At 59.5% G+C, this 57,671-nt stretch carries 52 protein-coding genes (2 of these 52 cut by a window edge); 34 read left to right on the top strand and 18 right to left on the bottom strand.

Translation table 11 applies throughout. The features are described from left to right. From BMZ91_RS05300 to tdh, 8 genes are all read left to right on the top strand, one after another. Window positions 1-702, top strand: the 3' portion of a protein-coding gene (locus BMZ91_RS05300) for an NAD(P)-dependent oxidoreductase (RefSeq protein WP_177193793.1). The gene continues 732 nt to the left of window position 1, outside the view; only the last 702 of its 1,434 coding nucleotides appear in the window; its start codon lies off the left edge, out of view; the stop codon is at window positions 700-702. Between the two features lie 84 nt (window positions 703-786). Next, window positions 787-5,319, top strand: coding sequence for a glutamate synthase large subunit (gene gltB, locus BMZ91_RS05295; protein ID WP_092835488.1), 4,533 nt, complete (start codon window positions 787-789; stop codon window positions 5,317-5,319). Between the two features lie 89 nt (window positions 5,320-5,408). Further along, window positions 5,409-6,125, top strand: a complete 717-nt coding sequence (gene mtgA, locus BMZ91_RS05290; RefSeq protein ID WP_092835486.1) for a monofunctional biosynthetic peptidoglycan transglycosylase — start codon at window positions 5,409-5,411, stop codon at window positions 6,123-6,125. Window positions 6,126-6,185: 60 nt separating this feature from the next. Further along, a complete protein-coding gene (gene fzlA / locus BMZ91_RS05285) occupies window positions 6,186-6,851 on the top strand; it encodes an FtsZ-binding protein FzlA (RefSeq protein ID WP_092835484.1) in 666 nt (221 codons plus the stop codon). A 66-nt stretch (window positions 6,852-6,917) separates the two neighbouring features. Further along, window positions 6,918-7,967, top strand: a complete 1,050-nt coding sequence (queG, locus tag BMZ91_RS05280) for a tRNA epoxyqueuosine(34) reductase QueG (protein WP_092835482.1) — start codon at window positions 6,918-6,920, stop codon at window positions 7,965-7,967. 47 nt (window positions 7,968-8,014) lie between these two features. Then, entirely contained in the window at window positions 8,015-10,015 is a 2,001-nt protein-coding gene (locus BMZ91_RS05275) for a hydantoinase/oxoprolinase family protein (protein ID WP_092835481.1), read from the top strand. An 87-nt stretch (window positions 10,016-10,102) separates the two neighbouring features. Continuing rightward, the gene (locus BMZ91_RS05270) at window positions 10,103-11,302 is read left to right on the top strand and encodes a glycine C-acetyltransferase (RefSeq protein WP_092835479.1); all 1,200 of its coding nucleotides are present in this window, start codon (window positions 10,103-10,105) and stop codon (window positions 11,300-11,302) included. Window positions 11,303-11,310: 8 nt separating this feature from the next. Beyond that, window positions 11,311-12,333: an L-threonine 3-dehydrogenase gene (gene tdh, locus BMZ91_RS05265; protein ID WP_218145642.1), complete on the top strand. Its 1,023-nt coding sequence runs from the start codon at window positions 11,311-11,313 to the stop codon at window positions 12,331-12,333. Window positions 12,334-12,336: 3 nt separating this feature from the next. Here the strand turns inward: tdh and BMZ91_RS05260 are convergent, their stop codons facing one another. Beyond that, the gene (locus BMZ91_RS05260; protein ID WP_092835475.1) at window positions 12,337-12,858 is read right to left on the bottom strand and encodes a glutathione peroxidase; all 522 of its coding nucleotides are present in this window, start codon (window positions 12,856-12,858) and stop codon (window positions 12,337-12,339) included. Between the two features lie 134 nt (window positions 12,859-12,992). On the opposite strand from BMZ91_RS05260, the gene msrB reads away from it, so the two are divergent. The 3 genes from msrB (at window position 12,993) to BMZ91_RS05245 (ending at window position 14,933) form a co-directional block, all read left to right on the top strand. Continuing rightward, window positions 12,993-13,442: a peptide-methionine (R)-S-oxide reductase MsrB gene (msrB, locus tag BMZ91_RS05255; RefSeq protein WP_092835545.1), complete on the top strand. Its 450-nt coding sequence runs from the start codon at window positions 12,993-12,995 to the stop codon at window positions 13,440-13,442. Next, window positions 13,439-13,951, top strand: a complete 513-nt coding sequence (msrA, locus tag BMZ91_RS05250) for a peptide-methionine (S)-S-oxide reductase MsrA (RefSeq protein ID WP_092835473.1) — start codon at window positions 13,439-13,441, stop codon at window positions 13,949-13,951. Before msrB ends, msrA begins: the two co-directional genes overlap by 4 nt. A 61-nt stretch (window positions 13,952-14,012) precedes the next feature. Then, entirely contained in the window at window positions 14,013-14,933 is a 921-nt protein-coding gene (locus BMZ91_RS05245; protein ID WP_092835472.1) for a DMT family transporter, read from the top strand. 3 nt (window positions 14,934-14,936) lie between these two features. On the opposite strand, the gene BMZ91_RS05240 is transcribed toward BMZ91_RS05245, so the two are convergent. The 5 genes from BMZ91_RS05240 to BMZ91_RS05220 form a co-directional block, all read right to left on the bottom strand. Then, entirely contained in the window at window positions 14,937-16,262 is a 1,326-nt protein-coding gene (locus BMZ91_RS05240) for an NAD(P)/FAD-dependent oxidoreductase (RefSeq protein ID WP_092835470.1), read from the bottom strand. Beyond that, window positions 16,259-17,074 (bottom strand): ABC transporter permease, encoded by an 816-nt coding sequence (locus BMZ91_RS05235; RefSeq protein ID WP_092835468.1) that lies wholly within the window; start codon window positions 17,072-17,074, stop codon window positions 16,259-16,261. The genes BMZ91_RS05240 and BMZ91_RS05235 overlap by 4 nt, the downstream gene beginning before the upstream one ends. After that, entirely contained in the window at window positions 17,071-17,961 is an 891-nt protein-coding gene (locus tag BMZ91_RS05230) for an ABC transporter permease subunit (protein ID WP_092835466.1), read from the bottom strand. Before BMZ91_RS05230 ends, BMZ91_RS05235 begins: the two co-directional genes overlap by 4 nt. A 4-nt stretch (window positions 17,962-17,965) precedes the next feature. Further along, window positions 17,966-19,090, bottom strand: a complete 1,125-nt coding sequence (locus BMZ91_RS05225) for an ABC transporter ATP-binding protein (RefSeq protein WP_092835464.1) — start codon at window positions 19,088-19,090, stop codon at window positions 17,966-17,968. A gap of 66 nt (window positions 19,091-19,156) precedes the next feature. Then, window positions 19,157-20,242 carry a polyamine ABC transporter substrate-binding protein gene (locus BMZ91_RS05220; protein ID WP_177193792.1) on the bottom strand — a complete coding sequence of 362 codons (1,086 nt, stop codon included), beginning with the start codon at window positions 20,240-20,242 and terminating at the stop codon, window positions 19,157-19,159. Window positions 20,243-20,429: 187 nt separating this feature from the next. Between BMZ91_RS05220 and BMZ91_RS05215 the strand changes: the two genes are divergently transcribed. Together BMZ91_RS05215 and BMZ91_RS05210 are read left to right on the top strand one after the other, a co-directional pair. Further along, window positions 20,430-21,083, top strand: a complete 654-nt coding sequence (locus BMZ91_RS05215) for a GntR family transcriptional regulator (protein ID WP_245736211.1) — start codon at window positions 20,430-20,432, stop codon at window positions 21,081-21,083. 88 nt (window positions 21,084-21,171) lie between these two features. Further along, the gene (locus tag BMZ91_RS05210; protein ID WP_092835458.1) at window positions 21,172-22,569 is read left to right on the top strand and encodes an aspartate aminotransferase family protein; all 1,398 of its coding nucleotides are present in this window, start codon (window positions 21,172-21,174) and stop codon (window positions 22,567-22,569) included. A gap of 177 nt (window positions 22,570-22,746) precedes the next feature. Here BMZ91_RS05210 and BMZ91_RS05205 read toward each other — a convergent pair whose 3' ends face one another. Further along, entirely contained in the window at window positions 22,747-23,931 is a 1,185-nt protein-coding gene (locus tag BMZ91_RS05205) for a M24 family metallopeptidase (protein WP_092835456.1), read from the bottom strand. 165 nt (window positions 23,932-24,096) lie between these two features. On the opposite strand from BMZ91_RS05205, the gene eutB reads away from it, so the two are divergent. The 9 genes from eutB to BMZ91_RS05160 all read left to right on the top strand — a co-directional run bounded on the left by eutB (window position 24,097) and on the right by BMZ91_RS05160 (window position 35,147). Next, complete coding sequence (gene eutB / locus BMZ91_RS05200) at window positions 24,097-25,098, top strand: hydroxyectoine utilization dehydratase EutB (protein WP_092835454.1); 1,002 nt, start codon at window positions 24,097-24,099, stop codon at window positions 25,096-25,098. Next, entirely contained in the window at window positions 25,088-26,080 is a 993-nt protein-coding gene (locus BMZ91_RS05195) for a cyclodeaminase (RefSeq protein ID WP_092835452.1), read from the top strand. Before eutB ends, BMZ91_RS05195 begins: the two co-directional genes overlap by 11 nt. 3 nt (window positions 26,081-26,083) lie before the next feature. Next, window positions 26,084-26,557 (top strand): Lrp/AsnC family transcriptional regulator, encoded by a 474-nt coding sequence (locus BMZ91_RS05190; RefSeq protein WP_092835450.1) that lies wholly within the window; start codon window positions 26,084-26,086, stop codon window positions 26,555-26,557. 110 nt (window positions 26,558-26,667) lie between these two features. Continuing rightward, window positions 26,668-28,143 (top strand): NAD-dependent succinate-semialdehyde dehydrogenase, encoded by a 1,476-nt coding sequence (locus tag BMZ91_RS05185; RefSeq protein ID WP_092835448.1) that lies wholly within the window; start codon window positions 26,668-26,670, stop codon window positions 28,141-28,143. Window positions 28,144-28,226: 83 nt separating this feature from the next. After that, the gene (locus tag BMZ91_RS05180) at window positions 28,227-29,597 is read left to right on the top strand and encodes an aspartate aminotransferase family protein (protein ID WP_092835446.1); all 1,371 of its coding nucleotides are present in this window, start codon (window positions 28,227-28,229) and stop codon (window positions 29,595-29,597) included. 234 nt (window positions 29,598-29,831) lie between these two features. Beyond that, a complete protein-coding gene (locus tag BMZ91_RS05175; protein WP_092835444.1) occupies window positions 29,832-30,935 on the top strand; it encodes an ABC transporter ATP-binding protein in 1,104 nt (367 codons plus the stop codon). A 128-nt stretch (window positions 30,936-31,063) separates the two neighbouring features. Next, window positions 31,064-32,179 carry an extracellular solute-binding protein gene (locus BMZ91_RS05170; protein ID WP_425441548.1) on the top strand — a complete coding sequence of 372 codons (1,116 nt, stop codon included), beginning with the start codon at window positions 31,064-31,066 and terminating at the stop codon, window positions 32,177-32,179. Window positions 32,180-32,279: 100 nt separating this feature from the next. Then, on the top strand, window positions 32,280-33,950 hold the full coding sequence (locus BMZ91_RS05165) for an ABC transporter permease (protein WP_092835440.1): 1,671 nt from the start codon (window positions 32,280-32,282) through the stop codon (window positions 33,948-33,950). A 6-nt stretch (window positions 33,951-33,956) separates the two neighbouring features. Further along, window positions 33,957-35,147, top strand: coding sequence for an ABC transporter permease (locus BMZ91_RS05160; protein WP_092835438.1), 1,191 nt, complete (start codon window positions 33,957-33,959; stop codon window positions 35,145-35,147). A gap of 80 nt (window positions 35,148-35,227) precedes the next feature. Here BMZ91_RS05160 and BMZ91_RS05155 read toward each other — a convergent pair whose 3' ends face one another. Beyond that, the gene (locus tag BMZ91_RS05155; RefSeq protein ID WP_092835436.1) at window positions 35,228-35,845 is read right to left on the bottom strand and encodes a TetR/AcrR family transcriptional regulator; all 618 of its coding nucleotides are present in this window, start codon (window positions 35,843-35,845) and stop codon (window positions 35,228-35,230) included. A 125-nt stretch (window positions 35,846-35,970) separates the two neighbouring features. Beyond that, window positions 35,971-36,129, bottom strand: coding sequence for a hypothetical protein (locus tag BMZ91_RS21375; protein ID WP_177193787.1), 159 nt, complete (start codon window positions 36,127-36,129; stop codon window positions 35,971-35,973). Window positions 36,130-36,302: 173 nt separating this feature from the next. On the opposite strand from BMZ91_RS21375, the gene mbfA reads away from it, so the two are divergent. The 8 genes from mbfA to BMZ91_RS05115 all read left to right on the top strand — a co-directional run bounded on the left by mbfA (window position 36,303) and on the right by BMZ91_RS05115 (window position 44,249). Next, window positions 36,303-37,280 (top strand): iron exporter MbfA, encoded by a 978-nt coding sequence (gene mbfA / locus BMZ91_RS05150; protein ID WP_092835434.1) that lies wholly within the window; start codon window positions 36,303-36,305, stop codon window positions 37,278-37,280. An 83-nt stretch (window positions 37,281-37,363) separates the two neighbouring features. Continuing rightward, window positions 37,364-38,296: an AEC family transporter gene (locus BMZ91_RS05145; protein ID WP_092835432.1), complete on the top strand. Its 933-nt coding sequence runs from the start codon at window positions 37,364-37,366 to the stop codon at window positions 38,294-38,296. Between the two features lie 30 nt (window positions 38,297-38,326). Then, window positions 38,327-39,160, top strand: a complete 834-nt coding sequence (gene fghA / locus BMZ91_RS05140) for an S-formylglutathione hydrolase (protein WP_092835430.1) — start codon at window positions 38,327-38,329, stop codon at window positions 39,158-39,160. 3 nt (window positions 39,161-39,163) lie between these two features. Then, window positions 39,164-40,606 (top strand): Si-specific NAD(P)(+) transhydrogenase, encoded by a 1,443-nt coding sequence (sthA, locus tag BMZ91_RS05135; RefSeq protein ID WP_092835428.1) that lies wholly within the window; start codon window positions 39,164-39,166, stop codon window positions 40,604-40,606. Next, entirely contained in the window at window positions 40,603-41,058 is a 456-nt protein-coding gene (locus BMZ91_RS05130; protein WP_092835426.1) for a YaiI/YqxD family protein, read from the top strand. The genes sthA and BMZ91_RS05130 overlap by 4 nt, the downstream gene beginning before the upstream one ends. 355 nt (window positions 41,059-41,413) lie before the next feature. Next, entirely contained in the window at window positions 41,414-42,382 is a 969-nt protein-coding gene (locus BMZ91_RS05125) for a DMT family transporter (protein ID WP_092835424.1), read from the top strand. 26 nt (window positions 42,383-42,408) lie between these two features. Then, window positions 42,409-43,326, top strand: a complete 918-nt coding sequence (locus BMZ91_RS05120) for an ornithine cyclodeaminase family protein (RefSeq protein WP_092835422.1) — start codon at window positions 42,409-42,411, stop codon at window positions 43,324-43,326. Further along, on the top strand, window positions 43,323-44,249 hold the full coding sequence (locus BMZ91_RS05115; protein ID WP_092835420.1) for an alpha/beta fold hydrolase: 927 nt from the start codon (window positions 43,323-43,325) through the stop codon (window positions 44,247-44,249). Before BMZ91_RS05120 ends, BMZ91_RS05115 begins: the two co-directional genes overlap by 4 nt. On the opposite strand, the gene BMZ91_RS05110 is transcribed toward BMZ91_RS05115, so the two are convergent. After that, window positions 44,250-45,482, bottom strand: coding sequence for an MFS transporter (locus BMZ91_RS05110; RefSeq protein ID WP_092835418.1), 1,233 nt, complete (start codon window positions 45,480-45,482; stop codon window positions 44,250-44,252). Between the two features lie 90 nt (window positions 45,483-45,572). Further along, complete coding sequence (locus BMZ91_RS05105; protein ID WP_092835416.1) at window positions 45,573-46,361, bottom strand: alpha/beta hydrolase; 789 nt, start codon at window positions 46,359-46,361, stop codon at window positions 45,573-45,575. Window positions 46,362-46,448: 87 nt separating this feature from the next. Here BMZ91_RS05105 and BMZ91_RS05100 point away from each other — a divergent pair, with 87 nt between their 5' ends. Both BMZ91_RS05100 and BMZ91_RS05095 read left to right on the top strand, forming a co-directional pair. Continuing rightward, complete coding sequence (locus BMZ91_RS05100; RefSeq protein ID WP_092835414.1) at window positions 46,449-47,921, top strand: NAD-dependent succinate-semialdehyde dehydrogenase; 1,473 nt, start codon at window positions 46,449-46,451, stop codon at window positions 47,919-47,921. Window positions 47,922-47,995: 74 nt separating this feature from the next. Beyond that, window positions 47,996-49,237: an META domain-containing protein gene (locus BMZ91_RS05095; RefSeq protein ID WP_092835412.1), complete on the top strand. Its 1,242-nt coding sequence runs from the start codon at window positions 47,996-47,998 to the stop codon at window positions 49,235-49,237. An 81-nt stretch (window positions 49,238-49,318) separates the two neighbouring features. Here the strand turns inward: BMZ91_RS05095 and BMZ91_RS05090 are convergent, their stop codons facing one another. From BMZ91_RS05090 to BMZ91_RS05065, 6 genes are all read right to left on the bottom strand, one after another. Next, complete coding sequence (locus BMZ91_RS05090) at window positions 49,319-49,786, bottom strand: Hsp20 family protein (RefSeq protein ID WP_092835543.1); 468 nt, start codon at window positions 49,784-49,786, stop codon at window positions 49,319-49,321. A gap of 137 nt (window positions 49,787-49,923) precedes the next feature. Continuing rightward, a complete protein-coding gene (locus BMZ91_RS05085; protein WP_092835410.1) occupies window positions 49,924-50,742 on the bottom strand; it encodes a trypsin-like serine peptidase in 819 nt (272 codons plus the stop codon). Further along, complete coding sequence (locus BMZ91_RS05080) at window positions 50,739-51,545, bottom strand: trypsin-like serine peptidase (RefSeq protein WP_092835408.1); 807 nt, start codon at window positions 51,543-51,545, stop codon at window positions 50,739-50,741. The genes BMZ91_RS05085 and BMZ91_RS05080 overlap by 4 nt, the downstream gene beginning before the upstream one ends. Window positions 51,546-51,606: 61 nt before the next feature. Beyond that, window positions 51,607-52,929, bottom strand: a complete 1,323-nt coding sequence (gene glcF, locus BMZ91_RS05075) for a glycolate oxidase subunit GlcF (protein ID WP_092835406.1) — start codon at window positions 52,927-52,929, stop codon at window positions 51,607-51,609. 2 nt (window positions 52,930-52,931) lie between these two features. After that, window positions 52,932-54,077 (bottom strand): glycolate oxidase subunit GlcE, encoded by a 1,146-nt coding sequence (glcE, locus tag BMZ91_RS05070; protein WP_092835541.1) that lies wholly within the window; start codon window positions 54,075-54,077, stop codon window positions 52,932-52,934. Window positions 54,078-54,100: 23 nt separating this feature from the next. Continuing rightward, a complete protein-coding gene (locus BMZ91_RS05065; protein ID WP_092835404.1) occupies window positions 54,101-55,540 on the bottom strand; it encodes an FAD-linked oxidase C-terminal domain-containing protein in 1,440 nt (479 codons plus the stop codon). Window positions 55,541-55,623: 83 nt separating this feature from the next. On the opposite strand from BMZ91_RS05065, the gene BMZ91_RS05060 reads away from it, so the two are divergent. Beyond that, window positions 55,624-56,343, top strand: a complete 720-nt coding sequence (locus BMZ91_RS05060; RefSeq protein ID WP_092835402.1) for a DUF599 domain-containing protein — start codon at window positions 55,624-55,626, stop codon at window positions 56,341-56,343. Between the two features lie 36 nt (window positions 56,344-56,379). After that, window positions 56,380-56,739 carry a hypothetical protein gene (locus BMZ91_RS05055; RefSeq protein ID WP_092835400.1) on the top strand — a complete coding sequence of 120 codons (360 nt, stop codon included), beginning with the start codon at window positions 56,380-56,382 and terminating at the stop codon, window positions 56,737-56,739. Window positions 56,740-56,773: 34 nt separating this feature from the next. Here BMZ91_RS05055 and BMZ91_RS05050 read toward each other — a convergent pair whose 3' ends face one another. After that, window positions 56,774-57,671: the end of a hypothetical protein gene (locus tag BMZ91_RS05050; RefSeq protein ID WP_092835398.1), read on the bottom strand. It continues 1,157 nt past the right edge of the window; only the last 898 of its 2,055 coding nucleotides appear in the window; the start codon falls outside the window, past its right edge — the gene reads right to left on this strand; the stop codon is at window positions 56,774-56,776.

The raw sequence follows: 57,671 nt of genomic DNA, 5'->3' as shown, positions 1-57,671 counted from the left end.
AAGTCGCGCGATCTGCAAGGGCCGGGCGCCGGTGCAAATGGCATCGTGCGCGCGATTGATTATCTGACCGCCAGCAACCGAACCTGTTTTGGCGATAGCGTGCCCGAGTTTGAAAGTGGCGAGCTGAACGCCGAAGGCAAGCGCATTGTCGTGGTTGGCGGTGGTGATACGGCGATGGATTGTGTGCGCACCGCGATACGTCAGGGCGCAACATCGGTGACCTGTCTTTATCGTCGCGACCGGGACAACATGCCGGGAAGTCAGCGTGAAGTTCAAAACGCCGAGGAAGAAGGCGTCAAGTTTGAATGGCTGAGCGCGCCCAAGGGCTTTGCCGGTGATCCGGTGACGAGCGTGAAGGTGCAAAAGATGCGCCTTGGCGCCCCTGACGCGACAGGCCGTCAAAGCCCCGAGCCGATTGAAGGCGCCGAGCATGACGAGCCCGCCGATCTTGTGATCAAGGCACTTGGGTTCGAGCCTGAGGATATTCCGACGCTGTGGAATCAAAAGGACTTGGAAGTGACCCGTTGGGGCACGATCAAGGCCGAATTCACCAGCGGGCAAACTGCGATGGACGGTGTTTTTGCCGTTGGCGATATCGTGCGCGGCGCCAGCCTTGTGGTTTGGGCGATCCGCGACGGGCGCGATTCTGCGGCGGCGATTCTGACCTATCTGAACGCCGCACAGGCCGTCGCGGCCGAATAGAATTTATGCGTGGTTAAGGCCGCACAAACACCTGAAACAGGGAAACATCCCTGACCCACCGGGTAGACGAAGGGTTAAAGACAAATGACAAAGTTTGATTCTGACTGGGCTGTTAAAGAAGAAGCCAAGCGCAAGTGGCTGGCCGAGAACGGCATGTATTGCGAGGAAGAAGAGCATTCTTCCTGTGGCGTCGGCCTTGTTGTGTCGATTGACGGCAAACCAAGCCGCCGCGTTGTGCAGGCCGGCATTGATGCCCTCAAGGCGATCTGGCACCGCGGTGCGGTTGATGCCGATGGCAAAACCGGCGACGGTGCAGGCATTCACGTCCAAATCCCGGTGCCGTTTTTCTATGACCAAATTCGCCGCACCGGTCACGAGCCCGAACAGGATCGCCTGATTGCGGTCGGTCAGGTATTCCTGCCGCGCACCAATTTTGGCGCGCAAGAGGCATGCCGCACGATTGTTGAAACCGAAGTGCTTCGGATGGGCCACGCGATTTATGGGTGGCGCCATGTGCCGGTCGATGTGACCTGTCTTGGTGAAAAGGCCAATGTGACCCGCCCCGAGATCGAACAGATCCTGATCACCAACGCCAAGGATATCGACGAGGAATCCTTCGAGCGCGAGCTTTACGTGATCCGTCGCCGGATCGAAAAAGCCGTGAGTGCGGCTGGCATCAGCGGGCTTTATATCGCAAGCCTGTCCTGCCGGAGCATCATTTACAAGGGCATGATGCTCGCCGAGCAGGTGGCGGTGTTCTACCCCGATTTGATGGACGAGCGGTTCAAATCAGCCTTTGCCATCTATCATCAGCGCTATTCGACCAACACCTTCCCGCAGTGGTGGCTGGCGCAGCCGTTCCGCATGCTGGCCCATAACGGCGAGATCAACACGCTCAAGGGCAATGTGAACTGGATGAAAAGCCATGAAATCCGCATGGCAAGCGGCGCGTTTGGCGATCTGGCCGAAGACATCAAGCCGATCATTCCTCAAGGCTCCAGCGATAGTGCCGCGCTTGATGCGGTGTTCGAGGTGCTGGTGCGCGCCGGGCGCAATGCGCCGATGGCGAAAACCATGCTGGTGCCGGAATCCTGGTCAAAACAGGCCGAAGACCTGCCCGCCGCCTGGCGCGATATGTATTCCTATTGCAACTCTGTGATGGAGCCATGGGATGGCCCTGCCGCGCTTGCGATGACCGACGGGCGCTGGGTCTGCGCCGGGCTTGACCGCAACGGTCTGCGCCCGATGCGCTATGTCGTGACCGGTGATGGCCTTGTAATTGCGGGCTCTGAGGCCGGAATGGTGCCGATTGACGAGGCCACCGTGAAGGAAAAAGGCGCGCTTGGGCCGGGTCAGATGCTGGCCGTGGATATGGCCGAAGGCAAGCTTTACCGCGATTCCGAGGTCAAGGATAAGCTGGCCAATGCCCAGCCCTTTGGCGATTGGGTCGGCAAGATCAACGAGCTTGACGAAAAGCTTGCCGTGGTGAGCGAAGCGCCGATTTTCACCGGAGCAGAGCTTCGCCGCCGCCAGATCGCTGCCGGGTATAGCATCGAAGAGTTGGAGCAAATCCTTGCGCCGATGGCCGAGGATGGCAAAGAGGCCATCGCCAGCATGGGCGACGACACGCCAAGCGCGGTCTTGTCCAAGCAATATCGCCCGCTTAGTCACTATTTCCGCCAAAACTTTAGCCAGGTGACCAACCCGCCGATCGACAGTCTGCGCGAATTTCGCGTGATGAGCCTCAAGACGCGGTTTGGCAATCTCAAGAACGTGCTGGATGAATCCAGCGCCCAGACCGAAATTCTTGTGCTCGAAAGCCCGTTCGTCGGCAACGCCCAGTGGATCGAGATGATCCGCCAGTTCAACGCCGATGTGACCGAGATTGATTGCAGCTTTGCACCGGGCAAGAACGCCCTGCAACAGGGTCTGGAACGGATTCGCGCCGAGGCCGAAGATGCCGTGCGAAGCGGCTCTGGCCACCTTATTCTGACCGATCAGAATCAGGGCGACGACCGCGTTGGCATGCCGATGATCCTGGCCACCAGCGCGGTACATAGCCACCTCACGCGCAAGGGCTTGCGGACTTTCTGCTCGCTAAACGTGCGCTCGGCCGAATGTATCGACCCGCATTATTTTGCCGTGCTGATCGGCGCGGGCGCGACCGTGGTCAATGCCTACCTTGCCGAAGACAGCATTGCCGACCGGATCGAACGTGGCCTGATTGAGGGCACGTTGACCGAAGCGGTCGCCCGCTATCGCGCGGCGATTGATCAGGGTCTGCTCAAGATCATGTCGAAAATGGGGATTTCGGTGATCTCAAGCTATCGTGGCGGCCTTAACTTTGAGGCCGTCGGCCTGAGCCGTGCCATGTGTGCCGAGTATTTCCCCGGTCTTACCAGCCGGATTTCCGGCATCGGTGTCAGCGGCGTCCAGGCAAAGCTTGAAGACGTTCACGCACGTGCCTATGGCGGCGGGCAGGATATCCTGCCGATTGGGGGCTTTTACAAGGCGCGCAAATCCGGCGAAACCCACGCCTGGGGTGCGCAGGGCATGCACATGCTGCAAATGGCTTGTAACAAGGCCAGCTATGAAATGTGGAAACGCTATTCCGCGTCGATGCAGGCCAATCCGCCGATTCATCTGCGCGATCTGATGGCCATCAAGCCGTTGGGTACCGCGATCCCGATTGAAGAGGTCGAAAGCGTCACCGCGATCCGCAAACGCTTTGTCACGCCGGGCATGTCGCTTGGCGCGCTGAGCCCCGAGGCGCATAAAACGCTGAACGTGGCGATGAACCGGATCGGCGCGCGCTCTGACAGTGGCGAGGGCGGCGAAGATCCCGCGCATTTCACCCCCGAACCCAATGGCGACAACCCGTCGGCCAAGATCAAACAGGTCGCCTCTGGCCGGTTTGGTGTCACGGCGGAATATCTCAACCATTGTGAAGAGCTTGAGATTAAGGTGGCCCAGGGCGCCAAGCCCGGCGAAGGCGGCCAGTTGCCCGGAATGAAAGTGACCGATCTTATCGCGCGTCTGCGCCATTCAACCAAGGGCGTCACGCTTATTTCACCGCCGCCGCACCATGATATCTATTCGATCGAGGATCTCGCGCAGCTGATCTATGACCTCAAGCAGATCAACCCGACCGTCAAGGTGACGGTCAAGCTTGTGGCGCAATCGGGCGTTGGCACGATTGCTGCCGGTGTGGCCAAGGCCAAGGCGGATGTGATCCTTATTTCCGGCCATAACGGGGGCACCGGGGCAAGCCCGGCGACCTCGATCAAATATGCCGGCCTGCCGTGGGAAATGGGCCTTACTGAGGCGCATCAGGTTCTGTCGATGAACAACCTTCGCACGCGCATCACCCTGCGCACCGATGGGGGGCTTCGCACCGGGCGTGATATTGTCATGGCGGCGATGATGGGCGCCGAGGAATACGGCATCGGCACCGCCGCGTTGATCGCCATGGGCTGTATCATGGTGCGTCAGTGCCAGAGCAACACTTGCCCGGTTGGCGTATGTACACAAGACGAGGCTCTGCGCGCCAAGTTCACCGGGAGTGCCGAAAAGGTCGTGAACCTGATCACCTTTTACGCTCAGGAAGTGCGCGAGATCCTGGCCAGCATCGGCGCGCGCAGCCTTGACGATGTGATCGGCCGCGCCGATCTCTTGACGCAGGTCAGTCGTGGCTCGGCGCATCTGGATGATCTTGATCTCAATCCGATGCTGATCACTGTCGATGGTGCCAAGGATCAGCGGTATGATCGCAACCGTCCGCGCAACGAAGTGCCCGATACCCTTGACGCCGAAATCGTCAACGATGCGCAACGGTTCCTGAACGACGGCGAAAAGATGCAGCTGCATTATGCGGTACAAAACACCGACCGCACCGTGGGCACCCGCATTTCAAGCCATATCGTGCGGAAATTCGGCATGCGCAACAGCCTGCAACCCGATCACCTGACAGTTAAACTGACCGGAAGTGCCGGGCAATCGCTTGGCGCCTTTGCGGCGCCGGGCCTCAAGATCGAAGTGTCGGGCGATGCCAATGACTATGTCGGCAAGGGTCTGTCAGGCGGCACCATCGTGGTGCGCCCGCCGATGTCGAGCCCGCTTGTCGCCGCCGACAACACGATCATTGGCAACACCGTGCTTTATGGCGCGACCAAGGGCTATCTTTTTGCCGCTGGCCGTGCAGGTGAACGCTTTGCCGTGCGCAACAGCGGTGCCAAAGTCGTGATCGAGGGCTGTGGCAGCAATGGCTGTGAATACATGACGGGTGGCGTTGCTGTGATCCTTGGCAGCATCGGCGCCAACTTTGGGGCCGGCATGACCGGTGGCATGGCCTATCTCTACGATCCCGAGGGTCGGGCCGAGAAGCTTTTGAACCGCGAAACACTGGTCTGTTGCGCCGTAACAGAGCCACATTGGGAGGCCGAGCTTAAAGGCCTGATCGAGCGCCATGTCGAGGAAACCGGAAGCCGCAAGGCGCAGGATATCCTGCAATACTGGGATCTTGAAAAAGCCAGTTTCCTTCAACTTTGCCCGATTGAAATGCTCAACAAGCTGGCTCATCCGCTTGGTCAAGACAAACAGGCCGTACCGGCAGAATGATCAAAATATCCGGGGGCGGCGCAACGCTGTCCCCGGTTTTGGATGTAAAGCGGGTTTTGCATTGTCCTGCGCGGCGCTATAGCTAATCCATGGCAAAGGCGCGCAAATCATCTTGTTCAAAACGGGTGCGGATGACCCCGCTGGCATGGCTGCGGCGGTGGGTGCTGCGCTATGTGGTGATTACCGCGCTTATCGTGATTGGCGTGATCGCCGCCCACCGCGTGATTGCCCCGCCCCCCACCTTTTACATGGGCCAGGAGGCGCGACGCCTGGGCAAGATCGACTATGCCTGGGTGCCGATTGATGAGGTTGTTTCGGTGATGCCGCGCGCTCTTGTGGCCGCGGAAGACGCGAATTTCTGTCAGCATTGGGGGTTCGATATGTCCGCCATTCGCACCGCTATTGCCGAAGGATCCGGGCGCGGTGCCTCGACCATTAGCCAACAGGTGGCCAAGAATACCTATCTCTGGCATGGGCGAAACTGGTCACGCAAGGCGCTTGAGGCGATGATGACGCCGCTGATCGAGGCGTTTTGGCCCAAACGGCGCATTCTAGAGGTGTATCTGAATGTTGCCGAGTTTGATGAAGGCGTGTTTGGCATTGATGCCGCCGCGCAACATTATTTTGGCGTGGGCCCGGGCGATCTAAGCGATGTGCAGGCCGCCCGCCTTGCCGCACTTTTGCCAGATCCCAAGGGGCGTTCGGCAAGTCGACCGACCAGGGCACTCCGATCAAGGGCCGCCAGTATCCTTGACGGGGCGGCCACCATCCGCCGGGATGGGCGTGCCGCCTGTTTCGAGGATTGAAAAACCCGTGTAATGTGGGCATTGAGGGTCAACCATCTGGACCAAAGGTAAAACCGCACTATGGCCAAGCTTTTTCACGTTCCGCTTTCGCCCTATTGCCGCAAAGTGCGGCTCAGCCTCGCGGAAAAGAAGATTGAATGCGAGCTGGTGGAAGAACGGTATTGGGAGCAGGATCCCGATTTCCTGCGTCGCAACCCGGCCGGCAAGGTGCCGGTTCTCAAGATCGACGGTAAGACCATGTCCGAAAGCGCGGCAATTTGCGAATATCTGGAGGAGAAATATCCAGAGCCCAGCCTTATGCCCAAAAGCACCGATGCCCGCTATGAGGTGCGCCGGATCGTGGGCTGGTTTGATGACAAGTTTCACAGCGAAGTCACCTCCAAGCTTATCGGTGAACGGGTGAATAAAAAGGTGATGAAACTGGGCTTTCCCGATAGCCGAAATGTCAAGGACGGCGCGCGGGCGATCAAGTATCACCTCGATTACATGGCGTGGCTGCTGGATCATCGCCGCTGGCTTGCAGGTGATGTGATGACGCTTGCAGATTTCGCCGCTGCGGCGCATCTGAGTGCGCTGGATTACATCAGCGATGTTGATTGGAACCGGAGCGAGGCGGTCAAGGATTGGTACGCCAAGATCAAATCCCGACCGGCCTTTCGCAGTATTTTGGCGGATCAGGTGCCGGGGTTTCCGCCGCCTGCGCATTATGCCGATCTGGATTTCTGAATTTGGGGGCGCTGCCCCCATCGCCCAAAGGGCGATTCCCCCGGGATATTTAAGGCCAGAAGAAACATGATCACGCTGAAACAGAGACTTGTTCAGCAGGCCATGTCCGAGGGGTTTGATGCCTGCAAACTTTGCCGTCCCTGGGATGTACCGCAGGTGCCGGGGCGCCTTAAGGCCTTTGTCGACAAGGGCTATCACGGGCAAATGGATTGGCTTGCCGAGCGTCAGAACTGGCGTGGCAACCCCGCCGCCCTCTGGCCCGAGGCGCGCAGCGTGATCATGCTTGCCGAAAGCTATACGCCCAAAGATGATCCGATGGCGATGCTGGCAGAGCGGGATATCGGAACAGTCTCTGTCTATGCCCGAAACAAGGATTATCACGATACGGTCAAGAAGCGATTGAAGCGTCTGGCGCGATGGTTGATTGGCGAGGGTGGCGGCGAGGTGAAGGTTTTTGTTGATACGGCGCCGGTGCCCGAAAAGCCGCTTGGCCAGGCGGCCGGACTTGGCTGGCAAGGTAAGCACACCAATCTTGTCAGTCGGGATTTGGGCAGTTGGTTCTTTATCGGATCGGTCTTTACCACGCTTGATCTAGAGCCTGATCCTGCGGAAATTGATCATTGCGGGTCGTGCCGCGCCTGCCTTGATATCTGCCCGACGGATGCCTTTCCCGCCCCTCATCAGCTTGATGCGCGCCGCTGTATTTCCTATCTCACGATCGAGCATAAAGGTCCGGTTGACGAAGAGTTGCGTGCGCGTATGGGGAACCGGATTTATGGGTGTGATGACTGCCTCGCGGTCTGTCCCTGGAACAAGTTCGCGGTTGAGGCGCGCGAGGTCAAATACCATGCTCGTGACGACCTCAAGGCGCCCAAGCTGGCCGATCTGGCGATGCTCGACGACACGGCGTTTCGCGCGAGGTTCTCGGGTAGCCCGATCAAGCGGATTGGCCGGGATCGCTTTGTGCGCAACGTGCTTTATGCGATTGGCAACTCAGGAGAGCCATCGCTTTGGTCTGTGGCGCAGGGTCTTTGCGAAGATCCGGACCCAACCGTTGCAGATGCGGCCCGATGGGCAGCGAAGCGACTGGAGAATGCCGCAAACAGGCTGGCATAAGACGCAAAGCCGGTTAAACCCGAGGGAAACGAATAGAGGATCGGCATATGGCCTTGCTTTTGGGGGTGGATACTGGCGGCACCTATACGGACGCGGTGTTGATCAGGGACGAGCGCGAGGTGATCGCAAGCGCCAAGGCGTTGACCACGCGGCACGATCTTGCGGTTGGTATCGGCGCAGCGGTTGCGGCGGTGCTTGCCGAGGGCAATGTCGATGCGGGTGAAATCGGTCTTGCCTCTTTGTCGACCACACTGGCCACCAATGCTCTTGTCGAGGGGCAGGGTGGGCGCGTCGGTCTTGTCTATATCGGGTTTCGCGAGGCGGACTTGACGGCGCACGGCTTGGCAGAGGCTCTTGGCGGTGACCCTGCTCTGGTGATTTCCGGAGGGCATAACCACGCGGGCGGGCAGGTCACGCCGTTGGATACAGACGCGCTTTTGGCTTGGTTAGAGACCGAATGTGGGATATCTGCCTTTGCCGTGGCGTCGCAATTTGCCACCCGTAACCCGGCGCATGAGCTTGCCGCTGCAACGATCATCCGAGAGGTGACCGGGCGGCCGGTATCGTGCTCGCATCACCTTTCGGCGCGCTTGAATGGGCCGAAACGGGCGCTGACGGCACTTTTGAATGCGCGGCTGATCGGGATGATCGCGCGCCTTATCGACAAGGCCGAGGGCAAGCTGCGCGATCTTGGCATTGCGGCGCCCTTGATGGTGGTGCGCGGCGATGGCGCGCTTATTTCCGCCGATCAGGCCCGCGAACGACCGATTGAGACGATCCTGAGCGGGCCAGCGGCAAGCATTGTCGGCGCGCGCTGGATGACGGGGGCGGACCATGCGCTTGTGTCCGATATTGGCGGCACCACCACCGATGTTGCCGTGCTGCGTGATGGTCGGCCCGCGATTGACCCGGCGGGCGCGCAGGTGGGCCCCTGGCGCACCATGGTCGAAGCGGTCGCGATGCGCACCTTTGGTCTTGGCGGCGATAGCGAGGTGCATGTCAGGGACGAGGGGCTTGAGGGTGGCGTGACCCTTGGGCCCCGCCGTTTGGTGCCGATCAGCCTTATGGCAACCGAGGCGCCCGATCTTGTGCATGCGGTGCTGGATGATCAGCTGCGCTCTTCCGCACCCGGTGAATATGACGCCCGGTTTCTGCGCGCGGTGTCTGGTGTGGATAGCGACGGGCTAAGCGAGCGCGAAGCGGATTTGCTTGACCGACTTGGTGACGGTGTGCATCCGGTGGGACGCATGCTTAGAACCCGGATGGAAAGCCAGGCGTTGCAGCGCCTCGTGCGGCGCGGGCTTGTCCAGATCGCGGGCGTGACCCCATCAGATGCAAGTCACATTCTCGGGCGGCTTGAGGCCTGGGATGGTGAGGCTGCTCAGAAGGCGTTAGAGCTTATGGCGCGCAAGCGGACCGGAGCGGGAAATACGCTTGCGAGATCACCAGAAGACATGGCGCAGATGATCGTGGATCGGCTAACGCATCAGACGAGTTTGGCCTTGTTAGAGACTGCATTTGGCGAAGAAGATGTTGATTTTGGTCTGCCGGCCGCGCAGTTGGCGGCGCATGCGCTGATGCAAAAAGGGTTGGATCAACACGCGGGGCTTTTGCGGCTCGATACCGGGCTTGCGGTGCCGGTAATCGGGCTTGGCGCCTCCGCCGCGAGCTATTATCCGGCGGTGGGTGAGCGGGTGCATACCCATATGATCCTGCCCGAACATGCGGGGGTTGCCAATGCGATCGGCGCGGTTGTCGGGCGCGTCACGATCCGGCGCAGTGGTACGGTGACCTCGCCCGTCGAGGGCAAGTATCGTGTGCATCTGGAAACCGGACCCGAGGATTACGCCGCTTCAGAGGCGGCCATGCAGGCGCTTCAATCCGCACTTGAGACCGATGCCCGCGCCGAGGCCGAGGCGGCCGGGGCCGCCGATATCCATGTCACGGCTCGGCGGGACATCAAGCAGGCACAGGCCGAAGCGCGGCAGGTATTCCTGGAAGCGGAAATTACCATCGAGGCCTCGGGTCGGCCAAGAATTGCTGTATAAGGACGGTTGGGGGCGCTGCCCCCGTCGCCCGATGGGCGACTCCCCCGGAGTATTTTCGGAACGGTGAAATAAAGTGGGAGAAACAGAATGGCGCGCGCATCTGAGCGATTTGACGAGGATATCACCGGGCGGCTTGAGGGCTTGCGCGATGACGGGCTTTACAAGCGTGAGCGTGTGATAAGTTCGATGCAGGCCGGCGAAATTCGGCTTGCCGATGGTCATGAGGCCATCAACCTTTGTGCCAACAACTATCTTGGTCTTGCCGACAACCCCGAGATTATCAAGGCCGCGCATGATGCGCTTGATCGCTATGGGTTTGGCATGGCGAGCGTGCGCTTTATCTGCGGCACACAGGAAGAGCACAAGACGCTTGAGGCCCGGATCGCGGGGTTTCTGGGAAAACAGGATTGCATTCTTTACCCAAGCTGTTTTGACGCGAATGCCGGGTTGTTCGAAACTATTCTTGGCCCCGAAGATGCGATCATTTCGGATGCGCTGAACCATGCCAGCATCATCGACGGTGTGCGACTGTGCAAGGCACAGCGGTATCGCTATGCCAATAGCGATATGGCCGATCTGGAACGTTGCCTTAAAGAGGCGCAGGGCGCGCGGCACCGGTTGATTGCCACCGATGGGGTGTTTTCGATGGATGGCTATTACGCGCGTCTCGATCAGATTTGTGATCTGGCCGAGCGGTATGACGCGATGGTCATGGTGGATGATTGCCACGCCACAGGCTTTGTGGGGCCAACCGGGCGCGGCACGCCGGAGATGTTTGGCGTGATGGAGCGGGTTGATATCCTGACCGGGACGCTGGGCAAGGCGCTTGGCGGCGCGTCGGGTGGCTATACGGTGGCGAGCGCCGGTGTGGTTGATTGGCTGCGGCAACGCTCGCGGCCCTATCTGTTCTCGAACACGCTTGCGCCGGTGATTGCCGGGGCGTCGATCAAGGTATTCGAGATGCTGGAAAACGGCGCCGAGCGGCGCACTCGCCTTTGGGAGAATGCGGCGTACTTCCGCGAGAAGATGGGTGCGCTTGGGTTCGAGCTATTGCCCGGCGAACATGCGATCATTCCGGTTATGCTGCGCGATCCGAAGCTGGCGCAGGATATGGCTGCTAAACTGGGCGAACGGGGTGTGTTTGTGACTGCTTTTTCGTTTCCGGTGGTGCCAAAGGATCAGGACCGCATTCGCACGCAGATGAGCGCGGGATTGACCCGCGAGATGCTGGATACCGCAATTAGCGCCTTTGCCGAGGTGGGCCGCGATCTGGGAGTGATCCAATGAAGAACGAGATGAAGGCGCTTGTGAAATCACGGCCTGAGCCGGGCCTTTGGATGGACTACGTGCCGGTGCCCGAGGTGGGCCCGAGCGATGTGTTGATCAAGGTCCGCAAGTCGGCGATTTGCGGCACCGATGTCCATATCTGGAAATGGGATGAATTCAGCGCGAAAACCGTGCCTGTGCCGATGGTGGTAGGGCATGAGTTTGTCGGCGAAATCGTAGATACGGGGGCCGCCGCCGTGAAATACCGGATCGGTCAGCGGGTCAGTGGTGAGGGTCATATCGTCTGCGGCACCTGCCGCAATTGTCGCGCCGGTCGCGGACAGCTTTGCCGCAACACCAAGGGGGTTGGCGTGCACAGGCCCGGATCCTTTGCCGAGTATGTCTGTATTCCTGAAAGCAACGTTGTGCCGATCCCCGAGGATATCCCCGATGAGATCGCCGCGATTTTTGACCCTTTCGGCAACGCCGTGCATACCGCGCTTAGCTTTGATCTGGTGGGTGAGGATGTGCTTGTCACCGGCGCGGGGCCGATTGGCATCATGGGCGCGCTGGTTGCGCAAAAGGTTGGCGCCCGAAAGGTGGTGATCACCGATATCAACCCCTATCGCCTTGAGCTCGCACGTAAAATGGGGGTGCAGCATGTGGTCGATGTTTCTAATCAACAGCTTCGTGATGTGATGGACGATATTGGCATGACCGAAGGCTTTGACGTGGGCCTTGAAATGTCAGGCGCTGCCCCGGCGATGCAGCAGATGATCGCGCGGCTCAACAATGGCGGCAAGCTTGCCCTGCTCGGCATTGCCCCAACCGAATTTGCCGTCGATTGGAACAGCGTGATCTTCAAGATGCTACATATCAAAGGCATCTATGGTCGCGAGATGTATGAGACCTGGTACAAGATGATCGCGCTGGTGCAGTCGGGCCTTGATATGTCGGGCCTGATCACGCATCGCATTTCTATTGATGATTACGAAGCGGGATTTGCCGCGATGATGTCGGGCAATTCTGGCAAGGTCGTGATGGATTGGTAGGCTCTATTTCGGCAAAAAAGCCTCAATCGCGCTTGTCATCTTGGGCGATAGGGGCCGGGTGGCTGAGCCATATGTGCCCGCAACAGTGCCGTCGGGAGAAATCAGGATCTTGTTGAAATTCCAGCTTGGTTCAAACCGCGCCTCTTGGGCGACCGAGGCATAGAACGGGTGCGCATTAGGCCCCGTCACCGGCGTTATCGTGGTCATCGGCAGGGTCAGGCCATAGTTGATCTCGCAGAACTCCTTGACCTCTTTTTCCGTGGCAAGTTCTTGGCGAAAATCGTCTGACGGCACAGTCAGAACCACAAGGCCGAGCGCGCTATATGTATCATGCAACGCCTGAAGCCCCTCGTATTGCCCGGTGAACCCGCATTGCGAGGCGGTATTGACCACTAGCACCGGGCGACCCGCCCAATCCGAGAGTTTGAGCGTGCCGCCGTCGATGTTGCCAAACTCGGCATCAAGATCAAGGGCAAGAGCAGGGCCGACCCATATCAACGTGAACAGAATTGCAAGATAACGCATTGGAACCTCCCGGGTATTTCATTGTGATACGCACCGCGGGCGGTCTTTGGATCACCACCTTGGGTAAATTTCATTTGAATTTCCAGTCTACGCCCCATTTGATAGAGATAACCACCCGGGTGAGGAGAATGACGTTGACCAATTATACCAAAGATCCGAGCGCCATCGCGGCCCTAAGCCCTGAAGAATTTCGGGTAACGCAGAAAAGCGGCACCGAACGCCCCGGAACGGGCAAGTACCTGAGAAACAAAGAGCCGGGCATTTATGTCGATATCGTAAGCGGCGAGCCGCTTTTTGCCAGTTCGGACAAGTACGAATCGGGCTGTGGCTGGCCCAGCTTTACCAAACCGATTGAACCGGCGCATGTCGCGGAAATCAACGACGTCACGCTTGGGATGATCCGCACCGAAGTTCGCAGCAAGCACGGCGACAGCCACCTTGGCCATGTCTTTCCTGACGGGCCGCGCGACAAAGGTGGCTTGCGTTATTGCATCAATTCCGCCAGCCTTCGGTTTGTCCATCGCGATGACATGCAAGCGCAGGGATATGGCGATTACCTTGATCAAGTGGAGGATGTGACATGAGCGAGCGCGCAGTTCTGGCGGGGGGATGTTTCTGGGGCATGCAGGATTTGATCCGCAAGTTGCCGGGAGTGATTTCGACGCGCGTCGGTTATACCGGCGGCGATGTGCCCAATGCCACCTATCGCAACCACGGCACCCATACCGAAGGGATCGAGATTTTCTTTGACCCGGCCAAAATCAGCTATCGCCGGATACTGGAATATTTCTTTCAGATTCACGACCCGACCACGGCAAACCGACAGGGCAACGATGTTGGGCTTAGCTATCGTTCGGCGATCTATTACGTCGATGACGCGCAAAAAGCCGAGGCGCTGCGCACCATTGCCGATGTCGAGGCGAGCGGCCTTTGGCCCGGAAAAGTCGTGACAGAGGTTGAACCCGTCAGCGATTTCTGGGAAGCAGAGCCAGAGCATCAGGATTACCTGAAACGGCTTCCGCAGGGCTATACCTGTCACTTCCCGCGGGCCGATTGGGTGCTTCCGAGAACCACGGCGGACAACCCGGCCTAGGCTCAGTCAGGCCGAAATAGTCTCCGTTTTAGCCTGATCACAGGCGCGAAGGAACAAACCCATGCGGCCCTTGACCGGCATCGCGCTTAAACTTGTTTCAGTGACCCTGTTCATTACGATGTCCGCGCTGATCAAGGCGGCCTCGGGGCATGTGCCGCCGGGCGAGGCGGTGTTTTTCCGCTCGGCCTTTGCCATTCCGGTGATCCTGATCTGGCTTGCCTGGCGTGGCGATTTGCGCACCGGGCTCAAGGTGGCCTCGCCGATCGGGCATTTCTGGCGTGGCTTTGTCGGCACCGCCGCCATGGGAATGAGCTTTGCCGGCCTCGGCCTGTTGCCCTTGCCAGAGGTGACGGCGATCAGCTATGCCGCGCCGCTTTTGGTGGTGGTTTTTGCCGCCATGTTTCTCAATGAACAGGTCGGCGTTTACCGGATTGGGGCGGTCGCCATTGGCCTTGTCGGGGTTCTCATCGTTCTTGCCCCGCGTCTGAGTGCGTTGAGCGGGCCGATGGTTGAAACCGCGCAGGCGGTGGGCGCGATGGTGGTGCTTACCGGTGCGATCTGTGCGGCACTGGCCCAGATTTACGTGCGCAAACTGGTCCAGACCGAAGAAACCAGCGCGATCGTGTTCTATTTTTCGATCACCTCGACCGCCTTGTCGCTATTGACCATTCCGTTTGGCTGGACCCTGCCATCGGGGCCTGAATTCGGCCTTTTGGTGACGGCTGGCATCCTGGGGGGATTGGGGCAGATTTTCCTGACATCCTCTTATCGCTTTGCCGATGCCAGCGTGGTTGCGCCGTTTGATTATGCCTCGATCCTGTTCGCGCTTTCGATTGGCTATTTCGTCTTTGACGAGGTGCCGACCGGCGCGATGCTGTCCGGGGCGGCTTTGGTGATCCTGGCCGGCTGTCTGATCATCCTGCGCGAGCGCCAGCTTGGCATCAGGCGCAACAAGACCCGCGCGGCCCGTACGCCGGAATAGGGTCTAACCCCCCATCACCGTTGCCAAGGCATAGGGCGGCCAGAGCATGGCGCGGCGAAGGCGGCCAAGTGGCCAGCGGCGCGGCGCGGCCTGCATGATCTTGGGATAGAGATGCTCGGGCGCTTTGCCCTGTGCCAGATCCGCGAGCAACGCGCCCGCGTAGGTGCCCATCGCCACGCCATTGCCGTGAAACGACAGTGCGGTGAACGCGCCGGGCATATCCGCAATCGGCCCCGCATAGGGCGTCAAATCGGGCGCAAGACTAAGCAGACCGTTCCAGCTATGGGGGCTTTCAACATGCCGCCAGGCCGGGAACATCGTCTCGAAATGCCGCCGAATGGTGCGGTGCATGCGGGCATCGAACCTAGGTGAGCTGAACAGGCCACCACGCATGCCAAACAGCATCCGTTTGTCAGGCATAAGGCGGAAATAGTGAAGGAAAAACCGATCATCATAGCACATCTGATGGCTCGACCAGCCTTGCTCGGCGATTTCATCTTCGCCAAGCGGGCGGGTCACGATGACATTCGATTGTGTCGGTAAATAGCGTGACCGCATCCAATCAGGCAGGTCATCCGAAGAATAGCCATTGGTGGCGACGATAAGGCGTTTTGCAGTGATCTGCGCTTTTGGCGTGCTAAGGCGAAACCCGTTTGGCTGTTCGATCCTGGTAACGGCAGAGTTTACGAAGATGCGCGCGCCTGCGCACACCGCCGCATCGGCCAGCCCAAGCGCATATTTAAGCGGATTCAACGCCACGCCGATGGGTGTTGTCAGAGCCGCGTAGAACGGGCCTTTCATGCCCTTCTGGGGCAGATCAGAGCCGCTTGTCAGGGTTGGTGTCACGCCATAATCGGCCGCAATCCCTTTTGCACGCTCGGCAAAACTTGCTGCGGCTTTGGGTGTATGCGCCAAAAGTGTTTCGCCGTCCGAGTGGATGTCTGCGGCGATGTCATGCTCTTTGATCAAGGTCTGCGTAAAGCGAGCGGCCTCGGCTTCGGATCGGCGGTATTCGCGCCGCGCCTCTTCGCCATAAAGCTTGCGCAGCATCGCATCAGAGGCCGCAGATCCACCAAGACAGCAAAACCCGCCATTGCGCCCCGACGCGCCCCAGCCGGGGGTTTCGGCCTCAAACACACAGACATCATTACCCGCTTTCGCCAGACGCAACGCGGCCGACAGCCCGGTAAACCCGGCGCCGATGATGGCCACGTCGCAGGTGATCTTGTCCATCGTCTGTGGAAAATCGGGAACAGACACTGTTTCGGCCCAAAAGTACCGGGATCGGGGGCCGTTTCCGTAAGTATACGCAGGATAAATCCGGCTCATGCGCGCACTGCTGCCCGCTCATCTGCCTGTTGCCGCAGGCTCGCGCGTTTGGTGATCAGCGATGCGGTGATCACCCCGACAGCGACGATAGCGATCATGATGGTCGATAGCGCGTTGATCTCGGGGCTGACGCCCAACCGGATTGATGACCAGATCTTGATCGGCAGGGTGGTGGATGAGGGGCCGGCGGTAAAACTTGCAATCACCAGATCGTCCAGCGACAGGGTAAAGGCCAAGAGCCAGCCCGAGATCACCGCAGGCGCAATGATCGGCAAAGTCACCAGACGAAACGCCTGAAACGACGAACATCCAAGATCAAGCGCCGCCTCTTCGAGTGATTCGTCGAATGTCATAAGACGTGAGGACACGACGACCGAAACAAAGCACATCGAAAACGTCGTATGCGCCAGAATGATGGTGAATATGCCGCGATCAAGACCGATGCCGATGAACAACAGCAAGAGTGACAGGCCGGTGATCACTTCGGGCATCACCAATGGTGCGTAGATCATGCCGGAAAACAGGGTTCGCCCCGGAAACCGCCCGGCACGCACAAGCACAAGTGCGGCCATGGTGCCAAGCACGGTTGCGATGGTCGAGCTGACAACGGCCACCTGAACCGTGACCCATGCGGCATCCAGAAACGCCTCGTTTTGCAATAGTTCGCCATACCATTTGGTCGAAAAACCGGCCCAGACCGTGACAAGCTTGGACGAATTAAAGCTATAGGTGATCAGGATGATCATCGGCAGGTAAAGAAACGCAAACCCAAGCGTAAGCGAGATAACGTTGAACCCTGTCAGGCGTCTCATCCTTCCAACTCCCGTTGTTTTTGCTCGTTGCGCTGAAACAGCACGATCGGGACGATCAGGATCAACAGCAAGACCACCGCAACGGCGCCGGCCACCGGCCAGTCGCGGTTGTTGAAGAATTCTTCCCAGAGCACCTTGCCGATCATCAGGGTCCGTGAACCGCCCAAGAGCGAGGGAATCACAAATTCGCCGATGGTGGGGATGAAGACCAGAAAACACCCCGCGATAATGCCGGTTTTCGACAGCGGAACAGTGATAAGCCAGAATGCCTTGAGGCGCGAACATCCCAGATCTTCGGCCGCCTCAAGAAGCGATGCATCCATCCGCTCAAGCGCGGAATAAATCGGCAGGATCATGAAGGGCAGATAGGTGTAAACGATACCGATATAGACCGCTGTCGGTGTGTTGAGGATGGTCAGCGGCTCTGACATCAGACCCAAACCCAGCAGAAACTGGTTCAGATAGCCCTCGGTCGATAAAATCCCCATCCAGGAATAGACCCGGATCAGAAAGCTGGTCCAGAACGGCAGGATCACCAGCATCATCAGGGTGGGCCGCCAATGGTCGGGTGCGTTGGCCATGCCATAGGCGATCGGATAGCCGACAAACAGGGTAAGCGCGGTCGCGATAAACGCGATCTTGAGCGAGGAAACATAGGCCTTCCAATAAAGGTCATCAGTGGTCAGGAAGGTGAAGTTTTCAAAATCAAGCGCGCTAAAGAACGCCTTGATCCCGGTCCAGCCCTCAGTGAAATCAAGCGTCGGCGTATAGGGCGGAATCGCCAGTTTGATATCGCTCAGGCTGATCTTGAGAACGATGATGAACGGCACCAGAAACAGCGCCAGCAACCAGGCATAGGGCAGGGCGATAAGGACAAACCTGCGCATCACATCACCCTTTCAACAAGATTCCGGCGGTGTCCGTCCAGGACAGCCAAACCCGATCTTCCCAGGTAAAATCGCGCCGTGACAATCGCCGGGTATTGGCGGTCTGCGCCTTGACAATCTGACCACCTGCCAGCTCGACGTGATAGGTGGAAAGGTTACCAAGATAAGCGATATCAAGGATACTTCCTTCAAGCGCATTGCGCCGGTCACTTGGCTTTTCCGCCGTGATAGAGACTTTTTCAGGTCGGATTGCCAGATGGCATTCCTGGCCATTGGCAAACTCGGTGTCGGATTCGGCAAAGAGCGTCGGCTGGCCCTCGGCAAAACTGACCTCATAGGCGCCGTCGCCGCGCCGGGCGGTCCCGCTTATGATTGTGACCTCGCCGATAAAGTCGGCCACATAGACCGAATTGGGCATTTCATAAATGCGCGCCGGTGTGTCGGCCTGAACGATCTTGCCATCATCCATTACCGCCACGCGGCTGGCGACGGTCATCGCCTCTTCCTGATCGTGGGTCACGATCACAAAGGTGGTGCCGGTGGTTTCCTGAATATCCATCAACTCGAACTGGGTGTCCTGTCGAAGCTTGGCATCAAGCGCGCCAAGCGGTTCGTCCAGAAGCAAAAGCTTGGGCGCCTTGGCAAGGCTGCGCGCAAGCGCGACACGCTGGCGCTGACCGCCGGAAATTTGGTGCGGTTTGCGGTTGGCAAATCTCTCAAGCCGGGTGAGTTTAAGCATCTCGGCGACGCGCGCGGCGATCTCATCCTTGGATTTACCGTCACGCTTCAGGCCAAACGCGATGTTTTCCCAGATCGAAAGATGCGGGAACAAGGCGTAGGATTGGAACATCATGTTGACCGCCCGCTTGTTCGGCGGGATCGGCGCGATATCCTGCCCCGCCAAAAGGATCGTACCTTCGGTGGGGGCCTCAAACCCGGCCAGCATCCGCATCATCGTGGTTTTACCACAGCCGGACGGGCCAAGAAGGGCAAAGAATTCCTTTTCATAGATATCGAAGGTTTGATTGTCGATCGCGGTGAAATCGCCGAAACGCTTGGTGACGTTCTTGAACTGGATCAGCGGCTTGGCCTGCGGATCGTTCCACGGCTCGAAAACGGTCTGGCTCATCGGTGCTCCCGGCAAGGGTGTCAAAAAAGCCCGCGCAACGAAGGTGCGCGGGCTGTATTTCCGAGATCAGGTACCTGACTTGATCTTGGTCCAAAGGCGGGTGACGACGCGCTGAACCTTGGGGTCGAAAGGGGTAGTGGTGAACAGATTGTCCAAGGTCGCGGCATCGGGATAGATCGCCGGGTCGCCGATCACATCCTCGACAAGGTACTCTTGCGAGGCCTTGTTGCCATTGGCGTAATAGACATAGTTCGACGCATCCGCCATGTTCTGCGCATCCATGATGAAGTTCAGGAACACATGCGCGCCATCGGGGTTGGGGGCATCGACCGGGATCGCCATCTGGTCAAACCACATCTGCGCGCCCTCTTTCGCGGCGTGATAGACGATTTCCACACCATTATCGGCCTCGGCGGCACGATCACGCGCCTGAAGGATATCCCCGGACCAGCCGACCGCGACGCAGATATCGCCATTGGCCAGACCGTTGATATATTCCGAGCTGTGGAATTTCTGGATATAGGGACGGATTGCCATAAAGACCGGCTCTGTCTTGGCAATGACCTCTGGGTCATGGCTATCGGGGTCTTCGCCGATGTACTTGAGAACCATTGGAATCATTTCGGCGGGGGCATCCAGGAAATGCACGCCACATTCGCCCAGCTTTTTCATGTTCTCGGGGTTGAGCACCAGTTCAAGACTATCAAGCGGCGCATCGTCACCGAGCAATTCCTTGACCTTGCCAACGTTCGCACCGATGCCCGTGGTGCCCCACATATAGTTGATCGAATGGGCGTTATCCGGGTCGTATTGCTCGGTCCGGCTGCTGACCACGTCCCACATGTTGCCGTGGTTCGGCAGCTTGTCCATGTCAAGCTTCTGGAACGCGCCGGCCGTGATCTGGCGTTGCAGGAAGGTGCCCGAGGGCACAACCACGTCATAGCCCGACCCGCCGGCCAGCATCTTGGTTTCCAGAACCTCGTTGCTGTCAAAGACGTCATAGATAAGATCAAGGCCGGTTTCGGTCTCGAATTTCTCAAGCAGGGCTTCGTCGATATAGTCGGACCAATTGTAGACCCGCACCTCCTCGGCTGAGGCGGCCATTGCACCAAGGGCCAGAGCGGCGGTGGTGGTCGTGATAAGATGTCGCATTATGTTCTCCCGTTGATCGGCACGTCGTCTGCCTTGTCGCGGATTTGATCAAATATTTCCGCTCATGGCAATATGGTAATGTTTTCATGCAGCCGTTAAACTCGCAAGGACAGACATTGAAAGCCATGATTTGGACGCGCGACAGATGACGACAACCGCACAAAATTTGAGCACTCCAGACGTCGAGATGCCCCGGCTACCCGCGCATGAGGTGATCTATCGCCAGCTGCGCGATCTGGTGCTGTTTGGCGATCTCGCGCCGGGCCAGGCGGTGACCATTCAGGGCCTGTCAGAACGGCTTGACGCCGGCATGACCCCGGTGCGCGAGGCATTGCGCCGCCTGATCGCCGAAGGGGCGCTTGAATTTCAAGGCAACAGGCGGGTCAGCGTGCCCTTGTTAAGCACCGATAACATAAGCGAATTAATCTTTGCACGGCAATGGGTTGACCCACATCTTGCCCTGCGCGCCACAGAGCGCGCAAGCCTGAACGATCTGGACCATCTGCGCGCATTGGATGACGAGTTGGATATCGCCATCGCTTGCGGCGATTTACGGGCATATCTTGAGCTGAACTATCGCTTTCACAGGCGTCTCTACGAGATTGCCGAGGCCCCGATTCTGGCACGTATGGCCGATGGGCTCTGGCTTCGGTTTGGGCCGTCACTTCGGGTGGTTTGCGGGCGCATGGGCACCCAGAATTTGCCGGACAAGCACAAGGCGATGCTAGAGGCAATGCAGGCCCGCGATGCAGAGGCCGCGGCGCGGGCCATCCGAGAGGATGTCATTCAGGGAATGGAGCAAGTGCGCCAATCATTGGAGCAATCGGGCGCTTTGCGCTGATTCGATTGACAGCGGATAATTTGATCATATTCTGGGGCAAAGGCTGGCCCTGGCGCCAGCATGACCCTGATCCGCGAAAGGTAGCAACATGACGGCGATCACCAATCACATGCCCACGGCCGAACTACAGGCGCTTGATGCCGCGCATCACATGCATCCCTTTACTCATAACAACGAGCTTGAGCAAAAAGGCGCACGGATTATCACCCGCGCCAAGGGCGTGACGCTGACCGATAGCGAAGGCAATCACATCCTTGATGCGATGGGTGGCCTGTGGTGTGTCAATATCGGCTATGGTCGCGACGAACTGGCCGAGGTGGCGGCACGGCAGATGCGCGAGCTTCCGTACTACAACACCTTCTTTCAGACCACCCATGTGCCTGTGATCGCGCTTTCTGCCAAGCTCGCCGAGCTGGCGCCGGGCGATCTGAACCAGGTGTTCTATGCCGGGTCCGGCTCGGAGGCGAATGATACCAACATTCGCATGGTTCGCACCTATTGGGCCGAGATGGGCCAGCCAGAGCGCAACGTGATCATCTCTCGCAAGAACGCCTATCACGGCTCAAGCATTGGCAGTGGCAGCTTGGGCGGCATGTCGGGCATGCATGCGCAGGGTGGCATGCCAATCCCCGATATTCACCATATTGATCAGCCCTATTGGTATGCAGAGGGCGGCGATAGCGATCCCGAAGAGTTCGGCCTCGCCCGCGCGCGGCAACTTGAAGAAAAGATCGAAGAGCTTGGCGCACACCACGTCGCCGCCTTTATCGCCGAGCCGATCCAGGGGGCCGGTGGCGTGATCATTCCGCCCGATAGCTATTGGCCCGAGATTCAGCGAATCTGTAACAAATACGGCGTCCTTCTGATCGCGGACGAGGTGATTTGTGGGTTTGGCCGTACCGGAAACTGGTTTGGCAGCCAGACCCTTAACATCCGCCCCGATATCATGACCATCGCCAAGGGCCTCAGTTCTGGCTATGCGCCGATCGGCGGCTCCATCGTCAGCGACAAGATCGCCGAGGTGATGAACGACTGCGAATTCAATCACGGCTATACCTATTCCGGCCATCCGGTGTCTTGTGCCGTGGCGCTTGAGAATTTGCGCATTCTGGAAGAAGAAAAGATCGTCGAGCGTGTGGCCCAGGATACTGGGCCTTATTTGCAGGAAAAATGGCGGGCACTGGCCGATCATCCGTTGGTGGGTGAGGCACGTATCGTCGGCATGATGGGCTCTCTTGCGCTTACCCCGCATAAGGAAAGCCGTGCCACGTTTGCGGCGGATGCGGGCACGGCGGGCTATATTTGTCGCGAGCGCTGTTTCGCAAATAATCTGGTGATGCGTCATGTCGGCGACCGCATGATCGTTTCGCCACCTTTGGTGATCACGAAAGATGAAATCGACACCCTTGCCGAGCGCGCCTGGGCGTCGCTTGATCAGGCGGCTGTCAAACTCAAGGAAGATGGCCTTATGAAAGCGGCCAGTTAACCCTCGTCGTCTTTCAAAATAGCGCAGCTTCGCCGCACAGGTTGCAGGGATGAGGGGCGCTGCCCCTCACACTCCCCGGGATATTTTCGGCCAGAAGAAACGGATAGACTGCCTCATTTCTTCTGGCTCCAAATATCCCCGCCGGAGGCTCCCGTTCTATCCTGCCAAGCCAGTGGCTTAGTCTTTGACGAACATCTTGCGCGGGCGGTTGCAAAAGGGTTCGGCCGGGCCTGTCTCTTTGATCAGGATGGATTCGGTGATTTCCAGACCCCAATCCGACATCCAGAGACCTGGCATGAAGTGGAAGGTCATGCCGGGTTCCAGCACGGTTTCATCCTCGGATCGCAAAGAGATCGTGCGCTCGCCCCAGTCGGGTGGATAGCTCAAACCGATGGGATAACCGCAGCGCGCGCCGCGTTCGATCCCTGCGCGTTCCAGCGGCGCGGCAAGTGCATTGGCGACATCACAGGCGCGGTTGCCGGATTTCGCCGCTTCAAGCCCTGCCTCCAGCCCCTCGACAAGGGCTTTTTCGGCATCAAGCAGGAACTGTGGCGGTTTGCCAAGAAAGAGCGTGCGACAGAGCGGGGCGTGATAGCGGCGATAGCAGCCCGAGATTTCAAAGAAGGTCGCCTCACCGGCCGCAAATTCGCGCCCGTTCCATGTCAGGTGGGGTGCAGCAGCGTCAGAGCCTGACGGCAAGAGCGGCACGATTGCGGGATAGTCGCCCCAGGCGCCCTCGACACCGCGAATTCCGTCGCGAAAGATTTCGGCGACGATCTCATTCTTCGGCACGCCCGGTTCGACCCGCTCTATCAGGCCATCGACGATCTTTTCCGAGATCGCAGCGGCCTTGCGGATAAACGCCAGCTCTTCTTCGGATTTGATCGTGCGTTGCCAGTTCACAAGGGCGGTAGCATCAATAAAGGTGGCGTCTGGCAATTCTGTGCGCAACACTTCCATCGCCTTGGCCGAGAAATAATAATTGTCCATCTCAACGCCGATGCGTTTGTCGGCAAGGCCCATCCCGGTAAGGCGTTCCGCCAGATCCTGCATCGGGTGGCGGTCGATTGATTGGACGTAATTGTCGGCATAACCCATCACGCGGTCGTCGGTCATCCAGACCGTGCGCACGCCGCCATTGGCATCCTGATTGCGCCCCCACCAGATCGGATCTGCTTCGGGCAGGACGATAACGCCCTGATGGACATAGAACGACCAGCCATCATAGCCCGTCAACCAGTTCTGGTTTGACGGATCGCTGACATAAAGCGCATCAAGGTTCTTGCCCTCCATCGCGATGCGGGTCTTGGCCAGGCGGCGTTGGTATTCTTGCGTTGAAAACGGCAGGTCTTTTTCGATCATGGTATTGTCCGTCAGCTAAGTTTCACCGCCATTTTGGGGGTTTAGCGCAGTGTTGCCCCAAGAAATACGCCACCAAATGTCGTTTTTAGGAAACCGGCCCAATCGTGGTTGACGTTAGGCTATGGCCTGACCCAAGGTACTTCTGACCCGAAAAAGGAGAGAGTGATGCAGCCCGTGCTGGCCGATGTCTATGCTGCGGCCAAGGTGGTCCGGGGGGTGGCGGATGACACGCCGCTTGTGCCCTCGCCCTACATGAGCGCGAGGGCGGGTGCGGACTTCCTGCTCAAGCTTGAGAATATGCAGCCCATCGGTGCCTTCAAGTTGCGTGGTGCGCTGAACGCCGTCGCGGGGGTTGGTGATGCGGCGGGTGTGACCTGTTGTTCGACCGGCAATCACGGGCGCGGAGTGGCCTACGGCGCGCGGGCCCGCAGCATCCGGGCGGTGATCTGCATGTCTGAATTGGTGCCGCAGGCCAAGGTTGACGGCATTCGAGCGCTCGGCGCCGAGGTACGCATTGTCGGGCAAAGCCAGGATCACGCTCAGGCCGAGGTAGAGCGTCTTGTGCGCGAAGAAGGGCTAACCGAAATCTCGCCTTTTGACGACCCCTTGGTGATTGCCGGACAGGCGACCATCGGGCTTGAGATGCTGGCGGCGCGTCCGGATCTTGAGCAACTGTTGGTGCCGCTTTCGGGCGGCGGTCTTGCCGCAGGGGTGGCGATGGCCGCCAAGGCGATCAAGCCGGATATCCGGGTGACCGGCATCACCATGGACCGTGGTGCGGCGATGTATCAAAGCATCAAGGCGGGCAGGCCGGTCGAGGTGGAAGAATACCCAAGTCTTGCCGATTCGCTTGGTGGCGGGATTGGTCTGCAAAACCGGCTGTCGTTTGCGATGTGCCGCGATCTGCTTGATGACATCGTGCTTGTCACCGAGGAAGAGATATATCGCGCCATGCAGGTGCTTTATTACGAGGATCGGATTGTGGCCGAGGGCGCCTGTGTAGTCGGTCTTGCCGCCGTTTTGACCGATAAGATCACATTAAGCGGGCCGACTGCCACCATAATAACAGGCCGCAATCTGGATATGGATATGTTCACCCGCGTGATGACCGGGCAGGATATTCGCCTTGGCGACAAAGTACTTAACGGAGTGACATATGGCACATGATATTCGCGTTGTGACCGAGGCCGAATTGCGCGGCCTGGTGACGTTGGACAAAGACACCATTCGCGTGGTGGAAAAGGCCTTTTCCGCGCTTGCAGAGGAGGGTGTGATCATGCCGCCGGTGATGTCTATGGACATGGCCGATGTGAACGGCGAGGTGGATGTGAAAACCGCTTATATCCCCGGATTTGACAGCTTTGCGATCAAGGTCAGTCCAGGGTTTTTCGACAATCCCAAGCTTGGCCTGCCAAGCCTGAATGGCCTCATGATCCTGTTTTCGGCCAAGACCGGCATGGTGCAGGCAGTGTTTCTGGACAATGGCTATCTCACCGATCTGCGCACGGCGGCGGCGGGGGCCGTGGCGGCGCATCATCTGGCGCCGGATGGTGTGCATACGGCGGGTGTGATCGGCACCGGTGTTCAGGCGCGGCTTCAGATGAAGGCGGCGCATATCGTGCGCCCGTTCGAGCGATTGCTGGTCTGGGGGCGTGATGGCGCGCGGGCACAGGCCTGTGCCGATGATCTGGCGCGGGATCTGAAATGTGATACCCGCGTTGTCGAGCACCCCGGCGACCTTGTTCTGGCAAGCCAGCTTGTGGTTACCACAACGCCGGCGCGCGAACCGCTTGTGGATGCCAGATGGCTTCACCCTGAATTGCACATTACGGCCATGGGGTCGGATCAGGACGGCAAGAACGAGATTGATCCAGAGGCTTTGATCAAGGCCGATCTTTACGTGGCGGACCGGGCCACGCAGGTCGAAAAGCTTGGCGAATTGCGCAGCGCGATTGCCGCCGGTCTTTGGGACAAAGGCACGCCGCCAGAGTTGGGCCAGGTGATCACCGGGCGCGCCCGCGGGCGGCGCAGCGACGCCGAGATCACCATCGCCGATCTGACCGGCACCGGCGTGCAGGATACGGCGATTGCGACACATGTGTTCGAGCGGCTGAAAAACGGCACGACCGGCACCGTGATTTCGGCCTGACGTATGAAGCTTGATGCGCGCGATCTGAAAATTCTGCGGGTTCTGGCCGATGAGGGCCGGATCACCAAGGCCGATCTGGCCGCCCGTGTTGGCCTCTCGGCCAGCCCCTGTTGGGAGCGGCTGCGCCGTCTTGAAGAGGGTGGCATTATCGAGGGCTATAACGCGCGGATCAGCCTGAAAAAGCTGGGCCCGCATGTGACGGTCTTTGTTGCCGCCGAATTGGCCGACCATACGCCGGCCAGCTTTCAGGCCTTCGAGGCCAGCGTGATGCGCTATGGCGAGGTGACGGCCTGTTGGGCGCTTGGCGGCGGGTTTGACTATCTATTACAGATCGTGGCCCGCGATATCGACGCCTATCAGCGCCTGATTGACACCATGTTAGAGGCGCGGATCGGTCTGGCGCGGTATTTCACCTATATCGTGACCAAACCGGTGAAATCGCCGCGCCTACCGCCGCTGGATATGTTTTCCGGGTGATTCTCCTTTTTAATGGCCTCCAATCAGATGATTATTCTGCAAGCTCGCCCTACTTCAGTCGCAGTTGCTTGCCGTTTCAGCGCATTCTTTGGCTCAAAGGAGGGCAGAGTATGTCTGATTCAGCAAACTGGACCCGTCACGGGATCACCGACACCCGCCTTGTGCGGCATTTTTCCTATGTAAACGGCAAATGGGTGGCTGGGGGCAATAATGACACGCTGGCCGTGACCAACCCGGCCGATGGTGCCTTGCTTGGCCAGGTGGCAAGTCTGGGCGCGGCGCAGGCGCGCGCAGCGGTTGATGGCGCACAAGAGGCCTTTGCCACATGGGGCATGACCCTGCCGCAAGACCGCTCGGCGGTGCTGCGCCGGTGGTTCGAACTGATGATCGAGCACAAGGAAGACCTGGCGCGCATCATGGTGCTGGAACAGGGCAAACCCCTGTCCGAGGCGCGCGGCGAAATCGACTATGCCGCCAGCTTTGTCGATTATTACGCCGAGGAATCAAAGCGCCCGAACATCGAAGGCGTTACCAGCCATCTGCCCGATGCCGAGGTTGAGCTTTGGCTTGAGCCGGTGGGCGTTGCCGCCTTGATCACGCCGTGGAATTTCCCGGCGGCGATGCTGACGCGCAAGGCGGCGGCGGCGATGGCGGCGGGATGTACCGTGGTGGCGCATCCGAGCGGCGAAACCCCCTATTCGGCGCTTGTCCTGGCCGAACTGGCTGAACGCGCAGGCGTGCCTGCGGGGGTGTTCAACGTGGTCACCGGCAAAGCCGCGACCGTGGTTGAACCTTGGACAACAGACGCCCGCGTGCGCGTACTATCCTTTACCGGATCAACCAATATCGGTCAGCTTTTGTATCGCCAATGCGCGGGCACGGTGAAAAAGCTTGTGATGGAGCTTGGCGGCCATGCGCCGGTGATCGTGTTCAAGGGTTCTGATATCGACAGCGCCGTTGAAGAGACCATCAAGGCAAAGTTCGCCACATCCGGACAGGATTGCCTTGGCGCCAACCGAATCTATGTCGAACGTGCGATCTATGACGCGTTTTGCGCGCGCTTCATCGCGGCGACCAAAGCCCTGACCCTGGGGATCGGCATGGATGATCCCGATATCGGCCCCTTGATGAACGAGGCCGCCGTGCGAAAACAGGAAGAGCACGTCAAAGACGCGCTTGATCACGGAGCGAAGCTTGGCTGTGGCGGAAAGCGCGACGCTCTGGGGCCGCTTTTCTATCAGCCGACGGTGCTCACCGATGTGCCTGACGGGGCCGCGATCATGCGCGACGAGACCTTTGGCCCGGTGGCGGCGATCACGCCCTTTGACACCGAAGACGAGGTCATCGCGCGCGCCAATGCCACCGAATACGGGTTGATTGCCTATCTGCACAGCCTTGATCCGCGCCGCATTTATCGGATGACGCGGGCGCTTCAATTCGGGATGGTGGCGGTCAATCGCACCAAAGTGACCGGCGCGCCGATTCCCTTTGGTGGGGTCAAGCAATCCGGGCTTGGCCGCGAAGGGGCGCGTCGCGGGATGGAAGAATTTATGGAAATCAAATACGTTTGCCGCGACTGGGCCTAGCCACACCAAAATCTTGAAAAGATTTTTGTCCGGAAATTTTAAAAATTTCCGGCTCCCGACACGAAAAATCGAAAGGAACAAACATGCTGAGAAACGACCAACTTGCGGAGTGGGATCGCGACAACTTTTTCCACCCTTCAACCCATCTGGCGCAATTCGCACGCGGAGAGCTTACGCATCGAGTGATCAAGACCGGCACCAATTGCCATATCGAGGATCGTGACGGCAACAAGATGCTGGATGCCTTCGCCGGGCTCTACTGTGTCAATGTCGGCTATGGCCGTCAGGATATCGCCGACGCCATCGCCGCGCAGGCCAAAGAGCTTGCCTATTACCATGCCTACGTCGGCCATGGCACCGAGGCGAGCATTACCCTGTCCAAGATGATCCTGGACCGCGCCCCGGCCAATATGTCCAAGGTTTATTTCGGCCAGAGCGGCTCGGATGCCAATGAGACCAACGTCAAGCTGATCTGGTATTACAACAACATCCTCGGCCGGCCCGAAAAGAAAAAGATCATCAGCCGCTGGCGTGGCTATCACGGCTCGGGTCTTGTGACCGGCTCGCTGACCGGGCTAGAGCTGTTTCACAAGAAATTCGACCTGCCGCTGGCGCAGGTGGTGCACACCGAGGCGCCCTATTATTTCCGCCGCGCCGATCTTGATCAGTCCGAGGAACAGTTCACCGCGCATTGCGTGGCCGAGCTTGAGGCGCTGATCGAACGCGAAGGCGCCGATACCATCGCCGCCTTTATCGGCGAGCCGGTTCTGGGCACCGGGGGCATTGTACCGCCGCCCGTCGGCTATTGGACCGCGATCCAGAAAGTATTGAAAAAGCACGATATCCTGCTGGTCGTGGACGAGGTTGTCACCGGTTTTGGCCGTCTAGGCACGATGTTCGGGTCCGAGCATTACGGACTTGAGGCCGACCTTATCACCATCGCCAAGGGTCTGACATCGGCCTATGCGCCGCTGTCGGGGTCGATTGTCGGTGAAAAGATGTGGAAAGTGCTTGAGCAGGGCACCGACGAAAACGGCCCGATCGGCCACGGCTGGACCTATTCGGCACATCCGATCGGTGCGGCGGCCGGCGTTGCCAACCTCAAGCTTCTGGATGAGCTGGACCTGATTGCGAATAACCGTGATGTGGGCAGCTATCTCAACAAGACCATGACCGAGGCACTTGGCGATCATGCCAATGTTGGCGAGGTTCGTGGCGAGGGCATGCTTTGTGCGGTCGAGTTCGTGAAAGACCGTGACAGCCGCAGCTTCTTTGATGCCGCCGACAAGGTCGGGCCACAGATCGCCGCCGCTCTTGGGGCCGACGCGGTGATTGCGCGTGCAATGCCACAGGGCGACATCCTTGGCTTTGCGCCGCCCTTCTGTCTGACTCGTGCCGAGGCCGACGAGGTGGTTCAAAAGACCGCCAAGGCCGTCAAAACGGTTCTGGGCTAGGCTAAGTCTCTTGCCAAAAACGGTCGGGGTTCGCGCTAAAGCTGTGCGCGCCCTGGCCGAATGTCGACGAACGACGGGAAAATCGTCTTTTCTTGACGCATATACAGTCGTTTTGACCTGCGCTTGTCGGATTCCGGAAAAAAGTGGCGCAATCGGGTTGCAACAAGGGACAATTGTCGTTTTAGTTTCGTTTAAACGCGGGGGACTCCGCGAAATAAAAACAGGGAGCCGAACTTGGCCAATACCGGGAACAACGATGCGTTCGTTGCTTTTGAACGCGTACAAAAGAGCTATGACGGCGAGACTTTGGTCGTCAAGGATCTGAACCTTTCCTTGCCCAAGGGTGAATTTCTGACAATGCTCGGGCCATCCGGGTCTGGCAAAACCACCTGCCTTATGATGCTGGCCGGGTTTGAAACGGCGACCCATGGTGAAATCAAGCTTGATGGCATCAGCATCAACAACATCCCGCCGCATAAACGCGGCATCGGCATGGTGTTTCAGAACTACGCCCTTTTCCCGCATATGACGATTGCCGAGAACCTCAGCTTTCCGCTTGAGGTGCGCAAGATCGGCAAGTCGGACCGCGAGGCCAAGGTCAAGCGCGCGCTTGAGATGGTCGAGATGGGCGCCTTTGGCGGGCGCCGTCCGGCACAGCTCTCGGGTGGTCAGCAACAGCGTGTCGCGCTTGCCCGCGCACTGGTGTTCGAGCCCGAGCTGGTCTTGATGGACGAACCGCTTGGCGCGCTTGACAAACAGCTGCGCGAGAAGATGCAATTCGAGATCACCCACCTGGCGCATGAGCTTGGGATTACCACGGTCTATGTGACCCACGACCAGACCGAGGCGCTGACCATGTCAGACCGGGTTGCCGTGTTCAACGATGGCCGCATTCAACAGCTGGCCCCGCCCGACGAGCTTTATGAAAGCCCGCAAAACAGTTTCGTGGCGCAGTTCATCGGTGAGAACAACACACTTGCCGGCACCGTCCAGGAAATCAAGGATGGCCTTGCTCTTGTGAAGCTCGACAATGGCGACGTGATTGATGCCACGCCGGTGAACGTTGAAAAGGCAGGCGACCGCACGCTGATTTCGATCCGCCCCGAGCGGGTTGAATTCAACCGCGACCGCCTGAGCCCGGATGCCCACACACTCAAGGCCGAAGTGGCCGAGTTTATCTATATGGGAGATATCTTCCGCACGCGCCTTAAGGTGGCCGGGCGTGACGATTTCATCATCAAGACCCGCAACGCCCCCGATCAACGCCGCCTCAAACCGGGCGAGATGATCGAAATTGGCTGGCTTGCAGAAGATTGCCGAGCGCTGGATGCGACTTAGGCATAGTGCTATTCGCGCGGCGACCTGAGGGGCGTGGCGCGGGTTGAGTGAGGCCCTTGGACGTTTCACCCGTAACGCGGGGGCCGATACACCAAAAACGGGACGACTAATAAACTGGGAGTATGTTTATGAAACTCACGAAAACTTTGCTCGCGACAACGGCTCTGACCGTAGCAGCGGGCACAGCCGTGACCGCACAGGATATGGCCGACAGCATGACGCTTGTGTCATGGGGCGGCGCCTATCAGGCCAGTCAGGTAAAGGCTTACGCCGAACCTTACCTTGCCGCCAACCCCGGCGTGACCATTACTTGGGACGAAAGCTCGGCCGAGGCCGTTGCCAAGCTGCGCGCGATGAACGAGGCCGGCAATGTCACCTGGGATCTGGTCGACGCGGTTGCATCAGACTCCATGCGTCTGTGCGACGAAGGCCTGGCGATGGAACTCGATCACGACGAAGTTCTGGCCGCCGCGCCCGATGGCACCTCTGCCAGCGACGACTTTGGCGATCTGCTTGTCAGTGATTGCTTCGTGCCGCAAATCGTTTACTCGACCACATTCGGCTATCGTACCGATCTGCTGCCCGAGGGCGTTGAACCCCCGAGCAGCATCTGTGACGTGTTCGATCTTGCCAAATATCCCGGCAAGCGGGCGCTGCAAAAGCGCCCGATCGACAACTTGGAATGGGCTCTCTACTGCGATGGCGTAGCCAAAGACGACATCTATCCCACACTGGGTACGGATGCCGGTGTTAATCAGGCGCTTGCCAAGCTCGGCACCATCAAGGATCAGGTTGTCTGGTGGTCCGCCGGTGCCGAAACGCCCCAGCTTCTGGCTGATGGCGAAGTGTTCATGGGCTCGACCTATAACGGTCGTCTGTTCTCGGCGATTGCCGAACAGAATCAGCCGATTGCGATGATGTGGGACATGCAGTCTTTCGACCTTGACGGCTGGATCGTTCCCGCCGGTCTGCCCGCAGACCGCAAGGCGCGCGTGATGGACTTCCTCAAGTTTGCAACCGACACCCAGCGTCTTGCTGATCAGGCCGCTTACATCTCGTATGGCCCGGCCCGTGATTCCTCGGCGTCGCTGGTTGGCAAGCACGCAGATCTGGGCATCGACATGGCACCGCATATGCCGACCGATCCGGCCAATGCCGGCAACGTCCATATCTATGACTACGAATGGTGGGCAGATAACCGCGACGATCTGAATGCAAAATTCCAGGCGTGGCTGGCCCAATAAGCCTTGCGATCACAACAGGAAGGGGCCGGTTGGCCCCTTCCACCCAACGCCGGGCAAAAGACCCGGTCTATAATAAACACCACTGTCCGACGGGGATGACATGAGCGATACCACCCATACCGGCCCGGTTCTTGCCGCGGATGGCACGCCGCTGAAACGCAGCCTGCGCCGCGCACTTCGAGCACAGAAACTGCGGGCACTGGCGCTTATCGCGCCCCTGCTGATCTTTGTGCTTTTGACGTTCATTGCGCCCATTGCGGATATGTTGTTTCGCTCGGTCGAAAACCAGATCGTTGGCAGAACCCTGCCGATGACGGTGGAAGAATTGCGCGATTGGGACGGCGAGGGCACCCCCGCAGACTCTGTCTATCGCGCGCTTTACTTTGATCTCTTTCTTGCGGCTGAAGGCAAGGAACACACCAAGCTCGGGTCGCGTCTGAACTATGAGGAAAGCGGCATTTCCTCAATGTTCCGGACTACGGGTCGTGATGTCGACAATATCGGCAAGGTCTATCAGAAGGCCATCGAAAAGGTGAATCCCGCCTTTGGCGAGGGCGCCTTCTGGTATGACATGATGTCTGGAGGCCAGGGGGCCGAAGGCAACGAAACGCTTTTGTCGAACCAGATCGGGCGTCTTGAGGGGCTCGAATCCAAGACATTCAAAGGCGATATCGGCTTTGTGCCGGGCGCCGAGATTTACAAGATCCTGCCGAACGCCACGCGGGCCTATACCGCTTTTGCCGCCTTCACCGTCTTTATGGACGAAGATGTCGTGGCCGAGGAAGACCCGTGGGAGGCCGTCTATCCGGCGCTTCTGCTTGATCTGCGCGAGCCCGCCACAATGGCCGCATTGGCAGGCTATCAAGGGCCCGGCGCCCAGGAGCTGCGCGATCTCGCGGCTCAGGCCGACACATTGCCGCCGGTCGATCTGAAGGCGGCCCTGGTCGAAAGCAACGAAGACTGGCTTCGCACCGAATATTGGGAGGTGATCAAAACCTATTCGCCGCCCTATACCACCGGCTATTTCCTCAATGCCATCGACATGGAAAAAACCACTGATGGCATCGCCCTGCGGGCGGATGACGAGCGGATCTATGGCATCCTGTTCAAGCGCACGATGTTCATGTCGATGGTGATCACATTTAGCTGTATCGCACTTGGCTATCCGGTTGCCTGGATCATGTCGAACCTGCCGGCACGCTCGGCCAACCTTTTGATGATCCTTGTTCTGCTGCCGTTCTGGACTTCACTCTTGGTGCGCACTAGTGCGTGGAAAATCATGCTGCAACAGCAGGGGGTGATCAACGATGTGCTGGTCTGGCTTGGCCTTGTCGCCGATGAAAGCCGGCTGGTGATGATCAACAACCAGTTCGGTACCATCGTGGCGATGACGCATATCCTTTTGCCATTCATGATCCTGCCGATGTATTCGGTGATGCAGACCATCCCGCAGACCTATCTGCGCGCGGCCAAATCGCTTGGCGCGAATAACTGGACAGCGTTCTGGCGGGTTTATTTCCCGCAATCGGTGCCGGGGATCGGCGCGGGCAGCATCCTCGTCTTCATCCTTGCGATCGGCTATTACATCACGCCTGAAATCGTCGGCGGCACGACCGGGACGTTCATTTCGAACCGGATTGCCTATCACATTTCGACATCGCTTAACTGGGGCCTAGGGGCTGCTTTGGGCTCTATCCTGCTCGCGGTGGTGATGGTTCTCTATTACGCCTACGACAAGATCGTCGGCATCGACAACGTGAAGCTGGGGTAAAGAAAAATGAGCGGATTCACTCTTACACCGGTTGAAACCAAACCCCTGTCCTTCGCCTTGCCGGTGATCGGTGCGGCGGGAGCCTTTGTCGGGCTGTTTGTCGGCACGGCGCATGGCTCTGGCCTGATGGGGGTCGTGATTGGCGCGATTGCCTTGATGGCGCTCGGCTTTGTCGCCCTCAAGGTTTTTGGTCTTGGCATGGAAAAGACCACCCGCAAGGCCATGATCGCCCTCTTTGTGGTGATTGGCTGGCTGGTTGCGGGGCTGCCGGGTTTGGTGCTTGGCGGGTTGTTCGGCTGGTTCTTTTCCTGGTTTATCTTCTGGATCGGCGAAGGCCGGTATCGGGCCAACCTTGCGCCCTATCTGACATCCGGTCAGGTGCTTTGGCATTATACTTTCCGGGTTATTTGCGGCGCGATCTTTATCTTTTTGATCACGCCCATTCTTGTGGTCATCCCACTCAGTTTCAACGCGCAGAACTTCTTTACCTTCACCCCTGAGATGTTGCGTTTTGATCCGGCTGGTTACAGCCTTAAGCATTATCAGGATTTCTTTACCTCTAGCGGCTGGCAGCAGGCGCTGCGCAACTCGCTGTCCATCGCGCCGATGGCAACGATCCTGTCGGTGGGCTTTGGCACCCTGGCCGCGATTGGCCTGAGCCAGCCGCACGTGCCGTTCCGTCGGGCGATCATGGCGATCCTGATTTCGCCGATGATCGTTCCGCTGATCATTTCGGCGGCGGGCATGTACTTTTTCTATAGCCGCGTTGGCCTTCAGGGCACCTATATGGGCGTTGTTCTGGCGCATGCGGCGCTTGGTATTCCCTTCGTGATCATCACCGTGACCGCCACACTTGTGGGTTTTGATCGCTCGCTTACGCGGGCGGCGGCCAATATGGGCGCCGATCCTTTGACCACGTTCTTTCGGGTGCAGATGCCGCTTATCCTGCCCGGCGTGATCTCGGGCGGGCTGTTCGCCTTTATCACCTCGTTTGACGAGGTGGTCGTGGTGCTTTTCGTCGGTTCGGCCAATCAACAGACATTGCCCTGGCGGATGTTTACCGGCCTGCGCGAACAGATCAGCCCGACCATTCTTGCGGTGGCGACCATTCTTGTGGTGATCTCGATCTGTCTGTTGACCACGCTGGAATACCTGCGCCGCCGTTCCGAGCGCCTGCGCGGGCTTAGCCCGGGCTAAGGTCTGGCTGCCATGACGGATTGCCAAGGGGCGCCCTCAACCGGGTGCCCTTTGCTTTTGTGCTTGGTTTATCTGGTTGCTCAGGCGCCGTAACGCGCCATCACCATATCGACCACGCCGGTGACAACCCGGTCAATGTCGGCCTCTTGCGGGGCCTTGCACAGGCCACAAAGGCAACGCACGAAAATATCGCATTTGCACAGCTCGCAGAATTGCTCTGCGGCAAGATCCATATCGTCGATTTTAAGCGCGCCGGTTTTCACGTAATGCCCCATGACCATGCCAAGCCGCTCGCGCAACAACTCTGGTCCAGAGGTGTAAAACCGTTTGCCGAGTTCGGGAAAGCGGTGCGATTCAGAGACGGTAATCCGGTAAACCTGCATGCCGAAATCCGACAGGAAGAACCGCACGATACGATCCGCAATATCACGCAGGGTGACGGCGCAGGGGGCGTTCAGGTCAAATTCCCGCAGCGCCTCTTCGGACTGGCGGTTGCATTCAATCCGTGCCACCTCAGAAAACAACAGGCGCTTGTCCGGGAAATAGCTGTAAAGCGTGGCTTTTGACACCTGTGCCTCGCGGGCGATGTCATCAACGCTTGCGCCCTCAAATCCGTCACGCAGAAAGACGTGCCGTGCCCCTTCGAGCACCTGGTCAAACTTGCGTCCTTTTTTGATTTCTGCGGCCATTGCCGACATGCAACCCCTCCCGATATGGCGCCAGTCTAGTCGTGCAGAGCATCGGATCGCAAGCCCATCCGCGCAAAGCCGTGGAAGTCACAGGCCATCCTCGCGGGCACGCGATGGCCTGTGATCTGCGGCGGTCATTTATTGATGCCGCTATTGCCTTGGGTCACCGGTTCGGGCGCGGGATCGGGATAGGTCAGATCCGGTGTGAGCGTGCTCATGTTAATGCCAAAGGCCAGGACAGGCGAGGCGGCAAGAGACAGTGAGAGGGCGATTGCGGTAACGATCTGTTTCATGTCATTCTCCAAACTGAACTACTTGGTTCAGTTATCTATCTAAACTATTCAGTTTACTTTTCAAGCAGAAAATGAACCGATTAGTTTATATAATGCGCGACACCCCGACACTTTGCGCTTGAAGCGGTGAGTGTCTAGAATAAATTAGAACCATTCTAATCTAAGAGGTCGTCATGATTCCCGGCATCCAGTCTCGTCGTCGTTTCAAGGATTTGTCAGAACAGGAAATTCTGGCGCTTGCCATTTCGTCCGAGGAAGACGACGCGCGTATTTATCGCAGCTATGGCGAGTTGCTGCGCGCCGAGTATCCCGACACCGCCAAGGTATTCGATGGCATGGCCGCCGAAGAGGATGATCACCGCCAACGCCTGATCGACCTTCACAGCCAACGATTTGGGGACGTGATCCCGCTTATCCGGCGCGAACATGTGGCCGGGTTTTATGCCCGCCGTCCTGTCTGGCTTGTCGAAAACCTCGGGATCGAGCGTATCCGCGCCGAGGCCGAAGGCATGGAGCGCGACGCCGAGGCGTTCTATATCAAGGCCGCGCAACGCACGAGCGATGCCGACACCCGCAAATTGCTGGGCAATCTCGCCGCCGCCGAGGCCGGTCATCAGGCCCGTGCCGGCGAACTTGAGGCCGAGCATCTGGACGATGACGCCCTGGCCGCCGAAGAGCGCACCTCGCATCGCACCTTTCTTCTGACATGGGTGCAACCGGGGCTTGCCGGCCTGATGGATGGGTCCGTGTCGACGCTGGCGCCGATCTTCGCCACTGCCTTTGCCACGCAAGACACCTGGACCACCTTTCTGGTCGGCCTCGCGGCGAGTGTCGGCGCGGGCATTTCGATGGGCTTTACCGAGGCCGCCAGTGACGATGGCGAACTCTCGGGGCGTGGCAGCCCAGTCAAACGCGGCTTTGCCTCGGGGATCATGACGATGGTTGGCGGGCTTGGCCACGCCTTGCCCTATCTGATCCCGGATTTCTGGACCGCAACGATTGTCGCCTTTGTCGTCGTCTTTATCGAGCTCTGGGCGATTGCCTGGATCCAGAACAAATTCATGGACACCCCGTTTTTCCGCGCGGCCTTTCAGGTGGTACTTGGCGGCGCCCTTGTCTTTGCCGCCGGTGTCCTGATCGGCAGTGGTTAGCGGCGGGCGATCTCGGGCCATGGTCTGAGGTGCCACGGGTCAGCGCCGATTGACCTTACCCCGGAACCTGCTACCACACCCGCATGATAAGTGTATTCCTTCAAACACTTCCGTTCTTTTTGATCATCGGGCTGGGATATGGCGCCGGGCGCAGCGGGTTTTTCCCCGAGGTGGCGACGGCATGGCTTACCAAGTTCGTGTTCTATTTCGCGCTTTCAGCGATGCTGTTCCGGTTTTCGGCAAACCTGACACTGGCGGAGGTCTGGGATTGGAATTTCGTAGTGGCCTATCTTTGGGCCACCGGGTTTGTCTATGGCATCGCCACTCTGGTCGCGCTGTTGCGTCGAATCAGCATTCAGGAGGTCGCCATCGAAGCGCAATGCGCGGTGATCGGCAATGTCGGGTTTCTTGGCGTGCCGATGCTCGCCATGCTGATGGGCGAGGCGGCGATTGGCCCGGTGATGATCGTTCTGGCGATTGATCTCATTGTCTTTGGCTCGCTCGTGGTGATCCTGGTCACCGGGTCGCGCGATGGCCGGATGAGCCTTGGTATTCTGCGCACGGTCGGTCTTGGGTTGCTGAAAAACCCGATGATCGTCTCGATTGTTCTGGGGCTGACGTGGTCGGGGCTGCGCCTGCCGATCCCGGACCCGATGAACGATTTTGTCGCGATCCTTGGCGGCGCGGCAACGCCGGGCGCTCTGTTTGCGATTGGCGCTTCGCTGGCCTCGAAATCGGCCGAACGACCGACGGTGGCGGGTTGGCTTTCATTCTGCAAACTGGTGCTGCACCCGGCTTTTGTGGCCTTTTCTGTGCTGTTTCTGTTCCCGGTCGCCCCCTATCCGGCGGCGGTGATGATCGCCGCCGCGAGCCTTCCGGTGGCGGGCAATGTCTATATGCTCGCCCAACACTACGGGGTCGCCCCCAAGCGGGTGTCGGCCTCGATTCTGATTTCAACGGCGGCGGCAATCGTTACAGTGTCGCTTGTGATTGGCTGGGTGAACCAGCTCTATTAAACACCGCGCGAGATGGCAAAGGAGAGACGCATGCAAACGGTTTCGGAAAACACCTGCTTTGGGGGCAGCCAAGGGGTCTATACCCATACATCCAAGACCTGTGGCGGTGATATGACCTTTGGGCTTTTCCTGCCGCAAGAGGCAAAGGATGGGCCGGTGCCGGTGCTGTGGTATCTCTCGGGGCTGACCTGCACCCATGAGAACGCCATGACCAAGGCAGGCGCCCAGGGTTGGGCCGCCGAGCAGGGCATCGCGATTGTCTTTCCCGATACAAGCCCGCGCGGGACAGATGTTGCCAATGACGAGGCCTTTGATCTTGGTCAGGGTGCCGGGTTCTATGTAAATGCCACGCAAACCCCATGGGCGCCGCATTTCCAGATGTGGGATTACGTCGCCGATGAGTTGCCCGCGCTGATCACCGAAACTTTCGCGATTGATCCCGAGCGTCAGTCGATCACCGGCCATTCCATGGGCGGGCACGGCGCGCTGACCCTCGCTATGGGCCTCGCCGGGCGTTACCGCTCCGTCTCGGCCTTTGCGCCGATCTGCAACCCGACCGCAAGCGATTGGGGCCGCAAGCAATTCACCGCCTATCTTGGCGAGGATGAAAGCAAATGGGCAGCGCATGACGCTAGCGTCCTGATGCGCGAAACCGGCTTTGACGGGCCGGTTCTGGTGGATACCGGCACCAATGATCAGTTCCTTGATCTGCTGCGTCCCGAAACCCTTGCCGATGCCGCCTTTGCACGCCGCCAAGAGGGCACGTTCCGCATGCAGAAGGGCTATGATCACAGCTATTTCTTCATGTCGAGCTTCATGGAGGACCACGTGTCGTTCCACGCCGAAGCCCTCTATGCGGATTAAAACATGAGCCATTATGACCTGATCATCATCGGCTCTGGCCCGGCGGGCAGGGCGGCGGCCATTCAGGCCGGCAAACTCAAGCGCCGGGTGCTGGTCATTGACCGCAAGGACCGGCTTGGCGGGGTCTCGGTGCACACCGGCACGATCCCGTCCAAGACTCTGCGCGAGACGGTGCTTAACCTCTCGGGCTGGCGCGAGCGCAGCTTTTATGGCCGCTCTTATCGGGTCAAGGATGATATCGCCGCCGAGGATCTCAAGGCGCGGTTGCACATGACGCTCGATCACGAGGTTGACGTGCTTGAGCATCAGTTCGCCCGCAACCACGTCGACACGCTTCACGGGTTAGCGCGTTTCGTCGATGCGCAGACCATCGACGTGGCCACCGAGGCGGGCGATTTTACCCGTCTGACCGCCGAAAGGTTTCTGATTTCCACCGGGACCAAGACCTATCGGCCCGACACCGTGCCTTTTAACGGGCGCACCGTGGTCGATAGTGACGAGTTTCTGGAACTCGCCCAGATCCCGCGCAGCCTGATCGTGGTCGGCGCCGGGGTGATCGGGGTGGAATATGCCACGATGTTCTCGGCGCTGGATGTGCGCGTGACTCTGATCGAGCCACGCGAGACCTTCCTCGATTTCATCGACGACGCGCTCATTCAGGATTTCACCCATCAAATCCGCGAAAATGGTGTCGATCTGCGGCTTGGCTCTGCCATCGAAACGATCGAGGACGCGGGCGAGCATATCGAGGTAAGCCTTGCCAATGGCCGTCATGTGCGCGCCGAAATGTTGCTTTTCGCCGCCGGGCGGATGGGCGCCACCGAAAGCCTTGACGTCGCCGCCGCCGGCCTTGAGACTGACCATCGCGGGCGGCTTGAGGTGGATCGCAAGACCTATCAGACCGCCGTGCCGCATATCTATGCGGCGGGCGATGTGATCGGCCACCCCTCTCTGGCCTCAACCTCGGTGCAACAGGGGCGCGTGGCGGCCTGTCATGCGCTTGAAACACCAACCTTGCCCGAAAGCCCGTGGTTCCCCTACGGCATCTATTCGGTCCCCGAGATTTCGACCTGCGGCATGTCCGAAGAAGAAATGAAGGAGCGCGGCATTCCCTATGAAGTGGGCATCGCGCGGTTCCGCGAAACCAGCCGTGGGCATATCATGGGGCTGGAACACGGGCTTCTCAAGATGTTGTTTTCGCTCAAGACCCGCCGGGTTCTGGGGGTTCAGATTGTCGGCGAAGGCGCGACCGAGCTTATTCACATCGCGCAGGCGGTGCTGAACCTCAAGGGCACGGTGGATTACTTTGTGCAGAATACCTTCAACTATCCGACACTCGCCGAGGCCTACAAGATCGCCGGATTGGACGCCTTCAACCGCATGCCGATCCCCGAGGAATACAAACTTCACCGTGACGAGGGCAAACCCGGCAAGGCAAGGAAATGAGCATCTATGTTGATGCCGATGCCTGCCCGGTCAAGGCCGAGGTCGAAAAGGTTGGAACCCGTCATCGCGCGCAGATGTTTGTCGTCTCGAATGGCGGGTTGCGCCCCTCGCAAAACCCGCTGGTCGAAACGGTGATCGTGCCCGATGGCCCCGATGTCGCCGATATGTGGATCGCCGAGCGCGTCGGCCCCGGCGATGTGGTGATCACCGGCGACATCCCTCTGGCGGCCAAATGCGTCGAGGCGGGGGCGCAGGTGCTCAAGCATAATGGCGAGCCTCTGACACAGGCCAATATCGGCAACGTGCTTGCCACCCGCGACCTGATGAGCGACCTGCGCGCCGCCGATCCGTTTCGGCAGGGGGGCGGCAAAGGGTTTACCAAGGCCGACCGCTCGCGCTTTCTGGACGCTCTGGAAAGGGCGCTGCGCGCCGCCAAACACTCTGGTGCGTGACGGTTTGTTACGCGGAGCTCGTTAACATTGCCATAGATGATGCCGTTTACACATCTCCCATCCGGCGTCCATACAACCTGCATCTCGTCTTGCGGGCAATCTCCGTGAATGCGTGGCCAACCGAAATGCCCCTTGGCTACGTGTTGAGCGAAGGCCATACGCAACATCGCAACCGCGATCAATGCGCTGTCAGATCGGGTTCGAACTTGGCTGGTCTGACTGCCCCCCTTTCATCTTTCCCTAAATACTCAATTCCGCCCTCTCAGCTTGCCACCGCCCGTTCAGATCCTCGGGGGTTTACAATTTGCGGGCCGTGACCTCATGTAACAGGGATAGACAGCGACCTTGGATTTTCATGACCACTGCCACCGTTCAGCGCTCCAACCTGATCGGCGCCGCCTTTGCCTTGGCGGCGGTGATGTGTTTTTCGATCAATGATGTGGGGATCAAGTTTCTCAGCGGCGATTACGCGTTGCACCAGATCGTGCTGATCCGCACCCTGGTCGCCATCACCATCTTCTGCGCCCTGATCATGCCGTTCAATGGCGGTCTCGGTGTTCTTCGCACCCGGCGCCCGGGCGCACACCTGCTTCGCGGCATCTGCGTGGTGCTGGCCAATACCTTCTTGTTTCTCGGCCTCTCGGCGATGCCCATCGCCGACGCGGTGGCGGTGTTTTTCATCTCACCGCTTGTGATCACCGTCTTCTCGGTCATTTTCCTTGGCGAAAGCGTGGGGCCGCGCCGTTGGGGCGCCATTGTCGTGGGCTTTCTGGGGGTGATGATTATCGTCAAACCCGGCACTTCTGCGTTTCAGGTCGCCTCGCTTTTCCCAATGGTCGCGGCAGTGCTCTATGCGGTCATGCATATGGTCGCCCGCAAGGTCGGCAGCACCGAATCCGCGCCCACCATGGCGATCTACATCATGCTGACCTTTCTGGTCGCCAGCACCATTATGGGCCTCACCACTGGTGATGGTGACTATGCCCACTACGATCACCCCTCGGCGTCCTTTCTTTTACGGGCATGGGGGCCGGTTGATCCGGCGGATTGGCCGCTATTGATCTTGCTGGGCGTCTCGGGTCTGTTTGGCGGGCTCTTCATCAGCCAGGCATATCGGCTGAGCGAGGCCGCCTTTGCCGCGCCGTTCGAATATGTCGCCATGCCGATGGCGATCATGTGGGGGGTGACGGTCTTTGGCACATGGCCCGACCGCAGCGCATGGATCGGCATTGCACTGATCATCGGATCGGGCCTCTATCTTTTGTGGCGCGAGTCGGTGAAGGATGAGACCCTCGTCACCGAGGCCACGACATACCGGCGTTAGCGCCGCAAGACGAGAAAGGACCGCTCATGAGCATCACGATGATCCCCTTCGCGCAAGGCGAGGCCAATCTTGACTGGCGCGGGCTTTGCGCCGCGTTCGAGACCGGGCATGCCCTGCCCAAGGCCGAGATCGCCGATACGTTTCTTTACCGCGATCCCGACACACTGCTTAATCGCGCGGCGTGGATTGATGGCATGGGAATCGCGGTGAAATCCGCCACGATTTTTCCGCGCAACCCCGACAAGGGCGATGCGATGATCAATGGGGCGGTCAATCTTTATTCGGATGACAACGGCACGCTTGAGGCAATCGTCGATTTCCACCTTGTCACCAAATGGAAAACCGCCGGCGATAGTGTTTTTGCCGCCACCCGACTCGCGCGGCCCGACAGCGAGACGATCCTGATCGTGGGGGCGGGCACGGTGGGGCGCAATCTCTGGCAGGCCTATCGGTCTCTCTTTCCGAACGCGCGCTTTTCGATCTGGAACCGCACCCGCGCCAATGCCGACAAAATGGCCGCCGATTGCCCCGGCATGACCGTCGCCGATGACCTTGAGACCGCCGTGCGCGGTGCGGATATCGTCACCTCGGCGACCATGTCGACCGAGCCGTTGATCAAGGGCGACTGGTTGCAACCCGGCCAGCATATCGACCTGATTGGCGCCTATCGCCCCGACATGCGAGAGGCGGATGATACCGCGATGACGCGTGCGCGGGTGTTTGTCGACAGCTATGACACCACGGTCGACCATATCGGCGAGATCAAGATCCCGCTTGAGGCGGGCGTGATCACCCGCGACACCCTCGTGGCCGACTACTATGAGCCGCAGAATTTCAAACGCCGCTCTGACGATGAAATCACGCTTTTCAAAAACGGTGGCGGCGCGCATCTTGATCTGATGACAAGCCGCTACATTCTTGACGCCTGGAGGGCCGCCGCATGATCTGGCTTGGGCTTATCCTTGCAGGTCTGGCGCTGGGCGTGGCCGCGCCCTATCTTGTCGAGGTGCTCAAGCCGCGCATGGATGAGCGCGCGCGCCGCACGGCACCGGGCAAGTTTGCCGATCTGTCGCGCGGGCGCACGCATTACCGCTGGCTGGGGGCAACGCGCGGGCCGGTCGCGGTCTGTGTGCATGGGCTTACAACCCCATCCTTTGTCTGGAACGGGCTTGCGCCGGGGCTTGGCAAGCTTGGCTTTCGGGTGCTGGTCTATGATCTTTACGGGCGCGGCTATTCCGATCGTCCCTCTGGTCCGCAGGATTCGGCGTTCTTCGTGACTCAGCTTGAAGAGCTTCTGGAGGATCAGGGCATTGACGGCGATATCACGCTTTTGGGCTATTCGATGGGCGGCTCTATCGCCACCGCCTTTGCCGCGCTGTTCCCCGAGCGCCTGCGTCAGTTGGTGTTGATTGCGCCTGCCGGGCTTGGCCATGACCTTGGCCCCCTGGCCACCCGCGCCACCCAGGGCGGTGCCATTGGCCGTTGGGCAATGCAGGCGTTCTTCGCGCGTTCCTTTCGCAATGGCTCCGAGGCAGAGCGCGACTTGCCAAGCTCTGTCGAGGGCATCGTCGATCTGCAACAGGGCGAATTGCGCTATCGCGGGTTTGTGCCCTCTGTCATCCGTTCGATCGACGGCATGGTCTCAGAGGACCTGAGTGAAGAGCATCGCGATATCTCGCTAAGCCACCTTCCGGTTCTGGCGATCTGGGCCAGCGAAGATACCATCATTCCGCTCAGCAGCATGGGCGATCTGGCCCAGATCAACCGCGCCGCCCGCCAAGAGGTGATCGAGGGGGCCGGTCATGGGCTTACCTATACCCATAGCGACGAGGTGATTCACGCGATGCGCGACCTCATGCGCGACTGATCAGGCGGTCTTAAGGCTGCGTTCGTGCACCGGTAGATGCACGATGGCGCTGAACGCGCCAACACCGACGCCGATCCACCAGACCAGCGTATAATCGCCATGAAGGTCATAAAGCTTGCCGCCAAGCCAGACACCCATGAAGCTACCCAGCTGGTGGGAAAAGAACACGATCCCGTAAAGCGTACCCATATACCGAAGCCCGTAGATATGCGCGATCAGCCCACTGGTCAGCGGCACCGTCGCCAGCCACAGCGCGCCCATCGAGACCGAAAACAAAAGCACTGTCGTGGGGGTGATCGGGTTCATGATAAACGCCGCCGCAATCAGGGTGCGGCCAAGATAGATCATCGCCAGCAGGTTCTTCTTGGAATAGCGCTTGCCCAACCAGCCGGCGGTTAGCGTGCCGACAATATTGGCCATCCCGATAAGCGAAATCGCCACCGCCCCAAGCGCCGAGGTGGTGGTGATGCCCATACTGTGCAGCGCGCCACCGGGGGCAATGGGGCCGCACAATTCGGTCACGAAGGCCGGAAAATGCGCGGTGATGAACCCAAGCTGATAGCCACAGCTGAAAAACCCGAGAAAGATCAGCGTATAGGACGGATCGCGAAAGGCGCGGTGCAGGATCGCGCCCATCGTTTCCTCTAGCACGGCGCGGCCGGCGGGCTCTGGCGCGCGCATCAGCGGCAGCACTGCAAGGCTGGACAGAATGACCACGGCAAAGATCAAAAACACCATCTGCCAGGTCATCATGCCCAAAAGATACTCGGCCACCGGCGCGCCAAAGACCTGACCGGCGGACCCGGCGGCGGTGGCGATGGCAAGGCTCATCGAGCGGTTTTCATCAGAGCTTGCCCGCCCGACCACGGCCAGAATGACCCCAAACCCGGTGCCCGCAATGCCAAAGCCGACAAGGATTTCATAAAGCTGATGCGCCTCTGGCGTGACGGCGAAAGACGATAGCACAAGCCCCGCCGCATAGGTCAGCGCGCCAAGTATGATCGCCTTGCGGTCGCCCATCTTTTCGGCAAGCGCACCAAAGAACGGCTGACCAAAGCCCCAGGCGAGGTTCTGAATGGCAATGGCAAGCGAAAACTCGGCGCGGGGCCAGTTGAATTCGGCCGCGATCGGAATCTGAAACACCCCGAAGGACGCGCGAATTGCGAATGAAATCAAGATGATCGTACAGCCCGCGATAAGAACAGGCGTGAACAGGGGGGTCGATTTTTGCATGATGGGCCTTCGCACAGGTTGGGCGCAGTCTATGACACCTGAACGCCCCGTCAATTCAGCCTTTGTGATAGGGGCGATCACAAAGACGCGTCAGCCCAGAAGTTGATCCAGCATCGCGCTTTCGGGGTCGCCAAGCGCCTCGATGATATCAAAATGATGGCGGTGCTCGGCCACGTGATGCGCGACGTCCCAGGCCTCGGCAAGCCATCGCGCCTGATCAAGGAAAACCGGGCGTTCATCGCCACCGACCCAGATCGTGACCGGCACAGAGGGCGCGGGCATGAGCGCCGGGCTTTCGGCCTCGGCGGCGGCCATGTCGAGGCGGAAATCGGCGTTCATCGCGGTTTCTAACAGCGGGCGCAGGTCCGAGACCGGCGAAATCGGCATGACATGCTGCAACCGCGCGGCCACGTCAGCGGGCAAGATCCCCGGCATTGCCATGCGCGCCACAAGATGCCCGCCCGCCGAATGCCCGACCAGAGCAATCGGCCCGTCAACCCGCGCCGCCGCCGCGCTCACGGCTTGCGCGATCTGCGTCGTGATCTCGGCGATCCGCACATCGGGGCACAGGTCATAAGACGGCATCGCCACCGCCCATCCCCTCTCACACGCACCCGCCGCCAGATGCGACCAGAGCGAGCGATCAAATTTTATCCAGTATCCGCCGTGCACAAAGACGCACAAACCCTTTGCTGCCCCTTCGGGATGAAACAGATCAAACGCCTGTCGCACAGTTGGTCCATAAGACAGCCCAAGCTCGGCCCGCCCCTCTGCCACAAGCGCGTCGCGAAACGCCTCTGCCTGCGCGCTCCAGCGCGCGGGATACTCTGTGCCCCCCGGAATATAGGGGACATTGGCATATGCATCGTCCAGTTTCACAGTGTATTCCTTCCTGTCTGGGCCTAGACATTCCTACCCCAAGGTGCTTTGCCTTTGCGAGATGAAAAGACAGGAGGCGACTGCGCCATGACCACGACCGATCTGAAATCCCTGCTGAACGACCCCAGCCTTCTGGCCGAAAAGGCCTATATCGACGGTGAATGGGTGGATGGCGACAATGGCACGTTTCAAGTCACCAACCCCGCACGGGGCGACGTGATTGCAAATGTTGCGGATTTGAGCCGCGCACAGGTGGCCCGCGCCATCGCCTCGGCCGAGGCCGCGCAAAAGGAATGGGCGAAATGGACCGGCAAGGAACGCGCCGTTGTCATGCGCAAATTTTTCGATCTGATGATGGAAAACCAGCATGATCTGGGCGTCATCCTGACCGCGGAACAGGGCAAGCCGCTTGCCGAAGCCAAGGGCGAGATCGCCTATGGCGCATCGTTTATCGAATTCTTCGGCGAAGAGGCCAAGCGGATTTACGGCGAAACAATCCCCGGCCATCAGCGCGACAAGCGGATCACCGTGATAAAACAGCCGATCGGCGTTGTTGCCTCGATCACGCCGTGGAACTTTCCCAACGCGATGATCGCCCGCAAAGCCGCGCCTGCCCTTGCGGCGGGCTGTGCCTTTGTCGGTCGTCCGGCGGCGGAAACACCGCTTTCGGCCACCGTGATGGGGGTTCTGGCCGAACGTGCCGGCTTTCCGGCCGGTGTGTTCAACATCGTGCCGTCGTCGCGATCCTCTGACATCGGCAAGGAATTCTGCGAAAACCCCGCCGTGCGCAAGATCACCTTTACCGGCTCGACCGAGGTGGGGCGTATCCTGCTGCGTCAGGCCGCCGATCAGGTGATGAAATGCTCGATGGAACTTGGCGGCAACGCACCGTTCATCGTGTTTGACGATGCCGATCTTGATGCGGCTGTCGAGGGCGCGATCCTGTGCAAATTCCGCAACAACGGCCAGACCTGTGTCTGTGCCAACCGGATTTACGTGCAGGCCGGGGTTTACGATGCCTTCGCCGAAAAGCTCAAGGTGGCGGTCAGCAACCTGAAAATCGGGGATGGTCTGGAAGACGGTGTTGCCCTTGGGCCGCTGATCAATTCCGATGCCATCACCAAGGTTCAGGAACATGTGGCCGATGCCAAGGCCAAAGGCGCCGAGGTGATCCTTGGCGGCGGCGACCCGATGCAGGGCGAGGGATATTTCCTGCCCCCGACCATCATCACCGGCGCCACGCAGGAGATGCAGGTTGCCACCGATGAAACCTTTGGCCCCTTCGCGCCGCTCTTCAAGTTCGAGAATGAGGATGACGTGATTGCCATGGCCAATGACACGATCTTTGGTCTGGCGAGTTATTTCTACGCCAAGGACCTGAGCCGCGTCTACAAGGTGGCCGAGGCGCTTGAATATGGCATCGTTGGCGTCAACACCGGCATCATTTCAACCGAAGTCGCACCCTTTGGCGGGGTCAAGCAATCCGGCCTTGGCCGCGAAGGCAGCCATCACGGCATCGAGGACTTCCTTGAAATGAAATACATCTGCATGAGCGTCTGATCACGCAGCACTCGACCAGAGGCGGGGCAATGGCTAGGATGAGGTACAACCTCTACGCGCAAAGGAAGCAGCCAATGCCCCGCTTCATCGCCATGGCCTGTCTCATGGCCCTGATATTGCCGCTTCCGGCCGTTGCGCAGGACGATGGCGCCCGCACGATCAGGGGCGGGCTCGGCTATGCACAGCGTATCGCCTTACCGCCCGAGGCCCGCGCGACCGTCGTTGTCGAAGGCCATTTCGGAAGCATGCTTGGCGAGACCTCAGTAAACGCAGACGGCCAGCAGGTGCCGCTTGCCTTTGAGGTGACGGTGCCAGCCGATCTTTCGGGTCGTCTGAGCGCGGTCATTCACATTCAGGGACAGCCGCGGTGGGTTCTGCGCGATGTCGCCTTTGACGCGGGTGCCGCGCCGCTTGATCTTGGTACGCTGATCCTTGAGCCGGTTACGCCAATGGCCTTTGCTGTCGATTTCACCTGTGGCGATCTTTCGGTGTCTGTCGGTGTTCTGGGCCGGGAAATGATTTTGCGCGCCGAGGGTCGCGATATCATGCTTAACGTCACTGAATCGGCCTCTGGCGCGCGCTATATCGGCGTGAATGATCCCGAAACCGAGGTCTGGAGCAAGGGCGATAGCGCGATGATCCGGCTTGAGGGCCGCGACCTGCCGGAATGCAAGAAAGCCGCGCCGCCACAGCGCGCAGGCTATCGTGCGGGCGGAAACGAACCCGGCTGGACCGTTGTCTTTGACGGTGACAGCGCCGAGATCACGGCCGATTACGGAGAAATTCGTCGTACTGCCGTGCGCCCGGATGTTCAGGTCACGCCGGGCGCTTATACGTTTTACATGCCCTCTGCGGGCGCGCGCCTGACGGTCAATGACCGGATTTGCAAGGATGATGCCACCGGCATGCCGTACCCCCATACCGCCCATTTATCTCTCGACGACCGTGATTTCCGGGGCTGTGGGGGGAACCCGGTGGATTTGCTGATCGGCCCGATCTGGCAGGTGACAAGCCTTGGCGACACTCCGCTGGTCGAGCCAGAGCGGTTGTCGCTCACCTTTGCCGCGTCCAATCGCGTGGCCGGCAGTACTGGTTGTAACCGAATGGTGGGCGGGTTCAATCTGACCGGTGAGGGGATACATTTTGGCGCCATGAGCAGCACGATGATGGCCTGCCCTGCGCCGCTTATGGAACAGGAACGCCGGATGCTGGATGCCTTGGAACAGGTCACCCGATTTGACATCGTCGATGATGGCGCGCTCTATCTGATGGGGGACGAAACTGGCGCCCCGCTGTTGATTGCGCGCCGTCCCTGACACACTTGAGTTTGCGCCAAACAATAGGGCCGCCACCGGCATCCCGGTGGCGACCTTTTCATCTGTTAACCCCTGATGGGATCAGTTGACGCTTTTAGCGTCGACCACATCCTGCTTGACGGCTTCGCCACTGGCGATCTCAATCTGGCGGGGCTTGAGCGCTTCGGGCATTTCGCGCACCAACTCGATATGCAGCATGCCATCGGCATGGGTGGCGCCGGTCACGCGCACATGATCGGCAAGCTGAAAGCGGCGCTCAAAGGCGCGCGTGGCAATACCGCGATGCAGATAGGTGCGGGCGTCGTCATCCTCGGCCTTGCGGGCCGAGACCACAAGCGCGCGGTCTTTCACCTCAACCGACAGATCGCGACCGGAAAATCCGGCGACGGCGATCGAAATGCGATAAGCATCATCGGCGGTCTTCTCGATGTTATAGGGGGGATATGTCGGTTGGGCGACATCGCTTGATAGAACGCGGTCCATCATATCCGCGATCTGGTCAAAGCCGACAGTGGCCCGGTAAAGCGGGGCAAGGTCAAAATTTCGCATGGTCATCCTCCATTGAGCGATACCTGATTGGTGCCTTCCCTGATGGGACAGGCGTTTGATCCACCCGGCCCGCGAGGCGGCGCCGGATGTCTATAATGTGGGGGGCGTATTTTGTTGTTTCAAGACCCGCAGCGCGATCAGGGTTTGGCGAATTTCGCGCCCGAGGCGCGCCGGTCGGTGCCGACATCGATCCGGCGGAACCCCGTGTTCGCCGGGGTTACCGGGGCGGTTGCGCGCAAGTCGCGTTTCAGATCTTTGACAAGGACCGGCAGATCCATCCCGTAGGCGACCTTGTCTTTGGCTTGCCAGTTACCGCCACTGATCAGCGACAGAATTCGCGCCCGGCCGCCATCGCGGGCAAATACCGGCGCGCCGGACGAGCCGAAGATCACGTTGCAATCAAACGCCATGATCCCCTTGGCGCGCCAGGTCAGGCCGCAATCGCGTTGCCACGACGGGGCCTTTTCGCGGTTTGCCCCATAGGACACGACGCTGACGCGCTGTCCTTTTGTGCCGCCGCCATTCAGAACGAAAGGCGCGGCAACGGCGCTTTGGATCGGTTTGGCAAGTTCCAGCAGGGCGACATCGCGGCGAATATTGTCGGCGGTCACGCCGGCGTCCGGGTCATAGCCCTTGATCGCGGCATAACGGGCCACGCCGCGCTCGGCGACGACGACGCCGTCGCGCAGCCCGGCGCGAAAGCGCAATGTGCGGGCATCAACGGGTTTGCCCGCGCGGTCATAGACGCAATGCGCGGCGGTCAGAACCTGATCGGGGGCGATCAGAACGCCGGTGCAAAAGCCGGAGGTTCCGATGTCGATCCGGCCAACGGCCTCCCATCCGAAAAGATCGTCCCGATCGGTCAGGCGGATCAACCCGCTGGTTTCGGCCAGTGCGCCGGTGCCCGGCAAACCCGCCGCCAGGATAAACGGTAGAAGGGCGCGAAACACTCTCATGGCTTCAAGAACTTGGCGCCCATCTCGCGGTTTGTACCGCTGGTGAACATCTTCGGTGCGGCATCCTGAAACACGCCTTGGCCGGCGTCCAGCGCGGCGCGCAGCACGCGCAGGGGATCAACAAGCTGTGTGCCAAGCGACACCTTGCGCCCGTCCACCTCGGCCATGGCAGAGACAACCGACACGATTCGCGGGGTGCCGCCCTCAAAGCTAAAGATTGGCGCGCCGGACGATCCGAAATTGACATCACAGGACATCACCAGAACCCCCTGCTGGCGGGCCAGAACCTCGCATATATTCTGAAGCGAGGGCGCCTCGGCGCGGTCCTTGCCATAGCTGACCACGCCGATCCGCTGACCCTTGCGGGGGCGTTCGTCGGTTTCAAACGGGGTCACGCGGGTGTTCTTGATCGGATGATGCAACTCCAGAAGCGCCACATCGTTGCGCACGCGGTCGGCCGTTACGCCATTGGCGAAATCATAGTCGGGATGCGTCACCGCGCGCCGCACCGACCGATAGGCCGCAGCGCGCCCATTGCGCCAGCCTGCCATGAACTCGATCCGTGCCGGATCAATGCGTTTGCCACTTGCCTTGTCATAAAGGCAATGTGCCGCCGTGAGCACCAGATCGGGCGCGACCAGAGACCCGGTGCAAAACCCTTTGCCGGCCAACTCAAGGCGGCCAACGGCCTCCCACTGGCGGGTGGCATCACCGGTATCCAAACGTTCAAGACGGCTGTCCTGTGCCCAAGCGCCATTCGCAAACAACAAGATCGACAGCGAAAGAGATATCGTGCGCAGCATGGGCCCTCCGAAAATGGAATACCGGCGGATTAACATCCGTTTGAGGCCAAAATAGGGCGCATTACCGTAGAATGGGAACCCCTGTCATGCCCTGTGCCGCGCGCTCCATCGCGGGCGGTTTAGGCCCGCCCGTGGCCCAATCCAAAAGCTCGACGGTATGCACAATCGGCACCCCTGTGGCCGAGCCGATCTGCATCATGCAGCCGATATTACCGGCCGCGATCACATCGGGGTTCTTGGCCTCAAGCGTGCGCACCTTGCGATCCTTGAGCTGTTTCGAGATTTCCGGCTGCATCAGGTTATAGGTGCCCGCCGAGCCACAGCACAGGTGGCTATCGGCCGGTTCAACCACGCCAAACCCGGCGCGTTTCAACAGGTCCTTGGGAAAGGTCTTGATCTGCTGGCCATGTTGCAGCGAGCAGGCCGCGTGATAGGCGACGGTCATCGCGGGCGCGCCGCCCGTCGGCAGGTCAAGCTGCATCAGAACCTCGGAGACGTCCATTGCAATCTCCGACACCCGCGCGGCATCTTTTGCCAGGGCGTCGTGGCGGAACATATGGCCGTAATCCTTGACCGTCGTGCCACAGCCCGAGGTGTTGATCACGATTGCATCAAGCCCGCCGCCATCCATTTCGCGCGCCCAGGCGCGGATGTTTCTGGCGGCGGTGCGGTGGCTTTCATCGGATTTGCCCATGTGATGGGTCAGGGCACCACAACACCCGGCCCCCTCGGCCACCACCACCTCGCAGCCAAGCCGCGTCAAAAGGCGGATTGTGGCATCGTTGATATCGGTATTCAGCGCCTTCTGCGCACAGCCCGTCATCAGCGCCACGCGCTTTTTGCGCGCGCCTTGCGGGGCAAAACTTTGCGGGTCGTCATTGCGGCTTACGGCGGGAACTTGCTTTGGCGCCATTTCAAGCATCGCGCGCAGACGTGCATCGGGCATCAGGCGCGCAAAGGGGCGACCGATCTTGGCCCCCAACAAGGCAAGACGAAACCGCGTCGGATAGGGCAGGATACGAGCGAGAATCCAGCGCAGGGCGCGGTCGCCAATCGGGCGCTTGTAGCGTTCTTCGATATATTCGCGTGCGTGATCAACAAGATGCATGTAATGCACCCCCGACGGGCAGGTCGTCATACAGGCCAGACAGGACAGGCAACGATCAATATGCTTGACCGTTTTCGCATCCGGCATGCGGTCGTTCTCCAACATGTCCTTGATCAGGTAAATTCGGCCTCGCGGGCTATCAAGCTCGTCGCCGAGCACCTGATAGGTGGGGCAGGTGGCGGTGCAGAACCCGCAATGCACGCAAGAGCGCAGAATCTCGTTCGCACGGGTGATCTTGGGGTCTTTTAGCTGCTCTGCGGTGAATTCGGTTTTCATATCTAAGCCGCCTGTCCTTCGGTCATCAGTCCGGGATTGAGAATTTGCCTTGGGTCGAATTTCCGGCGCAACCCATCCTGAAGTGCGGCCACGGCAGGCGATAGCGGCTGGAACGCGCCCTGAGACGGGGTGCCGCGGATAAGCGTGGCATGCCCGCCAACCTTTGCCACGGCGGCGCGGATGCTCCGAGCGTTTACGCCCGAGCCCTCTGGCGCCAAAAGCCAGATAAGACCGCCCCCCCAGTCGTAAAACGCCTCTGCCCCGGACAGTCTGGCCACGACACCCGGCGCGTCACTTGGCTTGACCGAGAGCCGCCAGACATCGCCGTCGCGCCCCTGAAACGGCACCACATCCCGGATATGCGCCCAGCCAGCAGCGGTTTTCTCAGGGTCGGTTTCCAGCGTGAATTCGCCAAAGTCAGCCAGAGATTTGCCCAACTCCCCTGCGCGATAGGCGACCGAGCTTTCGAAACCTTCCAGCCGGATCATTGTCACAGGCGCCCCGTCCTGACCCTTTTGCAGATGCGCCGCGCCGCTCACCTCAAAGGGCGAGCCGAGGGCGCGACTTAGCGCTGTGACCGCCCGGTCATCGCTCAACCCTTCGATCAGCATCACGCCGGTGGCACGCGGTTTTGGTAGCACCTTGAGCGAGATTTCGGTCAGCACGCCCAATGTGCCGTAGCTTCCCGCCATCAGCTTGACCAGATCATAGCCGGTGACATTCTTCATCACCCGGCCGCCATTCTTGATGATCTGTCCGCGTCCGTCGACAAAGCGCACGCCAAGCATGAAATCACGCGCCGCGCCGGATTGAATACGGCGCGGACCGCTGACATTGGCCGCTGCCACCCCGCCAATCGTCGGCGTGCCGGTTGTGCCCAAAAGGCCGCGGTGATCCATCGGTTCAAAGGCAAGACGCTGGCCCTCGGCGTCCAGCGCGGCCTCGATCTCGGCCACCGGCGTGCCTGCCCTGGCGACAAGCGTCAACGATCCGGGGTCATAAAGCTCGATCCCCGAAAGCGCACTTGTGCTCAGGACGGTGCCATTGGTCGGCATCCCGATGGGTCGTGTGCCGCCGCCCTGAATGCGCAGCGGCGCCTCGGTCTCGGCGACGATCCGGGCCAGATCGTCTTCGGTTTTTGGGGTCAGCATGTTGATAATCCTTTCGCCGGTCAGGCGGCCGCGTCGCGATGTGAGTCCGAGGACAAAAGTGGAAACACCTTGGCCGGATTGAGCAGCCATTTGGCGTCAAACACATCCTTGACCGCCATCTGCGCCTCAAGGTCGGCGGGGGCGTATTGGTGGGTCATCAGATCGCGTTTCTCGATACCGACGCCATGCTCGCCGGTCAGGCAACCGCCCACCTCGACACAGAGCTTGAGGATCTCGGCCCCGAGATCTTCACACAGCTCAAGATCGCCGGGCTTGTTGGCATCAAACAGGATCAGCGGGTGCATGTTGCCGTCGCCCGCGTGAAACACATTCGCCACATCAAGGCCGAATTCACGGCTCATCTCGCCGATGCGCCTAAGGACATGCGGCAGCTCGCTGACCGGGATCGTGCCATCAAGGCACATGTAATCGTTGATCTGCCCCATCGCCCCAAAGGCGGATTTGCGGCCAAGCCAGATCTTGGCGCTTTCTTCGGCTGACCGGCTCTGGCGCAGCTCGACCGGGTTGTGGCGGCGCGCGATCTCTTCGATCAGCGCAAGCTGTTCGTCGATTTCGGCGTCTGATCCTTCGACCTCGACGATCAAAAGCGCCTCGCACATCGGATAGCCAGCTTTGGCGAAATCCTCGGTCGCCTCGATGCAGGGACGGTCCATGAATTCGATCGCCACCGGCAGAACGCCGGCCTTGATGATATCGGACACACAGGCACCCGCAACTTCGTTGCTGTCAAAACCAATCAACACGGGCCGCGCGCCTTCGGGCTTGTGCAGGATGCGCAGGGTTGCCTCGGTGACAACGCCAAGCTGTCCCTCAGAGCCACAGATAAGCCCCAAAAGATCAAGCCCCTCGGCGTCAAGGAATGTGCCGCCGATTTCGGTCACTGTGCCATCCATAAGCACCATGGTGACCCCCATGAGGTTGTTGGTCGTCACCCCGTATTTCAGACAATGCGCGCCGCCCGAATTCATCGCGATATTGCCCGCGATGGCACAGGCAAGCTGCGATGACGGATCGGGGGCGTAGAAAAATCCGTTTTCCTCGACCGCGCCGGTCACACTCAGGTTGGTGCGCCCGGTCTGAACCTTGATAAAGCGGTTGTCATAATCGGTTTCAAGCACGTCACTCAGACGCGCAACCCCGAGAATAACGCTATCGGCGGTCGGCAAGGCCCCGCCTGCAAGCGAGGTGCCAGAGCCGCGCGGCACAACCGGCACGCCCATCTCATGACAAATCCGAAGCGCATCAGACACCTCTTTGGTGCTTGATGGCAGAACGGCAAGCAGGGGCGCGCATTTGTAAGCCGTCAAAGCGTCGCATTCGTAAACGCGGGTTTCCGACGGATCAGAAATTACCGCATCTTTTGGCATGACCTCATGCAAACGCTTGATGAGCTCCGCCTTGCGGGCGATGATTTCTGGCTTGGGGGTTGGCATTTCCATGATCGCACTCCCTATTATTGGTAATAAAATATAACCAATTTTTGCTTATGGCAAGTTAAACCTTCCGACGCTACTGTGCTATCATGTCATGGACCGATCTTTTCACACATTTCAACAGGCTTGATTTGGCGGCGCTTTTGCTGCTGTTCGGGTCATGGGCGTTTATCGGCTTGCTGATCGACAACGCGCCGAAAAGCTGGCCTTCCGTGTCGGGCCTGATGGCGCAATACCGGCGTGAATGGATGGTCGAGATGATCACGCGCGACCCGCGCATCTTCGACGCACATATTCTGGGCACTCTTCGACAGGGCACATCGTTTCTCGCCTCGGCAACCCTGATTGCGATTGGCGGGTCTCTGGCGCTTTTGGGGGATCTTGATCAGGTAATCGGCATCGCCGGCGATCTTACCCCCGGACAGGAACCTCTCGTTGTCTGGGAGGTCAAGATTCTGGTCATCCTGCTGTTTCTGGCCAATGCCTTTTTGAAATTCGTCTGGTCGAATCGGCTGTTTGGATATTGCGCCGTTCTGATGGCCGCCGTGCCGAATGACGCGAGCGACCCTCGCGCTCTGATTCGGGCGCGCAAGGCCGGAGAGATCAACATTACCGCCGCACGCGGGTTCAATCGCGGCCTGCGCTCGCTTTACTTTGCGCTCGCCACGGCGGCCTGGATCTTGGGATCAGAGGCGCTTTTGCTGGCAACGGCGGTGACCATCTTACTGCTGCTGCGCCGCGAATTTGCATCGCAGTCGCGCGCCGTTCTGATGCAGCCCGATACCGGCGACAGCCACACACAGTCGTGAGTGTCATTCCCGCAAGAATACGCTATATTACGCGCTATGAAACAGATCAGCCTTACCCTAACCGCGCTTGTTCTGGCCTCTGCGGCTATGGCGAGCGATCCTGAAGTGCTTGACGTCAAAGTCGGAAAATCGGGCATGGCCTGGCGTGTGGATGTAACGGTCGAGCATCCCGATACCGGCTGGGACCACTATGTCGATGGGTGGGAGGTGCTGGATAAAGACGGCAATCGCCTTGGCTATCGGGTTCTGCATCACCCGCATGTCAACGAACAGCCCTTTACCCGGTCATTGACCAGCCTGACCCTGCCGGACGGCACGCGAGAGATTTTCGTGAAAGCGCATTGTTCGGTCGATGGCTGGTCAGGCGAGGCCGTGCGGGTCGAACTTAAACCATAAGCGAAACGACCTGTGAGGGCAGGTGATGCCTCGGCTAGCGTCGCCCCTCGCGCAGCCATCCCGACAGAATCAATCCTGACACCAACAGCAGGGTAAGCCATGCCGGCAAAAGCGGCATCTGGCTCACGCTGCGGGTTTCATAGGCGTCGCGCGGCGTGATTCCGATCCAGCCGCGCCCGGCGGCGGGGCGGCCTGTGCGCACCTCGCGAATGCCCGGCACACCATCGGCAAGCGCGCGAACGCCGCCGTTTGTCCCGCTGATCAGCGGTTGCAGGGCCTCGGCGCTGGCGATGGTCTGTTCAAACTCCACCGGTGCAGCTGGCCCAAGACCGATCACCGCGTTCTGATCGTCGTTTTCCAGGCGGTAAAGCCCGATTTCCGGCCCGTCATAGACAAGCTCGAACCGCCCCGGCGATACCTCTGTCATCTCGCGTTCAATCACCTCGCCCGACGGGGTGGTGATGCTGAGCGCGCCGACCCTGTCGTCAAGCGAGCGGCGGATGACCCGCATCTGCTGGCCGGTGGCCTCGGCCCAAAGCGCCTCTTCCTCAAGTTCGGGTTCCTTCATCATCCAATGCGCGAGACGCCGCAACAGTTCAAGCTGCGGCCCGCCGCCTTCAAACCCGCGGCCCCAAAGCCAGGCGTGATCCGAGGCCAATAGCGCGACGCGCCCCTCGCCAACCCGGTCAAGCAGCAACAGCGGCCGATCCCCCACGCCCGACATTACCACATCGCCAGAGGTCTGGCTGACCTCGATCTGGCGCATCCAGCGGCCCCAATCACCCGCCTCGGCACCCTCGGCCTGCAAGCCTGCGGTCACCGGATGGCGGCGGCCAAGATCGCTCACCCTGGGGCGATAGCCTTCTTCGACCACCCGCGCGGTGGGGCGGGCGGGAACGATTTGCTCGAAAGGTCCGCGATAGATGCTTTCG

Origin of the sequence: Roseovarius lutimaris (assembly GCF_900115165.1) — a bacterium.
In the GTDB taxonomy this organism is placed as follows: Bacteria; Pseudomonadota; Alphaproteobacteria; order Rhodobacterales; family Rhodobacteraceae; genus Roseovarius; species Roseovarius lutimaris.
Note: the sequence above shows the minus strand (reverse complement) of the source record. Positions and strands in the feature narration are given on the sequence as shown.

Excerpts from the sequence above, each read along its gene's own strand:
- BMZ91_RS05245 (WP_092835472.1), top strand. The coding sequence starts at position 14,013 with ATGCGGCCCTTGACCGGCATCGCGCTTAAACTTGTTTCAGTGACCCTG.
- sthA (WP_092835428.1), top strand. The coding sequence starts at position 39,164 with ATGAGCCATTATGACCTGATCATCATCGGCTCTGGCCCGGCGGGCAGG.
- BMZ91_RS05100 (WP_092835414.1), top strand. The coding sequence starts at position 46,449 with ATGACCACGACCGATCTGAAATCCCTGCTGAACGACCCCAGCCTTCTG.
- BMZ91_RS05080 (WP_092835408.1), bottom strand. The coding sequence starts at position 51,545 with ATGCTGCGCACGATATCTCTTTCGCTGTCGATCTTGTTGTTTGCGAAT.
- BMZ91_RS05155 (WP_092835436.1), bottom strand. The coding sequence starts at position 35,845 with ATGTCGGCAATGGCCGCAGAAATCAAAAAAGGACGCAAGTTTGACCAG.
- BMZ91_RS05165 (WP_092835440.1), top strand. The coding sequence starts at position 32,280 with ATGAGCGATACCACCCATACCGGCCCGGTTCTTGCCGCGGATGGCACG.
- BMZ91_RS05210 (WP_092835458.1), top strand. The coding sequence starts at position 21,172 with ATGACGGCGATCACCAATCACATGCCCACGGCCGAACTACAGGCGCTT.
- BMZ91_RS05170 (WP_425441548.1), top strand. The coding sequence starts at position 31,064 with ATGAAACTCACGAAAACTTTGCTCGCGACAACGGCTCTGACCGTAGCA.
- BMZ91_RS05130 (WP_092835426.1), top strand. The coding sequence starts at position 40,603 with ATGAGCATCTATGTTGATGCCGATGCCTGCCCGGTCAAGGCCGAGGTC.
- BMZ91_RS05095 (WP_092835412.1), top strand. The coding sequence starts at position 47,996 with ATGCCCCGCTTCATCGCCATGGCCTGTCTCATGGCCCTGATATTGCCG.
- BMZ91_RS05120 (WP_092835422.1), top strand. The coding sequence starts at position 42,409 with ATGAGCATCACGATGATCCCCTTCGCGCAAGGCGAGGCCAATCTTGAC.
- BMZ91_RS05055 (WP_092835400.1), top strand. The coding sequence starts at position 56,380 with ATGAAACAGATCAGCCTTACCCTAACCGCGCTTGTTCTGGCCTCTGCG.
- BMZ91_RS05160 (WP_092835438.1), top strand. The coding sequence starts at position 33,957 with ATGAGCGGATTCACTCTTACACCGGTTGAAACCAAACCCCTGTCCTTC.
- BMZ91_RS05110 (WP_092835418.1), bottom strand. The coding sequence starts at position 45,482 with ATGCAAAAATCGACCCCCCTGTTCACGCCTGTTCTTATCGCGGGCTGT.
- BMZ91_RS05260 (WP_092835475.1), bottom strand. The coding sequence starts at position 12,858 with ATGCGTTATCTTGCAATTCTGTTCACGTTGATATGGGTCGGCCCTGCT.
- msrA (WP_092835473.1), top strand. The coding sequence starts at position 13,439 with ATGAGCGAGCGCGCAGTTCTGGCGGGGGGATGTTTCTGGGGCATGCAG.
- BMZ91_RS05240 (WP_092835470.1), bottom strand. The coding sequence starts at position 16,262 with ATGAGCCGGATTTATCCTGCGTATACTTACGGAAACGGCCCCCGATCC.
- BMZ91_RS05270 (WP_092835479.1), top strand. The coding sequence starts at position 10,103 with ATGGCGCGCGCATCTGAGCGATTTGACGAGGATATCACCGGGCGGCTT.
- BMZ91_RS05065 (WP_092835404.1), bottom strand. The coding sequence starts at position 55,540 with ATGGAAATGCCAACCCCCAAGCCAGAAATCATCGCCCGCAAGGCGGAG.
- mbfA (WP_092835434.1), top strand. The coding sequence starts at position 36,303 with ATGATTCCCGGCATCCAGTCTCGTCGTCGTTTCAAGGATTTGTCAGAA.
- eutB (WP_092835454.1), top strand. The coding sequence starts at position 24,097 with ATGCAGCCCGTGCTGGCCGATGTCTATGCTGCGGCCAAGGTGGTCCGG.
- BMZ91_RS05060 (WP_092835402.1), top strand. The coding sequence starts at position 55,624 with ATGTCATGGACCGATCTTTTCACACATTTCAACAGGCTTGATTTGGCG.
- BMZ91_RS05230 (WP_092835466.1), bottom strand. The coding sequence starts at position 17,961 with ATGCGCAGGTTTGTCCTTATCGCCCTGCCCTATGCCTGGTTGCTGGCG.
- BMZ91_RS05180 (WP_092835446.1), top strand. The coding sequence starts at position 28,227 with ATGCTGAGAAACGACCAACTTGCGGAGTGGGATCGCGACAACTTTTTC.
- BMZ91_RS05225 (WP_092835464.1), bottom strand. The coding sequence starts at position 19,090 with ATGAGCCAGACCGTTTTCGAGCCGTGGAACGATCCGCAGGCCAAGCCG.
- BMZ91_RS05275 (WP_092835481.1), top strand. The coding sequence starts at position 8,015 with ATGGCCTTGCTTTTGGGGGTGGATACTGGCGGCACCTATACGGACGCG.
- BMZ91_RS05185 (WP_092835448.1), top strand. The coding sequence starts at position 26,668 with ATGTCTGATTCAGCAAACTGGACCCGTCACGGGATCACCGACACCCGC.
- BMZ91_RS05215 (WP_245736211.1), top strand. The coding sequence starts at position 20,430 with ATGCCCCGGCTACCCGCGCATGAGGTGATCTATCGCCAGCTGCGCGAT.
- BMZ91_RS05235 (WP_092835468.1), bottom strand. The coding sequence starts at position 17,074 with ATGAGACGCCTGACAGGGTTCAACGTTATCTCGCTTACGCTTGGGTTT.
- fghA (WP_092835430.1), top strand. The coding sequence starts at position 38,327 with ATGCAAACGGTTTCGGAAAACACCTGCTTTGGGGGCAGCCAAGGGGTC.
- mtgA (WP_092835486.1), top strand. The coding sequence starts at position 5,409 with ATGGCAAAGGCGCGCAAATCATCTTGTTCAAAACGGGTGCGGATGACC.
- BMZ91_RS05085 (WP_092835410.1), bottom strand. The coding sequence starts at position 50,742 with ATGAGAGTGTTTCGCGCCCTTCTACCGTTTATCCTGGCGGCGGGTTTG.
- queG (WP_092835482.1), top strand. The coding sequence starts at position 6,918 with ATGATCACGCTGAAACAGAGACTTGTTCAGCAGGCCATGTCCGAGGGG.
- BMZ91_RS05205 (WP_092835456.1), bottom strand. The coding sequence starts at position 23,931 with ATGATCGAAAAAGACCTGCCGTTTTCAACGCAAGAATACCAACGCCGC.
- glcF (WP_092835406.1), bottom strand. The coding sequence starts at position 52,929 with ATGAAAACCGAATTCACCGCAGAGCAGCTAAAAGACCCCAAGATCACC.
- BMZ91_RS05145 (WP_092835432.1), top strand. The coding sequence starts at position 37,364 with ATGATAAGTGTATTCCTTCAAACACTTCCGTTCTTTTTGATCATCGGG.
- BMZ91_RS21375 (WP_177193787.1), bottom strand. The coding sequence starts at position 36,129 with ATGAAACAGATCGTTACCGCAATCGCCCTCTCACTGTCTCTTGCCGCC.
- gltB (WP_092835488.1), top strand. The coding sequence starts at position 787 with ATGACAAAGTTTGATTCTGACTGGGCTGTTAAAGAAGAAGCCAAGCGC.
- fzlA (WP_092835484.1), top strand. The coding sequence starts at position 6,186 with ATGGCCAAGCTTTTTCACGTTCCGCTTTCGCCCTATTGCCGCAAAGTG.
- BMZ91_RS05190 (WP_092835450.1), top strand. The coding sequence starts at position 26,084 with ATGAAGCTTGATGCGCGCGATCTGAAAATTCTGCGGGTTCTGGCCGAT.
- BMZ91_RS05125 (WP_092835424.1), top strand. The coding sequence starts at position 41,414 with ATGACCACTGCCACCGTTCAGCGCTCCAACCTGATCGGCGCCGCCTTT.
- tdh (WP_218145642.1), top strand. The coding sequence starts at position 11,311 with ATGAAGGCGCTTGTGAAATCACGGCCTGAGCCGGGCCTTTGGATGGAC.
- BMZ91_RS05090 (WP_092835543.1), bottom strand. The coding sequence starts at position 49,786 with ATGCGAAATTTTGACCTTGCCCCGCTTTACCGGGCCACTGTCGGCTTT.
- BMZ91_RS05115 (WP_092835420.1), top strand. The coding sequence starts at position 43,323 with ATGATCTGGCTTGGGCTTATCCTTGCAGGTCTGGCGCTGGGCGTGGCC.
- BMZ91_RS05195 (WP_092835452.1), top strand. The coding sequence starts at position 25,088 with ATGGCACATGATATTCGCGTTGTGACCGAGGCCGAATTGCGCGGCCTG.
- BMZ91_RS05220 (WP_177193792.1), bottom strand. The coding sequence starts at position 20,242 with ATGCGACATCTTATCACGACCACCACCGCCGCTCTGGCCCTTGGTGCA.